Genomic DNA, 57,671 nt, shown 5'->3' on the forward strand with positions numbered 1-57,671 from the left:
TGGAACATATTGAGGATAAAGTCTGTATCGAACTGGAGCGTGTCGGAAAATATATTTTCCATTCGTTTCTTCATGCTGCAGAAGGACCTGTCAAAGACGAGCTATTGAAACTAGCGCGCTTCATCTATCAGTCTTCCCTTAAAAAGTTTGGCTGTGCCTTGAACGGCAACAAACCATTATTGGCTGAGCCGAAAGAGGCTTCCGCTTATTTCAGTACGATCGTATATAATGAAGCACTAGAACAATTGGGGGTATATGCTCACCAGGCTGCCTGCATAAAAGAGCTTGTAGACCGCGAACACTTTCATCGCGAGATTTCCGAGAAATCTTTGGACCGGCATGTAGATTATAGTGAAGTGGATGAGCATATTGAGCCCATTCGTGCGAAGTATAACCTGGCAATGGACATGTACCAGACGCTGAATAAATGGTGCGAAGACTGGGTGATTTCCCGGGTAAAATCCGCAATGACTGAAACAGGATCATCTAAGAAACGAATCTTAAACAACCAAAGTCCATCCGACTATCTCGACTATCTGAAAAAACATACATACGAACAACTGGAACGACACATGTCAGTGTACCGACACATCAATCACGGTGAATATGTTCTGGATATTTTACAACAGAAGAAAGAAACCCTCCAATCCTATTTCGCCATTCAGAAAGAGCGCCTGAAAAAATAAAGGGAATCATATAACTCAGTGAACACTGGCTTTTGGGCGAGTGTTTTTTGTCATGCATCCTTATCCTTCCTTTCACTCAGAAAACCCTATGTTCCTTCCCACATCGTCAGAGTCGATAGGATTTCCTCTGATTTTCTCTGCCCTTCCTATGAATAACCTGTATTCAGTTGTGGATAACCACCTCCTTCCTTCACATATCCGATACTTGTCTGTGAATAAAAAAGGAACGTCCCTACTTTTTCCTGATAGGCATCGATGAAACCAGTCATACCAACGGTTTTCTCATAAAAGTTATCCAAGGGTCTAAAGAAAGGGTCTCAATCACTTATCTAAAAAAAGTTCTGAATATCGTTATGAATAAGGGAATGAACTAGAGTCCCCCCTTCACCATAAGAAATATAGGTAGCAAGTAACGATGATCTAGATGAATTAGATAGTTCAGCACATATGCAAGCTAGGAGGTGTGAACGATTTCTATTTTTATTCATAAAATCGGACAAATCCTTTCATATTTTGGGTAAGTGATAAAGTAGATTCACCAATTCCAGAAAGGAGCTGACAGGTAGAGAAGCAAACAAGGCAGACGATACTTGAAAATTACTTACCATGGTTTCACATTTTGCAAACCTACTACACCCTTTTTTTCTCTGCACCTGACGCAGTAGAAGACAAGTAAAGGCATCTAACTGATTGAGCTGTAATGCGTACTGAGCTTCCATGAACTTGTATATCCATCCCCAAGGATACAAGCCATTTTAACTAACGAATAACGACCAGATCAGTTGGGTGCTTTTGTCATGAACGGACAAACGTCCCCCGCCTGGCAGGATTCCTGCCAGGCGGGGGACGTTTGGGTTACTACATTATTTGGTCACTTCAATTTTGCCGTTGTTCGATTCTAGATCAACCAGATTTTCTCCCTTTCCAATGACCGTATTCCCCTCATATTTATCGAGGATATTGATGGTACCATTATCGACAGATACCTTGAAGGTTGTATTCGTCGGTTCTTTATCCGTTTTAATGATAATCTTTCCATTGTCGCTCTCTAATTGAATGTTCCGATCTAAATCCTTTGTAACGAGCGATATCTTACCATTATTTGAGGAGCCCTTGAGATTGCCCTCTACATCATTAAGGTCCAACCTGCCATTTGCACTTTTTGCATCAATGTTTTCAGCTACAATCTTATTTAATTCAATCCGTCCATTATCCGTTTTCACTTTCAAATCCTTTATTTCCAATTCTGATATTTTCATCTTTCCATTATCATTATCGAAGACAAAGGAATCATACGACTTTTGCGGGACATATACGTATAAATGAGAGGATTGAAAGTTAAATCCAATGCTGAAGAGGTTAGGTTCCTTCAATCTAATGGTCAGCTTCTTTCCTTCCACGTCGGCAGCTAAATCCAACTTAGACACATCCACGCCTTTTGTGACAAGCTCCACTTTAATCTCTGTATCCGAAGTCGGAAGAACTTCTACCGTTGCATTATCCGAACGGACCTCGATATCCTTTACCATTTCGGCACTCACCTTTTTCTCTGTCGTAATCTCATCATGATTGGTTTGTGAATACGTAAAGAGACTGCCGATACCGCCAACGATCAATAGAAACAACGCAAGGATTGATAATTTTTTACCCATGCTTCACACCACCCTTTACAAGAGACACGTTAAATTTTAAGTAACGAATAAATCCTTTAGTAAGAGCTTTTGTTGCAATGAACATCCCCATGGCGATGAATATTCCGATTCCACAAATACCAAGTGAAGCAAACAAATCAAACAATCTAAATTCACCCATGAACAGATTAATAAGGATGCTAAGTGGAGCGAGGATGAACCCTAAAGATGCTACCCATCCCGAAAACACGACGCCCACCAGTGCAATGAAAGGCCCGAGGACAATCACAATATTGAAGAATCCCAATCCAATCACGGCCCATACTGCCCGTAAGATGTTTCCCGTGGAAGTCGTTTGTTGAACCATATCAAGATGGTAGGATGCCAGAAGCTCCTTGGCTATTTGTTTTGGGTTTCCTAGGGACGCTGAGATTTCCTGCTCCGACTTTCCCTTTTCCATTCCAATTGTGAAGTACTCTTCGTAATCTTGCAGGATATCCTGCCTTTCTTCTATAGAAAGCCTCTTTAGGGAAGCTTCCAACTGCTTTAAAAATTGTTCTTTATTCATTTGCGACACCTTCCTCGATTAATTGATTGACTCCATTAGAAAATTCATTCCACTCTGTCAGCAATTCGTGAAGGTATTCCCGCCCTTTATCAGTCAACTTGTAATACTTACGTGGTGGACCCTCTGATGATTCTTGCAAATATGTCGTAAAGTACTCTTCCTTCGTCAATCTTCGTAACAGTGGATAAACCGACCCTTCCGATATTTCAATCTGGTCTGAAATCTTCTGAACTAGCTCGTAGCCATATCGATCTTGCTTATCAAGCAACACCAGTACGCATAGCTCCAAGACGCCCTTCTTAAACTGTACATTCAATGCACCATCACTCCTTTCTGATATGTCTCGGTACTATTTAATGAATAGTACCTGACAGCGAATAATACATCTTATTCAATAATTTACCACATGCTACTGTTTAATGCAAGGTACTGTGGAAATTATTTTGTTAATTTTTTCAAGTTGTTTTTTCTTCTTACTTCATCTTCCCCGATTCAATCCGTATAATAGAAGGATATGGAAAGGGGGAATTGATTTGGTCAAAAAAGAAATAACCAAAAAGCAGTTTGAATTTCTTGAACAAGAATTTACCTACCTGCAAAATGGCGGGACCATTTCCGAGGAAGAGAAGAAAAAGATGTTAGCTTCCTATCATGTGAAGGCCTCTTTAAGTTTCGTCTCCATCCTATTAGCGATTGGAGCCGTCCTTTTAGGGCTTGGCGTCTTAACATTCGTGGCCAGCAACTGGATGTATATAAGTAAAGGCGTTAAATTCCTATTGATCATCGCCTGTTTGATTGGCGTGAATGTTGCCGGGGTCAGGTGGGAGACACGCTTTCCAAAAACCTCCCGAAGTCTGCATTATGTCGGGATTCTCATATTTGGAGCAGGTATATTTTTAGTCGAGCAGATGTTTAACATCAGCATCAATTTTAACAGTTCCTTTTTGTTATGGGGGATTGGAGCCATCTGCATCGGATATTACCTAAAGGACACCATTGTCCTCCTATTCACTTCATTTTTACTTTTCGTTTACCTTAATGGCAGCATCTTTCTTGATGAAACGTCTTATCCGCTGGCCATTATCATCCTTCTACCGGCGTTATATTTTCTAGTAAAGCAACTCAACTATCCTAGGTTTCTATCCTTTATCGTTAATGGCTTAACGATCAATGCCCTCATCCTTTTTCTCATGGAATTCGTACCTAAGCTAGTGGAGGGTAACGGGGATACCATCATTCTCTCGATTCTTTTTATCGTAGGAATCCTGATCGCTTACATTCGCGTTCCAGTTAAGTTGCAGAGAATCACACATATTCAAGGACATCTCCTCCACGGGATTGCGGCTATCTTCTTAACTTACGAGCTTGTCATATGGTTTCCTTTAGCTTATTTTCTTTTTCTCCTTTACCTGATACAAAAAGGAAGCTTGACCAGTATCGTGATCATATGTGCATTGATATTCAGGTACTATATCGATTCCTTTGAATTCCTGCCGAAGTCACTGACCTTCATCATCGGAGGCCTCCTGCTCCTTGTGTTTGGCTTCTTCTTTGAAAAACAACGCCAAAAAGGAGGGGAATCCATTGAATCGTAATAAATTTTTGCGCCCGCTCATCGTATTCGCCATTCCTGTTTTGATTCTTATAGCCCTGGCCGTTCCACCCGTCTGGACAACTTTGTTTGGTGAAGAAATCAAAATCCGAACGGCTCCGATCGATCCGACGGACTTATTCAGGGGAAGCTATGTAGCATTAGGATATGAGATAGAATCCGTCACGCTCGACCAACTTGATGAGACGGTGAAAACTGATTTCCACAGTAAGAATGTCGGAGATTACAAAAGTGTATATGTTTCATTAAAACAAGACAGTAATGGGCATTACGGCGTCCACCATGTATCGAAGGAAAAACCGGATGAAGACATGTATCTCAAAGGAAAATTACAAATCCCCTATGATTTACAAAGGGCCTCGTCCATTCACATTAAATATGGCTTAGATAATTATTACGCTCCTAAAGACAAGGCATCGGAACTGGAAATGTCCGCTGCTACAAAAACGGCCATGGCCGTGGTGAAAGTGAAGAACGGAAATGCGGTATTGCAGGAAATCATCGTACCGTGATTACACATGCGAAAAGCATAGGAGGCATCGAATGAGATGCTTCCTATGCTTTTTTTTGGCAACATTATTTTATTTGATGAGCCTTTTAGCCCCGATATAGCGATCCTTCCAATACTTGTCGCTCATCTTCACGACCTTCACGCCTTTTGTGGTCGTTCCGACAAATGTACCGTTCCCATTATAAATGCCGACGAAGGAAACCTTGCCTTTCTTGCTACCGGTCGCATAAAACACCAAATCACCTGTTTTTAAGTTTTTCTGTTTTACAGCCTTTCCTTTCTTATACTGTTCCGCACTGGTTCTTGGAATTTTCATGTCTGTCGCCGCTTGTTTATAAACATATTGAGTGAGTCCACTTGCATCGAATCCTTTTGGTGTCGTTCCGCCATATTTATAAGGGCTTCCCACTTGTTTTGCTGCTACTGCAGCCACTTCGTCTCCATAATTAATGGACGCCGAAGCATTGGCCGGACTGAAAACGAAAGCTACCAACAATGCGGCAAGTGCAAGTACGGCCACAAGCCATTTTGAAACAGGTAATCTAAGACTCATCTTTTTTCTCCCCCAATCTGTAAATGAAACACAATTTTAAATATATGAAGTACATTCGCTTTCATTCCTTGATTCACCTTTTTTTCAAAAAAAAGCTTTGTATTGAGGATGAACTCTACAATCCAGACAAAAACTTAGAAACTTCTTAGATCAAATATAAAAAACGACGCTGTTAAATTATGTTAAATTAAGTATAATCATGTATGAACCATTGTAAGTAATTTCAATAATAGACTGGGGGTTTTTTATGAGGAATAAAAAGAAAATAATCATCATGACATTATTTTCAGCTTTGCTGTTCTGCATGGTCATCGTTTTGAGTTCTCTTTCACCACTAGCGGATACAGGTAAAAATGCGAATCAATTTAATTCTATCGGGATGTGGCTTTCCATTGCGATGATGCTGGTACTGTATTTCGTCCCATTGCTCCTGTATGTTATCGGCTTGGAGTGGATGAAATATGTAATGGCCGTATTCTGCTCATTATCCTTACTGTCTTTGTTACCCATGATCGGCATAGTCGTATTTCTTGGTGTAATGGAAGGCTTCACTTCATCACTCATCGGCGTGGTCATCGTCAGTGGGATGAATGTACTCATCAATACAATCTGGTTCTTCACGGCATTCTCTAAAGGAAGCAAGACTTCCATTGGAGGAAGTTTGAAAAATCCTATTCAAAATTAAAAAAAGAAACCAGATATCACCGTTCCATAGATAGGTGGTGATATCTGGTTTCTCCGCTTTCTTTGATTCAAGAAGGATGATCTACTATTTAGGTTTCTCGTATTTCTTAGCCTCATCACTGTCGCTCATGCCTTGTGTCGTATGGTCAATTACGCCGCCGATTCCAAAAAACGTAAGCGCAATGAAATTAATGATCCCCATAGCCCCGTTCAATGCATCATCGGTGATGGTAAAGCCAATCGGGTGTATAAAGTTATTGATAAACGCAGCAACCATCTGCGTTACCATCAAAACACCTGGCAAAAATACAGTAAAAATAAACGTAGGATTTTTAAAACGAACTTTCCAGTTAATCAATTTTCTCTATCCCCTATTATCAGTGCCGTCCACACTACAATGGTACGAACTTGCTATATCATATGCTGCTTGTCCTTTTAGCGTTCGAGAAATTCATGCCCCCCTAGAAAATCCCTTAGACCAAAAAAAGGAGATCCATCCAAAGACAGAACTCCCTTTTAAATCCTTATAGCATCACCACACCTCACTTTAACAAATAGGTGACGGCTTCCTCTAGTTCAACAAATTCATCCGTATGCCACTGCATGTTTTCCTTTTGAAAATACGCTTCTGTTTCGAGTGGCAAATTAGACGTAATCATCCGCAATCCCTTTCTTTCTATTTCCCCTGGAATGGAGAATGCCGGCAGATCCTCTGTTAACCAATACCGTTTATATTGCTGTCCCAACTGATCCTTTTCGAAATGACCGATGAGCTGGCCGTGATTCATGAAAATCAGGTAATCAGCAAGTTTGCGGATGTCTTCCATTTGATGGGTCGAAAAGAAGATGGTTTTCCCTTCCCTCTCCATCCACTTAATCAAAAAATTCATGTATCGCTGTTTTGAGATGATGTCCATAGAAGCCGTTGGCTCATCCAGGATCAATAGTTCGGCATTTCTTGCTAAAGTCAGCGCAGCTATTAGCTTTTGTTGATTTCCCTGAGACAACTTTCCATACTTCTTATTCAGGGGGACCTCGAAGGTTGTGATCACCTCGTCAAACAATACCTTATCCCAAGTGGGATACCATCTAGAAGATAACCGCAGTAATTCATGCCCCGTAAACGAATCGCAGCCAATCAAAGCTTGCGGCTGATAAGCGACTTTTTGTTTCCAGGCTTCATCTTCCTGCTTCGTATTCTTCCCAAAAATGATAATATCACCAGCATCTTGTCGCGCCAATTGCATGACCATCTTCAGCAGTGTACTCTTCCCGGCGCCATTATTCCCAATCAAGGCTGTCACGGTACCTGGCTCTAGCGTCAGATCAATCGGTCCCAACGAAAAGTCCTCGATTTTCTTTTTGACAGAATGAATCTCAAGCGACGTTGTCATGGTTTCCCCTCTCCTTTTTCCGTTTTGAGCTCTTCTATTAAACCCGTAAAAATCTCCTCAATTTCCTTGAATGAATAGTTTTGTTGAAGTGCAGCTTCAATGCTATTTTTCATGGCTTCCTGGACTGATTTTATTTTCACACTGCGGAGTAGGCTTTCCTCAACGTCTGCCACGAACGTCCCTTTTCCCTGGATTGTTGTGATAAAGCCTTCCGTTTCTAAATCTTGATAAGCTCTACGGGTCGTGATGGCACTGACTTCCAGATCTTTAGAAAGCATCCTGATCGATGGCAAAGGTGAACCCGAAGACAGCTGTCCGCTTGCTATCAAAGCTTGGATTTGAGCCGTTATCTGATGATAAATGGGGATTCTTGATTCTTTTGATAAACGAACCGGCAGCTCCACTTTACTTCTCCTCCCTATATATCATTATTTTAGATAATCAATTTGGAACATTTTCTTTTTCATATATCGCTTCCAGAAGTAATAGCCCCCGACCGTTACGACTGCCGAAATGAGAATCGACCCGATCGCGAAGTTCTTAGCGGCTTCCATCGCCCAACCGACAACTCCCCTATCTGTTTTCAAGGATAACCACACGAGCACGGACGTCACTCCACCATAAAAGACTACACTATATATACCTAACTTAATCGGGGTGATTCGTTCCCCTACATCACTTGCTGCAAAAACGAAAGAGGACGAAACACCAAAAGCCAGCCAGATAATCGAGAAGGCAACATACTCCAAAACAACCATGGATTCTAGAAGTCTTGGAGTAAATAATAACAAAAACAAAACCTGGAAAGGCAGACTAGGGAACAGCATGTGAACAAACCGGCTTTTAATCAATACTTCCTTTTCGATAGGAAACATATTTAACATCATGAAAAACGGGGACACCCAAACATCTCCCTCCACCTTTTGAAGCTGCAATTCTTTCGGCCTTACCATGAAGGCCACACAACCAAATGACAATATAAAACCAATGTCGGTCAAAAGTGATGGTGCCTGAGTCTCCACTTCCAAAACCCATGAATAGGAAGCAGCCAGTACAAACAGTGCAAAAAATAAACATAGCGTGCCGAACCAAGATTTCCTCCATTCGATACTTGCGAGCCAAAAAGCATCTTTCCATGTATTCATCATCTAAACTCCTCTCAAATTGTTATGGTGTTTATATCTATATACACACTATATGTTAAATACATACAATTATCAACCACAAAAGTAATTTTTAGGTAAAAAAACTGATAGGCTCATAGAAAAGCTTAATCCCTTAGCACTTGTATATGGGAATTTTTGAAACCTTTCTAACAGGGTAGCCGTAAATAAAATAGGAGGTGTACCATGAAAAAGTATGCGATATTCATATTGAGCTTCTTGTTACTCTTTACCTTGCTACACATTTCAGCAGGTCTATTATTAACCGCTACATACACTCCCGATCCCACCAACGCACAACTGAGCCTCCCATTAACCCAGGAAGTGACTTTTGGTGACCAGTCACAAATCCCGACTTTATTGATTGCAACAGTAGCGGCCACTTTAGCTTACCTAGTCCCAACAAAATGGGGAAAGAATTAATAACAAGAAAAGACCGTTCAACTATATGAACGGTCTGGAAATACCTAATCCGAAATAACAAATGACATTAGGCTTAGGATCTTCCATCTAATCCTGCGCCACTATTTGATAGTCTATCAAAAACGCCCCTATCCGTTCGGCCGCTTCTGTCAATCTCTCAACCGGCTGGACAAGGGCCATTCGAACATATCCTTCACCCTGTTTTCCAAAAGCATCTCCTGGGACCACGGTTACACCCGCCTTTTCAATCAGTTTATAGGCAAAGTCGCGTGACTTCCATCCAGCCGGAATGCGGGCCCAAATGAACATTGTCGCAGCAGTTTTCGGCACGTGCCAACCGGATTTTGCGAGACCCGATACCAAGGCGTCACGACGGGCTTCATATACGTTCACCTGATCGGACAACAAGGAAAGGTTGGAGGTAAGTGCCATCTCGGCCGCCTTTTGAATCGGGTAAAAGACCCCATAATCGATATGGGACTTCAAAGTCCCTAAGATGTTCAGTACCTCTTGATTTCCGACTGCATACCCAATACGGCAGCCGGCCATATTGAACGTTTTTGAAAGCGAATTGAACTCGATCCCAACCTCCTTTGCACCCGGGATGGATAGGAAGCTGATCTGAGGATGATCATCGAAAATCAGTTCTGAATAGGCAAAGTCATGTACGACCAGAATGTCGTTCCTGTTTGCAAAGGAGACGACCTCGGCAAAAAAGGTTTCATCCGCAAGGGCCGTGACTGGATTTCCTGGATAACTAAGGATCATCAGCTTCGTCTTGGCCAAGATATCTGCCGGAATATCACTCAGCTGGGGCAGAAAATGATTCTCTTGCGTAAGCGGCATCGGATAGATCACGCCACCTGCAAGATTCACACTTGCTTCATATATCGGATAGCCCGGATCGGGCACCAACACATAATCGCCCGGGTCAATCATCGCAGTCGCCAAATGGGCAAGTCCATCCTGCGATCCCATCAGCTGCAATACTTCCGTATCCGGCTCAAGATGCACCCCGTAACGCTGTTCATAAAAAGAACAAACAGCATTATGGAATTCCGGTATTCCCTTCAACGTATACCCGTATGCAGTTGGATCTTTTGCATACTTTACAAGTGTATCTCTTACAAAGTCCGGCGGAGGCATATCCGGACTTCCGACACTCAAATCAATAACATCTTTGCCTTCCCTCAACGCCTTTTGTTTACGGTTCGCCAGCTCCGAAAAGATTCCCGTTTCGAAATTCCCTACTTTTGCAGATGGAGTAATTTTCATGATAAGTCCCCTTCACCTCGTGTTTTTTATCTAGTGCTTTAGTAAATGTCCTGTTCCTAGCTTGTCAGCTTTATAGGTGGAATTTGTTCTTTACGTTATCTAAACAGTTCGTGGTTAGTTCACGAATACCTCCAAAACCTTTATTATGAAAGGATATCTTGAATATTGAATAAACCAACAGGTAGACTCATAGATTCCCCTTAATCATTTACACCATTTACCATTTATTATAAAATGTAATGGGAAATATTATCAATATATGAATATATATAGAAATGCAATCGGGACGTACTACATGTTGAAATGAGGATGACACTATGGGTTTTAAGGATTTTATGGGTAAACAATTTCTTGATATTATCGAATGGGAAGACGCCACCAACGATACCTTGGTCTATAAGTTCCCCATGAAAGATAACGAGATTCAAAATGGGGCACAGTTGACCGTACGCCCAGGCCAAAACGCCGTTTTCGTTGAGGAAGGAAAAGTGGCTGATGTATTTAGCGAAGGAATGTATAAGCTTGAGACGAAGAACCTGCCTATCTTAGCAGACATTAAAGGCTGGGCTTTCGGATTTAAATCCCCGTTCAAAGCCGATGTGTACTTTGTAAACACCAAAAAATTCATCGATCAGAAATGGGGGACATCCAACCCGATTTGGATTAATGATCCAAAGTTTGAACAAGTGGAAGTCAAGGCTTTCGGAACCTTTGGTTTTCGGATTGAAGACCCCAAGATGTTCATTCATACCGTCAGTTCCACAAACAAAATCTATAAGTTGAATGAACTAAAAGGGCAATTGAAGGAATATGTCTTAAGCGAATTTTCCAATGTCGTTGCCAAACAAGGTGTGACGATCACTGAGTTATCCCAGAACTATCGAGTGATGAACGATGCGATGAAACAGGAACTGGAAAACGAATTCACGGATATGGGACTTGAAATCGTTTCCTTTACCGTCACCAACATTTCCTTGCCGGAAGATTTAACGAAGTTCTTGAAAGAAAGAACGCGCATTAACATGATGGGTGGCATGAACAACTACAAAGATGTCAGAAAGCTTGATGCCTTAGAGAATGTTTCTGAAAAGGAAGGCTCTGCCGGTGATATGATGCAAGCCGGGATGGGACTTGGTGCCGGCCTCGGTTTTGGGCAACTCATTTCCCAATCTCTTCAAGGTGGAAACCAGAACAATGAACCATTGCACACGGAGAAAACGGCACCGTCTGAACAAACCGAAAAGTGTCCTGAGTGTAATCATGACAATCAAAAAGGCGCAAAATTCTGTGGCAATTGCGGAACGAAAGTAGAACGAAAGGCTGTTGCCGCCTTTTGTACGGAGTGTGGCCATCCCAATACGCCGAATTCTAAATTCTGTGCAGAATGCGGGAATAAACTAAAATGATGAAGAAATGGAACATTCATTTGATCATCACAATGCTTTTCGGTTTCACCTCCCTCCTCATCTTTCCCGTCGATGTCACACTAGCCGATGTAGGGAATGGTGTATCGCATAATGAGGAACCGGAAGACGAATTCGTCAATACTTCCACGACTTCAGGGGAAGGCATCGACTTATGGTTTTTGTTTTACTTTCTAAAAAAATATCCCGTATTGGGAGTCATTTTGATCATCGCTTTCTTTGCCTATAAAAAATTCGGTAAAAGCAGCCAACAAACACAACGAAGAGGCACCACATCCAATAGGAATACCGTAAAAAGCCCAGAGCCTGCCTACCGGCCTGTAGACGCTAATCTTGCAGGATTGAAATCGAAAGATCCTCTGTTTCATGATGAAGTGTTTTTATCGAAAATCAATAATATGTTTCTCCAATTACAGCAAGCTTGGATGGAGAAACAGTGGAACAGTATCCGACCGTTTGAAACGGATCCATTATTCAATATGCATAACCGGCAATTACAGTCCTATATTGACCAGCATAAAACGAATGTGGTCGAAAATATCGCCATCCTTGAATCGAAAATCGTTCGCTATGAAAATGACGGATCCAATGACGAACTCGATGTATATATCAAAGCCCGGATGAATGATTACGTAATCGATGATCACACCAAGAAAGTCCTCAAAGGCAATCCTGACCGGGATATTTACATGTCTTATATCTGGACACTGATCCGGAAGGAAACCGTATTGACCGAGACTCAAAAAGAGAAATATGATGTGACGCAATGTCCAAACTGTGGGGCGAATGTCAGTATCAATGCATCCGGACAATGCGAATATTGCGATAGCGTAATTTCAAGCGGGGAATATGATTGGGTGCTCTCCAAGATCAAAGTCATCAGCCAAAAATAAAAACGAGTAGGAATTTCCTAACTCGTTTTTTCTTATTTATGTTCTTGATTAGATGCTTGTTTCCACTGATCGTTTCCTTGCATGGAACACTTGATAAAGGACCAATGCAAACAGTGATAGGATCGCACCGGATATAAAAGGTAAACCGATGGAGATGGAGAATAACCAACCACCTATAGGAGGGCCCGCAATCCTTCCGAATGAATCAAAGGAAGAAAGTAAGCCCGTGACCCCACCATGGCCGGATGTTGAACTTTTAGTGACCAGTGCCGAGATGGCAGGGCGGATGACACCGTTCCCCAATCCGAAAATCGTCAGGAAAATCGCCGATGTCCAGAAATTAGTCGAGAACAAGATGAGCACAAATCCAATCGCCGATACGACAATTCCGATTCGAATGACGTTTCCTTCCCCGAACTTCTTGGTCATCGGTCCGATTAATCCACCTTGAACAATCGCACTACCGAATCCCATGATCATAAAGATATAACCTAATTGAACAAGACTTATATCAGCCTTTTGGGCTGCAAAATAAGCAAACGTCGTCTCTAAGCCCGCCATGGAAAGGGTAATGATCAATTGCAGAATAAACAGGACGCTCATCGGACCTTTAAAGGATTTCCACATGGACACCTTTTCTTCCGTCCGGTGGGATCTTTTTTCTTCAGTAAGCGATTCTTTCAGTAATATCATGACTAATATGAGGGTAATGATGGATGAAATGCCGGCGATGTAAAACGGCATATTCAAACTCGTCTCCGAGAATATCCCACCAATGGCCGGACCGAATATGAAGCCAAGTCCTGTAGCGGCCCCAATGATTCCCATCCCTTTTCCCCGTTCTTCAGGTGTCGTAATATCTGCTACGTATGCCATGGCAGTTGGCATATTCGCTGAAGATAAGGCACCCCCGATAATCCTGGCGATGAATAACACCAGTAAAGAATCCGCCGATGCCATGATGAAAAACGAAACAGCCAAGCCTGCGATCCCGATCATCATAACCGGCTTCCGGCCAATCCGGTCAGATACGCGGCCCCACATTGGTGCGAATATCAATTGCATGAACGAATAGACAGCCATCAAAAGACCAAGCTCTGTCGGGCTTCCTCCCACTTTTTCAGCCAGGAAAGGCATGACGGGAATGATGATTCCAAACCCAACCATGACTAAAAACATCACTAAGAAAAGAACGGGTAATACCTTTTTTGTTTCCATGATTTATCTCCCTCTATTCCCCATTTGGTAGAATCTTCTGTTAGATTTTATATGTATCCACTTTACCATCCATTCTATTATACAACTATCCCTTTACACAGCATTGTTTCATACTATGTTCATTCGTTTTAATCTAATAATGATGTCGTCATCCCTACATATTATCCCTCATCATGTAAAAATACACTCAATTTTGGAGACACGAATAAATAAAGAAGCCCAATCCAAAGATCGAGCCTCCATTATCCACTCTTACTCACGGAACCAATTCGCCCCTTCATCCATATGTACAAATGGGATGGTGGTATCAATCACACCCATGATTCTTTCTTTTTCAATATCTTCTCCTGCAAGCCATTTTGCAAAGTCCAAAACCGTAGGCTCCTGATTGCCGCCCAGTGCAATCCATGCTTTCATTTCACGCGGCAAATAAACCGACGTATGGATCGTCCCTGCCCAGCTGCTATACAAATCGGAAAAAACACCCTGATTGGTGTCGTTAAACAAACGAAATGCTTCATATGTATCCGAGATGCTATCCTGTTGTTGATGGATAGTGTCCAATCTCCGTTTCGAATCCACAAGATGATGACGGTTTTCATGCTTCAGGATCTCAAAATGATTGGTGCAGGCAGTCGCTGTCCGGACCTCCACATTTCTTGGGGACGTTTCTATTATAAAACTCTTCCCACTTCCATCATGAACGACGTATGTGAATGAATGTCGATGCGGAATTTCCTTCAGCATCGCAACGGCTTCCTCGACATTTGCACAAGACTCCAATATCAATCGGCCAATCATGCAGCAAATGAATCCATCGCCGGGATTTTTCCGATTCATGAAGTTATACCCTATCGATAGCCCTTTTTCGTTCATCCCATCCATCCGTCCAGTCCCGCGTTGGCTCGGACCGATGCTCGCATACCCCTGGTCCGTCGGCTGGAATAGCACATAACGTCCCTCATAGGTTTTCGGATGGTAATCATAATTACGCACCAAATACGAATCGCCTGTCATGATCGAACAACCCGATCGAACATAATCCAATCTATAGCCGCCGAACTCCTGGAGAACACGTTCGATTGGCCATTTTAATGCTTCTTGGAACCCGAGTATTTCTTCCCATACGCCAGGTGCAAATGAAGTAATTGCATTTTTGACCTCTTCCTCTTCAACCGTAAAACGTGGCTGCCTTACTTTCCACTGATCTTCACGATTTTTAACAGTGAGGGAATCCTTTAACTTTTCCCCCTGCATGAATCCAAAGTCATAATGCGTACCCCTAAATTGTAGTATTTCACTGTATAGGTGCTTCACGAATTATCCCTCTTTTATCCTAGTGGTTATCTCCCATTAAGAATACTCGATGTATAGTTGAAAATAAAGAAACTAATGCTTTTTATTTAGAAATTACTCACTGATTCGGTGGGATATGGTTTTAAAACCATTCAAAGGGATGATGGCCTCTATGAGAATGACCCCTATTAATATAACAAGTGGCGTGGAAATAATTCTGTAAATGTAAGAGTATTTCGGTATAGTAAAAAAAAGGTTACTATGAATCTGAAGGAGATGACTATTTATGGCTTGCCCAATAACGATTAATATTAAATGATAAGCTTTTATTTGAAGCCATCCGTTTTCTGAGCGCGGACCATTTCCTTAGCATTATGATTAGCCGTTACCAACTCTTCTTCTAGAAAAGGGACTGTAGCAATACTTTCATTGAGGTCGGCACCGATAATATCTCCTGGAATGCCGCAAAAAAAGCCCCACAAGATGATCATCATCCTGCAGGGCTCTCTTTTAGTTTTCGTCTATTTCATTACGTTTTTTCTTGAATAGTTTTGATAATACTTCGTAAACGATTGGAACGATAAGCAATGTTAATAGCGTTGAACTTGCTAATCCACCAATTACTGTAATACCAAGACCTTTTGAAATTAAACCGCCGCCGCCTGAGCCGAATGCTAATGGCATTAATGCTCCGATGGTTGCAATGGCCGTCATCAGGATTGGACGGAGTCGTGTTGCGCCAGCTTCTAGAATGGCTTCACGCATACTCATACCATCACGTTCCATATGAATGATCCGGTCTACAAGTACGATGGCATTTGTTACAACGATACCAATTAACATGAGAAGTCCCATCATGACCGATACCGAGATCGTTTCACCAGCGATTAATAAACCTACAAACGAACCAATGACCGTAAACGGTAAGGAGAACAGGATAGCAAATGGTGCGACACCCTCACGGAATGTGACAACAAGGATGAAGTACACGATTGCGATTGCTGCGATCATGGCTAAACCAAGTTGGGTAAATGTTTCTGACATATCCGCTGCTACACCGGCTACACCGATTGTCACGCCTTTTGGTAAGTCTAATTTATCAATGTCTTCATCTATTTCAGAAGTAGCCTTTGAAATATCTTTATCTGTGATGGTTCCTGAAACAGTGGCGTAGTATTCACCTTTACTACGGGCCAATGTATTCAACGTGGTTCCTTCTTTAACCGTGACCAATTCAGAAAGTTTCATCGTCGTACCTGTTGCGGTTGGTACTTTTTTATCTAACATATCATCAATTGATTTTGGCTGTTCGTCTTGATCTTGCTGAACGATGACTTCTACTGACTCACCGTCTTTTTCAATGGTTGTTAATACTTCTTCTTGGGTAGAAGGGCTTAACATCCCAATGATTTGAGCTGTAGTTAATCCATACTTCAATAATTCATCTTGTTCTACTTTGAATGTATATTCCACATAGGCATCCTCTGTACTAGAAGAAACGTCCTTTAAGCCGTCATTTTTCTTCATAACGCCTTCTACTGTTTTTACCGCGTCATTTAATTTACCTAAATCTTCACTGTAGAACGTGTAGCTGACTTCATCACTCGCCACAGACATAGACGAGAAGTTCTGGCTCTTCCATTCGCCTGATTGACCAATATTGAAGACATATTCTTCAATCTCTTCCCGTACTTCCGGGAAGTTTTTCATGTCTGGGTCAAAGATCAGGTACATGAGGGCACCGCTTCCGCCCCCGCCCATCATTGCGGCCATGGAGTCGCCATCCTCTGTTACGGATAACTGAACAATATCAATCTCGTCACGTTTCAGTAACTTCTTTTCCACCACTTCAAGGTTCGCTAATGTTTCTTCTTTGAGCTCCCCTGGTTCTGGTGTGTAGGTTAAGTACATCACTTTTTCTTCTTCGCTACCTAAGAAACTAAAACCGATTAATGGCGTTAACGCCAAACTGCCGGCTAATAGAACCACAGATATGATGGAAGTGATCACTTTATGATTCAATGTCCATCTAAGAACACGTTTGTATCCCTTAGCTAATTTGCCAAGCTCTTTATGATTACTCTCGGTCTTCTCACCATATAATTTTTTCTTAAATAAGAAGTGAGATAATGCCGGCACAATCGTTATGGCAACGACTAACGAAGCCAAAAGGGCAAATGTCATGGTTAATGCAAATGGCGTGAACAGTTCGCCTACCATACCGCCAACGAAGATAAGCGGAGCGAATACCGCAACCGTTACTAATGTTGATGACATGATTGGCTTGAACATTTCGATTGTCGCTTCTCGCACCAATGCACGACCCGTTAATTTTTCATCTTTCAAATGCATGCGTCGGTAAATATTTTCAACAACAACGATCGAGTCATCGATTACACGTCCGATGGCAACCGTAATCGCACCCAATGTCATGATATTTAATGTGATTCCCAGGCCATTTAAGATTAGGAAGGCCATAAAGATTGAAACAGGAATCGAAATGATCGAAATGATCGTCGATTTAATGTCCCTTAGGAATAAAAGGATGATTAATATCGCAATTAAACCGCCGAATAGCGCTTTTTCTATCATCGTCGAAACGGATTCCTCAATTGGTTCCCCTTGGTCAAGACTGACATCGACAACTAGGCCATCAATCTTTTTCTCTTCTTCTTTAATTAGATCTTTTACATCGTTAACCACGTCAACTGTGTTTGCTTCCTGCCCTTTGACAATTTGAATGGCAATCGCATTTTCACCGTTCGTACGTGATACGGATTCTTCTTTCCCAACTAGCTCAACTTTAGCAATATCGCTAAGTTTCACAAAAGGTGCTGGATTGCTAGCTGATGGTGTTACAGGAATAAGCATTCCCTTCAATTCTTTAGCTGTCATGAACTTACCGTCTACTGAAACGGCCTGTTCCCCTTCTTCGAATTCGTAAAGGCCTAATGATACAGCTAAATCACTTGCCTGAATCATTTCCTTTACCTTATCTTCCGTAAGGTCCAGTTTAGCCATTTTTGCTTCGTCATACGTTAATTCAACTTCTTCTATATGCTGGCCAGTGGTAGTGGCCGAAGCAACCCCGTCGATTTTCTCGATTTTTGGAAGTAAACTATCTTCCACGGTTGACGTTAATTCAACAATATCCTCTTTTGTACTGCTTACACTCAATGCCATAACAGGCATCATGTTTAAGCTGATGGCTGTAATCGTCGGCTCTTCCGCTTTCTCCGGTAACTTTACTCCGTCAATTGCCGATTCAAGAGCACGCTTCGCCTCATCCATATCGATCCCATATTCATATTCCACTTGAATATTGGACATATTGGAATACGAATTGGAATAAACGGCTTTCACGTCCTCAAGCCCTTCAACCGCTTCCTCTAATGGTATCGAGACCTCATCCATCACTTTCTCTGGAGTAGCACCAGGATATACACCCATCACCGTTAAATAGGGAATTGTAATATCCGGGATTGTCTCCGTTTTCATTTGCGTACCCGAATAAATACCAGATACCGTAATAATAATTGTAAGGAGCCACACTGCTAGTTTATTCCTTAGAACAAAATTGACTAAACCTCTCACCTTTACACCTACCCTTAATTGACTTATCAAACATATTTACTTATACTAATGACTAATTAGTCATTTGTCAACAATATGACCTAGGAGCGAATGGAATGATTAAAAAGGAACTCATAATGGAAACGGCCATCGAACTCTTTGCAAAACAAGGGTTTAACGCTACCTCCGTACAGCAAATCACCGATCACTGCGGCATTTCAAAGGGTGCCTTTTATTTATCTTTTAAATCCAAAGATGAATTGATTATAGCGCTAGTCGATTATTTTATGATACAGCTCGTCTCAAATATTGACCACGTAGTCAAAAACACAGCAGATGAAGACCTTTTATATGAATTTTTCTATACCTCATTTAAATCTTATCTGAACCATACAGACTTCGCTAAGATTATTTTTAAAGAACAAGCACAATCATTAAATGAAGAGCTCATAACACGAATTCAACACTATGAAAGAATCAATGAAACGAGTATCCTCTCATTGGTTGAACGACTATATGGGGACGATATCATTCAAACAAAATATGATTTAACCTATTGTATAAAAGGATTCTTGCAACAGTATGCTGTTTTATTTTTATTCTATAATATACCGTTGGATTTAGTCCGACTCTCGCAATCTCTTGTGGAAAAAACGAATATACTGGCAAGGCATTCAACCATTCCTTTTATTTCACAAGAATTGACGGAAATAATCAGTCCTGTCATGTGCGAAGAAATGACAAAGGAACAGCTACTCGATCTTATGGATAATAAGATTGAGGAAATCGAAGAGTCCATTGAAAAAGAATCCTTACTCCTGCTCAAGGAGCAACTGATTGAACAAACTTTCGGACCGGCCATCATAAAAGGATTGCTCGAGAACCTTCACGCTCATCCACATTGCAAGTACCTAGCTTATTTACTTCGCCAATATTATAATTTTTAACTCTAAAGAAGGGGAGAAGGCTTTGAATTAAGCTTTCTGCCTTTTTTCTATGCACTTACTCTTTATATTCATCCTTAGGTACAATTATTAACACCCTCCATTTATTTTATCATGTGTTTCTAACTTTCTTTCATTTGAATGTTCTCATTCTTGTCTTTTTTTCAACAATTGCTTGGACAGCTTTCCAACAAGTCCGATTTATGACTTTTTTTAAAACAACTCACCATTTGGGCTCCCCTTCATAATCTGTATCAGGAAGATTTTGAGGGAGATGGATTATGGGATGGGATTGACGGCTCTCCATTGGATTTATGTTTTATTCATCGTGTTGATCATCGGGTTTATGGTAAAGCGTCGGGATACCACCCTCATTTGCATCGTTGGCATCTTCATTTTGGCGCTCGTCTCTACAGGCAGTTTGGCTTCCTCCATCAGTGGCGTATTCAATAGTTTCGCTTTCGCCATCACCGAGTTAATGTCGACCATTTTGATCATCTCCATCATTGTTGCCATGAGTACGGTCTTGACGAAGTCCGGTATCAATGATGTCATGATCGCACCTTTTGCTAGATTCATTAAAAACCCCACACTCGCTTTTTGGGTGATTGGAATCGTCATGATGGGCATCTCCTGGTTTTTCTGGCCATCTCCTGCCGTCGCTTTGCTTGGTGCCGTGCTGCTACCGGTCGCATTGCGGGCCGGATTGCCTGCACTAGGCGTAGCGATGGCGATGAATTTATTTGGCCACGGCATTGCGCTTTCGGGTGATTTTGTCATTCAAGCGGCACCAAAACTCACGGCTGATGCGGCTTCGATTCCGGTCGGTGACGTCATTTCAGCCAGCATCCCGCTCGTCATCACAATGGGCGTCGTGACTACGGTTTCTGCGTTCATCTTCTTGAAGCGGGATATGCGGCTTGGTCGCATTCAACCTACCGTACAAGAAGCAATCGACGAAGACCAGGATGGGATGAATGAAGAGTTACTTACGATGGGACAGAAGAGGTTTTTTGCGATATTCATCCCATTGGCCTTTTTACTGGATGTCGTCGCTCTTTGGCTTCTGAAATTACAAGGCGGCGAAGCAACAGCATTGGTTGGCGGAACCGCCGTTTTTATCTTGCTGATCTTATCTCTCGTGGCCCATGGCCATCCTGGCCTTGAAAAATCAACGAGCTACTTGATTCAAGGGTTCCAATTTGGCTTCAAGGTTTTCGGTCCGGTCATCCCGATTGCCGCTTTCTTCTATTTAGGCGATTCCGGCTTCACTAAAATCATCGGGGACTACTTACCGAAAGCCTCTCTCGGCATCGTCAACGATTTGGGTGCAGCACTCGCCGCCTCGGTTCCATTGACGAAAGAGATAGCTGCCGTCACACTGACAGGCATCGGTGCGATTACCGGCTTGGATGGTTCCGGGTTTTCAGGTATTTCCCTGGCCGGTTCGGTCGCAAATCTATTCGGGACGGCGATTGGAAGCGGTACTGCGACGTTGACTGCCCTCGGCCAAATCACGGCAATCTGGGTCGGAGGCGGTACCTTGATTCCATGGGCACTCATCCCAGCGGCCGCCATTTGTAACGTCAGTCCATTTGAACTCGCCCGCCGAAACTTGCTTCCGGTATGCATCGGTTTATTCGTGACGACGATCGTGGCGATGTTTTTGATTTGATCCGTATAACTTAAGCCAGTGCGCATCCATTTAATGCGCACTGGCTTTTTTGAATAACAAAACACCATTGACAATTATAGGTAATTACGATAATTTAATTATAGACCGAACGTTCAGTTTATCATTGGAGGCTTATCTGACATGAAACAACAAAGTACCCCCTCTCCCACTAAGCTTAAGATAGCTAAAGAAGCAGAAAAATTGTTTGCCCAAAAGGGATACGCCGCTACGTCAATGGAAGACATCACAAACGTCTCCGAAAGCAGTAAAGGGAGCATTTATTATCATTTCAAAAGCAAGGAAAAACTTTTCTTGTACATCGTCGAGAATAACGCCGACGAGTGGAAGCGCGCCTGGAACATCAAGCAAAAGAACTACCGCACGAGTGTAGAGAAATTATATGCATTGGCAGACCATTATCTTGAAGATCTGCAAAGTCCTTTAATTAAAGCCGCTGAGGAATTTGGCGGAAGTGAAACGGCTGACCCTGAGATTTTTGCGCATATTTTAGAAATTTATCGCAGTCAGTATTATGACACGTATGAAGCCGTCATTGACCAGGGAATTAATGAAGGGGCGTTCACCGAAGATAATCCCAAAGACCTTATGTACATTCTCTTTGGCATGCATGCCGGATTACATGCCACCTATTACGAGATGGAATTTCCTGAAATCAGGAGACTATATCACAAAAGCGTGGACGTCTTTTTAAAAGGCATTTCGAAACACTAGAGAAACAAACATCCCTTTCTTATCCTTTTCCCAAGAAAGGATGTTCCTCGATTATTTAACGATAATCCTGTAGAACCATTTTTTTAGGAATTTATTAAACCGAACGGTCAGATTAATTAAGAAGGAGCTGCCTGTGGATGAACCAATTATTGAAAAATAAGGTTTTCTGGATCATGTTGAGTTCGGATATGCTTGATCAAATCAGCATATGGATTCGAAATATGGCCGTTTTGTTTTACATTATCGAAAAAACGAATCAGGATCCGGTCGCGATATCCCTTATCACTGTCATCGAGTACGCCCCCATCTTCTTATTTTCCTTTATAGGCGGAACCTTTGCCGACCGTTGGAATCCAAAGAAGACGATCATTAGCGGCGGGCTGCTCAGCATCGTTTCGATTCTGATCATTTTAGGTTTCATCTCATTCGGGATGTGGGAAGCCGTTTTCTTTGCCACATTCGTGTCAGCAATCGTCTCTCAATTTTCACAACCTTCTTCCGCGAAGATTTTCAAACGGCACATCCCTGAAGATCAAGTCGGTTCGGCGATAGGCATCGTGCAAAGCCTAGGTTCCCTGTTCTTGATTCTAGGACCCATCATCGGTACGGCCGTCTATTCGAATTTTGGCATTTCGGTTTCCCTTTCCTTGTTAATTCTTACATTTGGATTATCCACGGTCATCACGCTCTTTTTACCGAAGGATGCCAAAAAGCAAAAACAGGATGACTCGACGATTGTTACAGAAATTAGACAAGGCTTTCACTATGTACTCCATAATCACAATTTGAAAAGAATCGCCCTGACCTTTTGTTTCTTGGGTCTTGGAGCAGGCCTCGTACAACCGCTCGAGGTTTTTCTGATCACGGATAGGCTACAATTGCCAAAAGAAGCCCTTCAATGGTTATCCGCTGCAGCAGGGGCTGGTTTACTGATTGGGGGAATCATCGCGGCCACTTTAGTTAATCGTCTTCATGTGAGGGTGACGTTTGTTGGTACGTTTTTATTGTTAGCCCTTTCCACCGTTATCGAAGTACTGTCCACTTCCTTTATTTTAACGGCATCGATGAGATTCATCACCGCCTTCATGATGGCGTTCATGCAAATACTCTTAAGCACCATGATGATTAAACTTGTGGAAGAAAAATTCATCGGCAGAACAAATGGCATCATCACGCCCATCTTCATTCTATTTCTCTTAATTGGAACGGCTTCTTCGGGTCCATTGCTGAAAATAACTTCGCTATTCACGGTTTTTAGTTTATCCGCTATCACCGTTGCCCTGGCAGCTATCCCGGCTTTGGGCATGTCGGTCGCATCACATACTGAAAATAAAGAGGAAAGAATCAAAACTTTGTAAGGTTAAGAAAAAAACATCCCCGCTAAAAACGGGGATGCAAGTGGTTTACGCCTTCGTCAATGTTTCTTTAATACTGCTGTACACTTCTTGCCAAAGCTGTTCGTTTTGGGCATAAGATTCCCCGATTTTCTTAAAAAGCTCCTTTTGTGCCGCTTCAAAATGTTCGTCTTCCTTAGCTGGTAAATCCTTGCGCAATTCCATTACGAACTCCTGTACTTTAGGTGCTCGAGGGCCCCAAACCGCTTTTTCCTTCCCTTGATTATCGATGAAAATAAAGATGGGAATCGATCGTGCCGTTCCATTCGTTAAATACTGATCCATCAGCTCAAGGTTTTGATCCCGCAGAATCATCCGCGTATCAATATTTGCTGCCTGTGCGATGTTCAAAAGGATTGGGATATTCATCATCGCGTCGCCACACCAATCTTCTGTAATGACAATCGCTCTCAGCTCTTTCCCTTTTACTTCTTCGAAAAATGCACGGTCTTCTTCCGAAATGGAAAAACGCTCGTATACGGATTGCAAGCCTTCCTTATTCACTTTCATCGACTCCACAAATTCCTTTGCAGGTATCCCCTTTTCAAACCATTCATGTAATGTCGTCATGTTCCCACTCCTAACTAATTTTAATTAAAAATACCATAAACCGGTTTATTTTTCAGCCCATTGATTCGGGAGAAACGAATCATGTAACTAAATTAATATATTAAAAAAATGTTTTCATTTTAGAAAACAAGGGAAATTTATTAGTAGCTAACTAAATAACTAGTACTTTTCATTAATACAAATGTTTGTAACTTAGGAGATGGATTTTGTGGAAGGTTTTCTCTATGCACTTATCCCCGCATTAACGTGGGGAAGCTTGGTACTTGTTTCCGAAAAACTCGGGGGCAACTCATATAACCAAACACTCGGTATCACCATCGGCTCTTTATTGTTTGCCATCGTGATGTCGGTCATCAATCCTCCCGAATGGACGAGCCTCATCTGGATTGTCGGAATCATTTCAGGGATTGGCTGGGCGTTCGGTCAACTTTTTCAGTTCAATAGTGTCAAGGAAATGGGCGTTTCCAAAACCGTTCCCATTTCAACCGGATTGCAAATACTAGGAAATACATTTTTTGCGGTTATCGTCTTTAAGGAGTGGAACACCACTTCGACGATCATCCTTGGCGTGATTGCCATCATTTTCTTGATTGCGGGTGTATTGCTGACAAGCTATGAAGGTAGTAAAGGGAAAAATGAAGGCAGCATGAAAAAAGGAATCCTTTACTTGATCGTCTCCACTCTTGGTTTTGTCACCTATGTCATCGTCGTCAGATGGTTTGACATTGACGGGTGGTCGGCTATCTTGCCACAAGCGATCGGAATGTTTATTGCAGCTTTCCTTCTATCCATTAAACATAAACCATTCAACAAATATGCCGGACGCAACATCTTAACTGGGATCATGTGGGCGACCGGGAATATCGGTCTCCTTCTCGCTAATCCAAAAGTGGGCGTTGCCATTGCCTTTTCATTCTCGCAAATGGGTATCGTCATTTCCACTTTAGGCGGCATCTTCCTATTAGGAGAGAAAAAATCAAAGAAACAAATGACCTATGTCATCATCGGTTGTATCTTAGTCATCGCCGGTGGCGTCATGATTGGATTCACAAAAGAATAAATAAGGGAGAGGATATAGTATGTATACAGATTTAGAGAACAAGGTAGTCGTAATCACAGGGGCCGCAACAGGATTAGGTAAAGCAATGGCGGAACGCTTCGGAAAGGAAAAAGCACGAGTTGTCTTAAATTATCATTCGGAAGAGAACGACTATAAGGAAATCATTCAAACGATTGAAGCTTCAGGCGGGAAGGCCGCAGCCATTCAAGGCGATGTTACAAAAGAAGAAGATGTGAAGAAATTAATTCAGTTTGCAGTGGATACATTCGGTACCATCGACATCATGATCAACAATGCCGGCATTGAAAATGAAGTGCCAAGCGAAAAACTGACGCTAGAAGATTGGCAAAAGGTCATCGACGTCAACCTTACCGGCATGTTTTTAGCAAGTCGGGATGCAATCAGTTATATGTTAGAACATGATATTAAAGGAAACATCATCAATATGTCTTCGGTTCATGACAGAATTCCATGGCCACATTTTGTTCACTATGCAGCAAGTAAAGGTGGCGTCAAAATGATGACCGAAACACTTGCCCTTGAATATGCGCCAAAAGGAATCCGCGTGAATAACATTTCCCCTGGAGCGATCGATACACCGATTAACGCCGAGAAATTCAATGATCCAAAGGCGACACAAGAAGTCATCGACCTGATTCCGATGGGCTATATCGGAAAACCGGAACAAATCGCTGCATGTGCGGTTTGGCTCGCATCCGAAGAATCCAGCTACGTCACCGGCTTGACACTATATGCGGATGGCGGCATGACCAAATACCCTGGATTCGAAGCTGGGAAAGGTTGATTATAGGGATTACCGACACGGCGTTCTTACGCCGTGTTTTTTTCATGCATGGCTTTTCATATACTCCACCGTCTCGATCAACCCTTCACGATAAGAAGTCCGAGGCACCGGTCCAATCAGCTTTTCGTATTTTTCCCCGTTCAACACAACCGGTTCTTCATTCAAATAATACATCTCGACCGCTTCACGCATCTGGGAGTTGAAGATCCCCAAGAATTGAATCATCTTCTTTGAAATGGTGGATACTCCTTTTTGATAATCCGTTATGTCGCGAATGATCTTGATTAGTTCTTTTCCAGTAATCACATCATGACCGGGTATATTCCAGTTCTGACCGTACGCTTCTTCGTTAAGGGACAATTCAACGATGGCTTTTGCTCCGTCCGGGGTGTATATGAATTCCCTGGCAATGCTTTGGTCGCCCACATAACTGGCCTTCTTATTTTTAATGACATGATTAAGCGTATAATGCAGTAAAGAACTTTCCGCATTGGGACCATAGAAATCAGGAAAGTGAACAATGATTGCAGGAATGTTTGATTCCTTAATCAGGTTTTCGACATTCAGGCGGATGCTTCCTTTTTTCGTGTGGGGATGTTTAACCGTCATTTCAGTCACGCTTTTCCCTGAACTGCGTCCATAGGCATAAATATTGTCGACAAAGGCAAGTTTCGCTTCATTCTTTTTTGCCACTTCCATAATATTGGACATCATGACCACTAACTTCTCATCCCATTCTGAATAGGGAATGTTCGCTGATTGGAATATGACGTCAACACCTTGGGCTGCTCTTTCTAAATCCTCCACTTGAAATAGATCTCCCGTATGGATCGTCACATTCGAATCATTTCCGAAAAGTTTTTCTAGCTTACTGCGGGTGCGTGCAAAGGCCGTCACCGAGATCCCCCTGTTTGATAATTCCTTGACGATTGAATACCCCATTCCTCCTGAAGCTCCTACTACCAATGCTTTTTTCATAATGGACGCCCTCCCTTTTATTTAACCACTGGTCAATACGTGGTAAAAAAAATCAGCTAATTGATTTTGTTAAAAATTTCACGTGCAACACAGCTAGATTCTTTACTTCCTCATACGTCGTGACATGACGGCAATAATGCGTGACAAAACCATGCAAGGATAAAAAGATGCTGTAAATATGCTGGATGGAGACTTTGTTCTCACATAAAGTGAAAATAATCTGGGCGAATTTTTCATAGGTTTTGTGTGGCCCTTGATTGATGAAGTTCTGTACTTCTTCGTCCTTGATCAAAAACATGATTTCATAATGGCTTTGATGGGTCAGCCCGAATTCAATGAAGCCCAAAAGAATGTTCTCTAGCTTTTCCCCATTTGGGATGGCTTGGTGCATCACATCATCCAGTTTTTGATCGAGCATGGCGAAATGTTCTTCCACTAACGCGTAAAACAACTCCGCTTTATTCTTGAAATGATAGTAAAGAGCACCATGGCTGTACCCTAATTCTTTCGCAATCTGCCTCATGGAAACATGCTGATACCCTTTCGCCACAAAGAGATCCCGTGCTGCGTCCATTATCATTTCCCGTGTTAATTCCTGTGTAACGGATTTTCTTGGTGACATGATATCCTCCTTGTTGACCACTGGTTAATTAAAAGTATAATTCATATTTTTACCATTGTCAATAAGTACCAATTAAAAGAGAGAGCCGAGGATTAAGCTCTCCCTAAGTTTTCCACATATCAATTACAACTTGGATAGACCGTGACGATCTTATCAAATAATGGATTCGATTCGGATGTAATGTCCATTTCGCTAAAAACTTCTTGGTAATGTTCTACCCATTCCACAGAACCGGTAGGTATATGGGTATCATCTTTAAGAAAATTCACAAGGACCAGCCACGTTGGAATCCCCATTTTCTCATTCAATATATATAAAAAAGCCAAACGATTCGCCAACTGATAATAACGGTTCAGCCAGACTTCCATAGGGGCCCGGGAACCCATCGCCTCCATCGTTTCCTTCATGGTACTCTCTATCAGGAATCTACTGTCCAGATCCTTTGCCCGTATCGATGAAGTCATTTCTTTCAAATGGGCCTTCGCTTCCACTAGCAAAAACCCTTTTTGACCATCTTTCCCTGCCACCGTGGCATATCCATCCCATTGCGGCCCCATCCTTGGCCAATATTTCTCCAGCTCGATTCGTCTGCCCCGCCTCACACTTTCAAGCTCCAAAAATTCATTTCTGTATTCTTGGTAACCCGTTTCCCGCAATGGGGACTTCCACTGGATGGACCGCTCTTTAGCAAGGAAAGTCAGCAAGGAAGGCGAACTCATCAAAATAAGATGGTTCAATTCCCCTTGCCTGTTATTTACGAATTGCTGAATCCAATGTTTACTCCCTTTTTCAGCCTGAACCTTCTCAAGCCTAAGCCTAGTCTTAGTATCCTTTACCAACTGCAATAAAAACTGCTCTAACAGCTCGTCCTCAAGATAAAATAAATCGATATAAGAAAAAGGCTCCTCGGCTTGATATGAATCCCGTTTGAACAAATTTCCTTGCCCAAATCCCCCATTCTGTTTCGAGTACTCCGATTCTATCCAATCCAACAATTGAAGGAATCTCATATCCGGCTGACTTTCCCATAATTCCTTAACCAGAGAATTAATGCTAAAAATCCTCTCCACTTTTCTCAATCGAATCACCTTCTTTTATGTATATTTCTTCTCTTCATCTTATATTCAAGCGCCCAACATTACAATAAATTACATATATCAGTCAATTTCTCATTTTATCGGTCAAGTTGGAAGGTTTATCGGTCAACTGGCCACTTTTATCGGTCAATCCCCTACATATATCGGTCAAACAAAAAAAGCTATGCACGAAGCATAACTTTTTCCGACACTCTATATTACGCAGATACATCCTCTTTCGCCTTCACGTCTAACGGTACCCGCTTATCCATTTTCAGTAGGTAGTAACAGGCTACAACGATTGCTAGGAAAACGATGCCCACAATCAAGGAGAGTCGCGTACTCGGGTTAAACCACATGCCGACCAATACCAATAGTAAGAATGCAATCGTTGCATAGTTGGTATACGGGGCAAAAGGCATTTTGAATGGATGGTTTTTCATTTCCTCAGCTCGTACCTTCCTGAACCTAAGCTCACTAATAAGAATCACGAACCATGGAATCATCCCGGGCAGCACACTTGCACTGTACACATACAGGAATATTTCCGGTGGAGCCAGGTAGTTCAGGACAACACCAATGGCCAAGCCCAACATGACAGCGATTGTACAATAGGCCGGCACTCCGCTTTTCGATATTTTTGCAAAGATTTTTGGCGCTTGCCCGTTCAAGGCAAGGGTATAAAGCATGCGCCCTGCACTGAAAATCCCACTATTGCATCCTGACATCGCCGCCGTGATCACGACAAAGTTGATGATGCCCGCGGCTGCGGTAACGCCTATTTTGGCAAAGGTCGATACAAACGGGCTTCCAAGTTCATCTAATTGATTCCAAGGAAATACCGTGACGATGACAAAAATCGCGCCGATATAGAAGATTAATATACGCCAAATGATCGTTTGGATCGCTTTAGTAATGGTCCTCTTCGGATCCTTTGCTTCACCTGCAGTGATCCCGATAAGTTCAACGCCTTGATAAGATGCCACAACAAGGGAAAGGGCAAAGAAGAAACCTTTCCATCCCCCCGTAAAGAAACCGCCATTAGCCCATAGGTTGGAAAGGCCGATTGCCTCCCCACCATTCCCTATCCCGAAAAAGATAAGACCTAGACCGGCAATGATCATCAAGATGATGGTAACGATCTTGATCAGTGCAAACCAGAATTCGAATTCACCGAAGGATTTGACGGAAATGAGGTTAGCGGCGCCAAGGATGACCATGGCCACCACTCCCGGAATCCAAGCCGGCAGTTCAGGGAACCAAAAATTCATATATAATCCTACGGCAATGATTTCAGACATGCCGACCAACACCCATAGGAACCAGTTGCTCCAAGCAGTTACAAATCCTGCCAATGGATGGATATAATCACTCGCAAACGTTGCGAATGAGCCCGTAGTAGGCTCCAGGTACAGCATTTCCCCCATCGAACGCATGATAAAAAAGATAAAAAGTCCCGCGATGGCATACGCCAGCATGACAGAGGGGCCGGTCCACTTAATTGTGCTGGCAGATCCCATAAATAACCCAACACCGATCGTACCGCCCAAGGCAATCATCTGAATATGACGTGCCTCCAGCCCTCTAGTTAATTCTTTATTTGACATGATAACTCCCCCAGATGTACAAGCATAAAATGACGATTCTCTAATCCTTATTTAAGATAAGTAATTTAATAGATTTACAATGCTTCCTAAAGTACTCTACCCACAAAAGCATTTCCTTATCTTATAATAATAAATATTCCGTAGAAATACAAATGTACTTTTAGGAAAAACACTTTTGGCCTTCTAGAAGTAATGGATAGGAGGACATGAGTGGTAATGGTTCTTTCCCTATACGGGTGAAGGAATCCTATGTACTATTGATAGTAAGTATCGACGGAGGTGAAAAGAAAATGAAATTAATAGGAGAAAGAATCTATCTCCGTTATTTAAAAGAATCGGATGCACCTATCCTTTTAGAAAATACAAAGGATGAGGAGATACGGTATATGACAGGAACAAAATCTATATTCACTTTAGAGCAGCTTCAATGTCATATAAAGAATGTACGTGAAGATCCATCACGCCATGATCTAGCCATTTGCTTAAACGAAAGCGATCGAATGATCGGGGAATTATCCATCTCTGATATGGACGAAGAGGACAAAAAGGCAGGATTTAGAATTTCGATGAATGCCATTGAATTAACGGGCAAAGGGTATGGTACAGAAGCTATCCGACTTGTTTTAACATTTGTTTTTGAGGAATTGGCTTTAAATCGTCTGCAACTGGAAGTATTCAGCCATAATTTACGTGGAATTAGAGCCTATGAAAAAGTTGGCTTTATCAAAGAGGGGATTTTACGAGAGTCTTTATATTTCAACGGAAAATATTCGGACGAAATCATCATGGCCATTCTTAAAAGGGACTATGAAAAAATGTCCTTATCAAACTGATTCGGGGTTCGCATCGTTTTTGGGCATCAAACTGGTCATATAGATTCACCCCCACCACATTTACATTATATCCCTTTGACCCAAAATCAAAATAGTGATAGAATTCCATTATTATTTTAAAAGAATAAATGAGTTACCAAAAAGAATTTCATCTTTCACAGCGATCATTTATTGACAACCACATACTAAGCAAGCGATGAATGCTATGGATCACACTATAGCAGGAGCAGCTTCTGGAGAGACTGTACACACGTGCAGCGCCGAAGGATTCACAATCTCAGGCAAAAGGACAGAAGAGTAACGAATATTTGTTATTCTTTAACCTTTCGAGATTGGTAGCTTCCAATCTCTTTTTTTATTGTCTTTTTTCAATCATCACTAAAAAAACGAAGTGAAATCGCTACTAAACTGGACAGATTCATTGCCCTGGTGATCGATTGGAATCAACGGACCATGCACTTCACATTCAAGAATTATAACAACGGGGGCGCACAAATTGGCTAAACAAGAATTGAAAAGGGATTTGAAAAATCGACATGTACAACTCATCGCCATAGGAGGAACCATCGGGACCGGGTTATTTTTGGGATCCGGAAAAGCCATACAGTTGGCGGGACCCTCCATTATCTTTTCGTATCTGATTATCGGGATTGCCTTGTTTTTCGTCATGAGGGCTTTAGGGGAATTGCTGTTGTCCAACGCGGGATATTCCTCATTCACCGAATTCGCCACGGAATACATCGGACCGTGGGCTGGGTTCGTGACTGGCTGGACCTATTGGTTCTGTTGGATCATGACGGCCATGGCCGATATCATCGCTGTCGGGGTCTATATGCAATATTGGTTCGACATTCCGCAATGGATCCCTGCACTTGCCTGCTTGGTGATTCTACTAGGATTGAATTTGTTGACCGTGAAGCTATTCGGAGAATTGGAGTTCTGGTTCTCCCTCATTAAAGTCATCACGATCGTCGCCTTGATCGTTGTGGGAATTGTCTTACTCATCATTGGCTTCCAAACCGATACAGGAACCGTTTCCCTCAACAACCTTTGGAGTCATGGGGGCATGTTCCCGAACGGCGCATCCGGCTTTTTGCTTTCCCTACAGCTAGTCGTCTTCTCCTTTGTTGGTGTCGAAATCATTGGGGTGACAGCGGCCGAAACCGCCAATCCGAAAAAAAACATCCCGTCAGCGATCAATAAGATCCCTGTCCGGATATTGCTTTTCTATATCGGTGCCATCACCGTCATCCTTTGTGTCAATCCATGGACACAGCTCGATGCCGCAAGCAGCCCATTCGTGGAGGTCTTCGCCTTGATCGGGATTCCGGTTGCTGCAGGGATTATCAATTTCGTCGTGTTGACATCCGCCGCTTCTGCCGGGAATAGTGGATTGTTTTCAACAAGCCGCATGCTTTATACCTTGAGCAACAATAACGAAGCACCTGCTAAACTTAAGAAATTAAATAAACGTGCTGTTCCGAGCAATGCATTGGTTACGTCCACCATCGTTGTCTCCATTGGGGCATTATTAAGTAAAATCATACCGGAGCAAGCTTTCACCATCGTGACAACGATTAGTGCGATCTGCTTCCTATGGGTCTGGAGCATCATCTTGATTTCCCATATCCGGTATACGAAAAAACGGCCGGACTTAAGGGCTACGTCCACTTTCAAGGCTCCCTTAACACCTTTCATCAACTATGTAATCTTAGGGCTGTTTGTCTTCATCTTGATCGTCATGCTGTTTGCTGAAGCGACCAGGCCGTCATTATTGCTGACACCGCTTTGGTTCATTCTTTTAGTTGTCATATATAACTATCGAAAAAAATGAACGAGGAATTTTGGGATACGGAAGTCTACCTTCCTATCCCATTTTCCTGTGATTAAATGAGAGAGTAAAATGAAGCGTGACGAATATTTTTTTCTGCCACACTATTAATTTTTTTATCGAATTAGTGTAAGGTACTAGGTATTACGGAAACATTTTTTTAGAAAAACATCATAATCTGTGAAACGTATTTAGAATGGAGGGGTTGCTTCATGAAAGTATTATATATTCTTACACTCGTTCCTTTTATCGGCATATTAGGGTTTCTTCCTTTTGTTAATAAAGTAGAACCTTATGTATTGGGGATGCCTTTTTATATGTTTTGGATGGCGATGTGGGTCGTGCTCACTTCCGTCACTCTAGCCGTCATGTATAAGTTGGATCCTAGGAACCGGGAAGGTGAAGAAGAATGAATATTGCTCTTATCATTATTTTAGCATTTTTACTTTTATCGATTTTTCTTGGGATCCGTTCGACAAAAGGAAAAGACATGAACCTGGAACAATGGACGGTGGGCGGCCGCGGTTTTGGCGCCATATTCGTCTTTCTATTGATGGCAGGGGAAATTTACACAACCTTCTCCTTCCTTGGAGGAAGCGGCTGGGCTTATGGAAAGGGTGCGCCCGCTTTATACGTCCTCATTTATATTACCTTGTCTTATGTATTATCCTATTGGCTACTTCCGGCCATTTGGAAATACGCAAAAGAAAATCGGCTTATGTCACAATCCGATTTCTTCGTAAGCAAATACAAGAGCCCAACTCTAGGGATTCTTGCTGCCCTTGTCGGCGTGGTATCGATGATTCCGGTCGTCGTCGTACAGCTCAAAGGCTTAGGGATCATTGTTTCCGAAGCATCATATGGCGCCATTTCCATGTCCACCGCTGTGTGGCTTGGAGCTATCAGCCTGACCATTTATGTCATGATTTCAGGCATTCATGGATCAGCCTGGACAGCCGTCATCAAGGACATCATGATGATCGTCATCATCGCATTCCTGGGCATTTATCTTCCGATTCATTACTTTGGTGGTCTTCAACCGATGTTTGAGACCATAAATGCCGCCAAACCAGGTTTCCTGACGCTGCCAGAACAAGGTCTTAGCGTTTCATGGTTCATCTCGACCGTCATCTTGCTCGTATTTGGTTTTTACATGTGGCCCCAAGTATTCAGTGCCGTCTATACGGCCCGGAGCGGAAAAACATTTCGTAAAAATGCCATCATCAGTCCACTGTATACGCTCATGTTACTATTTGTCTTTTTTGTAGGATTTGCAGCGATTTTGAAAGTGCCGGGACTGGAAGGTGCCGATGCGGACCTTTCCTTATTGCGCCTTGCGATACAGACCTTTGATCCATGGTTTATAGGAGTCATCGGTGCGGCTGGCATGTTGACGGCATTAGTGCCAGGATCGATGCTGTTGATGAGCGTCTCTACGCTCCTAGCGAAAAATGTCTATAAGGAACTCCATCCTGGAGCATCAGACCGGCATGTGGTACGTTTGGCCAAGTTACTCGTTCCCGTGATTGCACTCATATCCGTTTACTTCACCTTAAACGGCGGAGAAACGATGTCTGCTTTGATCTTGATGGGATATAGCTTCATTACACAACTATTCCCGTCCCTGTTATTCAGCCTGAAAAAGAAGAACTTTATCAATAAATATGGGGCAATAGCGGGTATCATCTGTGGACTGGCCATCGTCACCTACATCACCATCAGCCAATCGACAATCGGCACGCTGTTCCCATCCTTGCCACAAGCGGCGAAGGATCTGAATGTCGGAATCATCGCCTTGGCTGTGAACTTTATCGTGATGATGGTTGTCAGCCTCGCATTCAAGAAGCTGGTAGTTGGCGAAGTTAAACCCGTAGTGGTTAAAGAAGTATAAAAAAAAGCAATCGGACCTCAGTGAAAACTGAGACCGATTGCTTTTTTTGTCTTAATGGGCCTTCCTGAACCGATCATTACCGGAGAATGAATCCTTCTGGCAATGTGGCTTTCATCAAGATGGCCGTTTCCTTGAGCCTTTCTTGATTGTAGGAGGAATGCTGGAGCAAATCATCATCCAGGTAGGCTGGGTGGGTCATGACCTCCACGCTTTTGCCCTCACTAATCCGCTCGTTAAGGGTTTGAAAGTAATCGACGGCCGCCTTTTCCCCATAAAAATCGTCAAGGAATGTATCGGTCACTGTTTCAATGTCCTGAAAATGGGGTCCCGCTTTTCGGACTGGTAGCCCATAATGGGCGGAAAGCTTTTTCACGACCGGCCAAAAGGCCGGGATCGCATGGACATGATGATGACTGTCAAAATGGGTCGGCATCATCCCCAAATCGATGAATTTATCAATCTGGGCAGACCATTCCCTCTCCAACTCTTCCAAGGAAATACTACCCGGGTTCCCATATACCTCATCTTGCTTTTTGAAGTTTCCCTCTCTGTCTACAAGGCTAGGCACATCATGTAGCAGCGGCCGTCCCCATGTCAGGACAAGATGGATGCCCACCTTAAGCGTGCGATGATCTTTGGCAATTCTGATGGCATGATCGGTCGCTTTTGCATTCATCATCATGGTCGCCGAATTGACTATTCCATTTTTGTGGCTATTCAATATGCCGTAATTCACAGCCCGCGAAAACCCGAAATCATCAGCATTGACCAGCACTTCAATCATGAAAACTTCCTTGTAATTCCTTATTCTCGAAGAACTGCGGCAAAAATTCCTTATGCGCCAAGAGCATTTCATCCAGAATCAATTTCCCCACCCGGTCACTTGGAACTAGTGGGTTGATGGTCATCGCAAGCAGGGCCGTATCATAGTTGCCTGTTACGGCAGCCTCGATAGCCACCCTTTCAAAGGACTTAATTTGCTGGACGAGTCCGCGAACGGCTACCGGTAATTCACCTACCGTAATCGGTTTTGGACCATCCTTCGTAATCACACAGCTCACTTCAACGGCTGAATCGTACGGGATGCCTTCAATCGCACCATAATTCATCGTATTGACCGCCTGTATATCACGTTTATCCGTATACATGGAATGGATCAACCGAACCGCGGCATCACTGTAGTAAGCGCCGCCCCGTTCTTCAAGTTGTGGTGGCTTGATGTCTAGATCGACGTCTTTATATAGTTCAAATAGTTCCGTTTCCAGCTTTTGTACGACCTCAGCCCTTGTTTCCCCATTTTCTGCATCCTTCAGCTCTTGAGCCAGGATATCTCCCGTTTTGTAGTAATAATTGTGATATGGGCAAGGAAATAAATTCAATGCACGAAGGAATTCTGGCTCCCATCCCATCGCATGGATATTCTTCATCGTCACCGCTTTATCCGGGTCTGAAATCATATCGATAATTTCCTCTTTCACGCTCTTTCCATCCACGAATACATCCAACCCGTATACCATATGGTTCAATCCGGCGAAATCAATTCGCACCCGGTCCGGTTCCACCTTCATCAACTCGGCGACACCACGTTCCATCCCGATTGGCACATTGCATAGACCGACGATTTTAGTGATGTTGCTATGACGCAGAACCGCTTCCGTGACCATGCCGGCAGGGTTCGTGAAATTGATCAACCAGGCATTCGGGCAAATCTCTTCCATCTCCCGGGCGATGTCAAGAATGACAGGAATCGTCCGAAATGCTTTGAACAACCCGCCTGGTCCATTCGTTTCCTGACCGATGACCCCATGCTTCAGCGGAATTTTCTCATCAAGCGCCCTCGCAGCCAGCTGCCCGACCCGTAATTGGGTCGTGACATAGTCGGCACCCTCTAGAGCTTTCTTACGGTCAAGCGTTAAGTGAATATCGATCGGCACTCCCGCTTTTTCCACCATCCGTCTTGCCAGCCCGCCGACGATTTCAAGCTTTTCCTTGCCAGCTTCTATATCCACGAGCCAGATTTCACTTACAGGAAGCTCCTTGTAATATTTAATAAATCCTTCAATCAGTTCCGGCGTATAACTTGAACCTCCGCCTATCGTAACGATTTTCAACCCCTTACTCATTCCGCTGTCCCCTCCTTGATCTTGTTGGCTCCAAGAAACTCTTCTCTCATCTCAATCATTTCAACCGCCAAATCCTTCAAAGTCATCGCCGTCATCAAATGATCCTGTGCGTGTATCAGGATAATCGGGATGTCTAATTTCTCGCCACCCGCTTCCGCATGAATCAACTGGGTCTGAAATTTATGCGCCTGCAATAATTCCGTCTCCGCCTCCGCTATCTTCTGCCTGGCTGCTTCGAAATCTTTTTTCTTGGCTTCTTGCAAGGCTTCCATCGCAAAGCTCCTTGCATTTCCACTGTGTAAAACAAGTTGGAAAGATAACTGATATAATTCTTCTTTTTCCATGTTCCCCACTTCTTTCTTAAAGACTTACTGATTCTGTTTCCGAATCCTTTGTAAGCTCCGTTTTATTTTTCGAGTCAATTTTCACTTGGGCATACACGAACGGCAAGTAGATTACGGTTGAAATGACGAGATTGATTCCTGCCAGGACAGCCCCCGAAACATGGCCACCTGTTGCCAAAAATCCTCCGACAATCGGTGGGGTCACCCATGGAATTTTGGCTACAATTGGGAAGACCAGACCGCTGCTCACCGCTAAGTACGAAATGACTGTAGTAATGATAGGTCCTAGAACGAATGGAACCAACCAGATTGGATTCAATACGATGGGAAGCCCGAAAAGAATCGGTTCGTTGATTTGGAAAAGTCCCGGGGCCCCACCAAGCCCAATCATCTGTTTATACCGCCTTCTACCGGCTATGATCATCGCAATGATCAAGCCCATCGTTCCGCCCGATCCACCTAGATAAACAAAAGCATCAAGAAACGAGCCGGCCAAGACGCCGTATTGGTCCATATCTGTAATGCCTTTTGCATACAGATCAATATTCTTTACGCCTGAACTTTCAAAAAGCGGTGTCGTGATTCCACCAAGAATGTTCGGTCCGTGCAATCCCACCATCCATAAAATATGGACGAAAAAGACAAGAAGGATGGCAAATGGCAGTGAATCCACGGCCCCTTGCATCGGAGATACGATCACTTTACTTAACCAGTCATTCACGATCTGGCCATTCGTTGCGATACGGAAAAGCAATCCGAACACCCCGATGATGAAAATGGTTGCCATACCTGGGATTAATTTGGCAAACGAGCGCCCTACTGCAGGAGGTACACCCTCCGGCATGTTGATCACCAAGAATTTGAGTTTGGAAAGCCTTACAAAAATCTCCGTGGCAATAAGGGAAACGGCAATTCCCGTAAAGAGAGCGGTTGCATTAAAGTAATTGGTACTGATGAAGCCAGCTGCCTCGCCTGATACGACTTTGTTATCAACCGTCAGCGAGACCAATCCCATCTGTGGAAGCAATAAGAAGAAACAGGCCGCCGAAATGAGCATCGCCTCGAATCCATCGTCTCCATAAGATTTAGCAAGTTTATAAGATATACCGAAAACGGCAAAAATGGTCATGAATGCAAAGGTACCGAATGAAATGTCATTGCCAAGCGTCGTCCAGGTAGGACCGAAAATGGCTTCCATCATTCTTCCGTATGGCTTGATGATTTGCCCTAGATTATTCAATAAAACCGCGAACGATCCGATAATTGTAATCGCTATCATTCCAATCAACGTGTCACGTATGGCCAACAGATGTCGGTTATTCCCCAACTTGACTGCAGCCGGCATAATGTACTTATCAATAAAAGTCATCATATCCTTATTCTCCTTTTATCAAAGTAACAGCTTGTTTGAGCACTTCTTCCCCGTTGCACAAACCATAGAACATCGGATTGATTGTATCGACTGGAATGCCTTTTGCTGTGCCTGCTTGCTTCATCTTAGAAAGCAGGAACCTAACCTGTGGCCCTAGTAAAACGACATCTGCCTTATCCATTTCTCTGTCCACCTCAGTAGAAGACACTGCCCATATGTGGCAATCTATGCCTTGTTCCTTCGCACTTTTCTCCATTTTCGTCACTAGTAAACTCGTAGACATTCCCGCAGAACAACATAATAAGATATTCATAGATTTCTCCCCTTTTCATTTCTAAATATTCTGTATTTTTGATGTAAATAGGTGCTTCCTTTTCTTATTTCACCTTTTACGAATGTATCTCCTCCTTTTTGAGTGGAACATTGGTCATTACCTATATATTCCATTGTATAGTCATTTATATCTAATTTCAATACAAATTTTAAATTTGTTACTACAAATAACTTTATAGTTGATTCTTGTTGTAACAAGATATACTCTAGAAGTAGCGAAAAATGTCTAGGAGGAAGCATGTTGAAAACCACGAATAAAGTGACAGCCCTTCATTCTGCCGTAAAGGAATCCATCGTTCAAATGATAAAGAATGGGGATTATCAGCCAAACACTAAATTACCGACCGAAGCAGAATTCTGTAAATCATTCGAAGTGAGCAGGACGACCGTCCGAACAGCCCTCCAGCAACTTACCGTGGAAGGGTATGTGTACCGGATCCAAGGTAAGGGAACCTTCGTTTCAGAAAATAAAGTACGCCAAACACTTACCAGCACGGTTGAAAACTTTTCCGATCAGGTGATGATGCAGGGGAAAAACCCCTCCACCAAGGTCTTGGGTTTAACTGTCATTGAAGCAAACGCATCCCTTGCCAAACGATTCGACCTTGATATTGGTGATCCCATCAATAAACTCGTTCGGGTGCGTTATGTAGATTCCGTCCCCCTTCAATACGAAGTCGCCTACCTACCGTGGCATAAAACACCCGGTCTTGATATGAAGGCCTGTGAAACATCCCTATTCCGACTGCTTAAAAACCAGTTCAATCTCAAAGTCCTGAAGACCATCGAACATCTGGAACTGGCCCTCGCCGACGAGTCCATTGCAGAAAAACTGGAAATTCCCAATGGATCTCCCTGTTTCTCGCTTGAAACCCATACGTACGAGGTAGACCAGAGCGTCATCGAATACTCCAAAACCTACTTCAGGGGAGACCGTTCCCATTTCGTAATTGAAAGGAATTATGAATGATGCAAAAAGAACTGCCCATCATGACATGGACAGTTCTTTTTGTATCAGAAAACATCATAAGAGAAAATCCGGTGAATGATGGCTTGAAGAATCTTTTGATTGCCTCTGTCTTTTCTTAACCCGTTCTATATGGGTGACCTTCACACTAGCCTAAAATCATAGTTGTCAAACGGTTTACCGCCGTATGCAAAGTTTCTTTCCCCTCTACACATGCCATTGCCACACCATAAATGCCCCAACTCCAAAATGTAGCAAGTAAATAATGTTCTTCCTTTACGCCATGCTCTTTATCTAATAAGGCTTGCAGAGTTTCCGTCAATCGCTGTTTAATTTCATGGTCCATTTTCGATTTGAATTCTTCAAGAGCATGTTGACATTGTAGCGATAAATTTATTTGAGAACCCATAATAGCCTGTAGCGACATAATAATCGTTTGTTCATCGATGTCTTCTTGTAATGCTACTTCTTTAAAAATTTCTTTCGTAAGAACTTCTCTTTGAATCTCATCGATTAAATCGTATTTATCCATAAAATGATAGTAAAACGTTGAACGGTTAATCTCTGCTTCTTGTGTAATATCAGCAATGGTAATATCACTAAATTCCTTTTGTTTAATCAGTCTCATAAAACCATTCATGATACTTTGCCTTGTCCGTTGGATTCGTGGATCTTGTTTTTTCATTCGTACCCACCTTCTCATAATTTCTAACACTTGTTGGATGAATTGAATGACCCGATTATAACAGAAGAATTTCCAGAAAAAAAATAAGCAATTCGTGGTCCATTCATATGAACCACGAATTGCAATATAAAGATAATAGACGATTAGAAGGTTTGGGCTAATTGCTTTGCACGCTCGATGCCTGCTGCTTTAATTTCCTCCGCTTTATTTCGCATTGCATCATGACCTTCTATAAATAAACCTTCAAATTCAGTAATGCCCATGATGGCCATCAATTGTTTTAAATAGCGATTGCCTAGCTCTAAATGAGCTAGAGGATGTCCTTCTGAATAAAAATCACCACGGGCTTGAATGTGAAGCACTTTCTTACCTTGAAGTAAGCCTTCAGAACCTTTTTCTGTATATTTAAACGTTTTACCAGGTACAGCTACGGCATCAATGTATGCTTTCAGAACTGCTGGGAATAAATAATTCCATAATGGCGTTACGAATATCATTTTATCTGCTGAAACAAATTGATTGAGAATTTCGTTTAAGCGACTAACTTTCGCTAATTCCTCAGTTGAAAGAGCGTCCATTGGCTGTCCTGCACGAAGTTTTCCCCAACCACTGAAAACATCTGCGTCCAAATTTGGAATTTCTTCCTTAAATAAATCCACGGTCACGATTTCATCCGTTGGGTTTGTATCTTTATATGTTTCAATAAATGCTTTTCCTGCTGCCATACTAGCCGAACGATTTTCATCATTTGGATTTGCTGTAATTAATAACACCTTAGTCATAATAATTACCTCTAATTCTTTTAAATTTACAACAACTGTTGTGAAACTTAGTATAAAATGATTGATTAACTAAACAAACCATCAATTTTATCAGCTTGTTGCAAATCCAACATTTAGCTGATATTGACTAAAAAGTGAATAATCAAAATAATTATCAATTAGGTGACCTCATATAAAAATACGGATATTAGCCTTTGTATATGTAAAAAGGCATGAGATGTATGGATTTCTCCTGTACTCTCATGCCTCTTATCTTCATATCATACTTTTTTAACACGCAGGAAGTTACTTGGCTTCTTCCTCACCCTCTAAATCATCCGGGTAGACGACTTCGTCAAAGACTTTTTGAGTCGCCGCATCTTTAACCGATATCGTAACTTTATACTCATCCGGGCTTGCTCCATTAAAAACTTGATAGTACATGCCAGTTATGCCTAGTCCCATGGCGGCAAAGCCGTCGAAACCATTCTCATATGTTTCTTTATCCACTTCTAAAGTAAACTTTGAAAACGCCTTGTTATGGGAGACCTCTTTAATGGATGGATAATCTTTGCCATTCTTCATCTCTTCCATTGTCTCTTCCGCATTCTTTTCTAAGTCTTTCATCATTTCCTTATGCTTAGACTTCGGCATTTTATACGTTAATGATCCGTCCTCGTTTTTCGTCACTTTACTTACACCATCTTTTTTGGCTTCAGCAATGACGCTATCGATGTCCTCACCTTCAAAGAATGAAGCAGGCAATGTCACTTCTACATTTAGGAGGCCTTTATCGACCTTCAATGCCCCCTCTTCATCTTTTTTCGATGCATTATCATCATCAGATGAGCAGGCTGCAAGCATCGCCATCATTACCATTAAAAAGATAAATCCAAATTTCTTCATACCGTATCCCTCCTATATATGTATGATCGATCATAATTCTTTAAGTAAAAAAATCATTTCAAATCACTTTAACATTATATAAGAAAAGTATTGATTCAGTATAAGTATTTTTTGTTTCCTTTAATTAAGCAGAAATCCACATGATACTTACTGGTTATTCTTTATGGGTAGTTCGATTACATTCAAGTTTTCTTATTGTCGTATGGTTTCTTCCAGATAAGAAAAGCTAAGGGAAAGGAAGGTTGGTTACTACTCAATCGATTTGTCATTCATTGAAATCCTAACGCTCCTGATACTATTTCCGAAATCCCCTTGCTTTCCTAGTTAGATGGCTCTGATTTAATCGTCAATGGACAGTCCCTTCGGAGAATTAATCGGCCACTCATTTTAAAGAATAATAGGAAATATTCCGAAATAACTTTCTTTTTTCAGTGTTTCTAAGAACAGGAAATATCGAGAAAATTATGGAATAATTAGGGTGATTCCCTTTAAAAAATTAGCCACATTTTTACAAAAATGCTATTAGTAATCTATTTTTCTAGTTCTTATTGCTTGTGTTTTTGTCGAAAAAAGACGATTATAGAGATAGAAAGCAGACCTGGATGATTTCCCTATCATTGTTCATACAATCGTGTTCATCGGGGTTAGTTTTCTAAACCAATTAAAGGGGAGAAATACAACTATGATTTATGCTAATCCTAATACAGAAGGTTCTGTCGTACAATTCAAAGAAAAATACGATAACTTTATTGGTGGAGAATGGGTTGCACCCGTTAAAGGCCAATATTTCGAAAATAAATCACCAGTAACTGGTAAAGTATTCACAAAAGCTGCTCGTTCTACTGTTGAAGATATCGAATTGGCATTAGATGCTGCACATGCTGCAAAAGCTGCTTGGGGAAAAACTACTCCTGCTGAACGCGCTCGCATTTTAAACAAAATCGCTGACCGTTTAGAAGAAAACTTAGAAATGATCGCTGTTGCAGAAACTTGGGACAACGGTAAAGCTGTACGTGAAACATTGAATGCCGATATTCCATTGGCAATCGATCACTTCCGTTACTTTGCAAGTGCCATTCGTTCTCAAGAAGGACGCACAACTCAAATAGATAATGATACAGTAGCATACCACTTCCAAGAGCCACTTGGTGTTGTTGGACAAATCATCCCTTGGAATTTCCCAATCCTAATGGCTGTTTGGAAAATCGCTCCAGCTCTAGCTGCTGGTAACTGTATCGTCATGAAACCAGCTGAACAAACTCCAGCTTCTATCATGGTGTTGGTTGAATTAATTCAAGATATCATCCCTGCTGGTGTTCTTAACATCGTTAATGGTTTCGGTATCGAAGTTGGTAAACCACTTGCTACGAACCCACGTATTGCTAAAATTGCTTTCACTGGTTCAACTGCAGTTGGTCGCCAAATCATGCAATATGCAACTGAAAACATCATCCCTGTAACACTTGAACTTGGTGGCAAATCACCTAACGTATTCTTTGAAGATGTAATGGATAAAGATGATGCTTACCTAGATAAAGCAATCGAAGGTATGGTTATGTTCGCATTGAACTCAGGCGAAATCTGTACATGTCCTTCACGTGCTCTTATCCAAGAATCAATCTATGACAAATTCATGGAACGTGCACTAGAACGCGTTAAACAAATTAAAGTTGGTAACCCACTTGATACTGAAGTAATGATGGGTGCTCAAGCTTCTAATCAACAAAAAGAAAAAATCCTTTCTTACATCAAGCTCGGACAAGAAGAAGGCGCTGAATTACTTATCGGTGGAGAAGAAAACAAATTTGATGGAGAACTTGAAACTGGTAACTACATCAAACCGACTGTTTTCAAAGGAAACAATAAAATGCGTATCTTCCAAGAAGAAATCTTTGGACCAGTACTTGCTGTTACTACTTTCAAAGACTTCGATGAAGCAATGGAAATCGCAAACGATACTCTTTACGGCTTAGGAGCTGGAGTATGGTCTCGTAGTGGAGATATCGCTTACCGTGCTGGTCGTGGTATCGAAGCTGGTCGTGTTTGGACAAACACATACCACCAATATCCTGCTGGCGCAGCATTCGGTGGATACAAATTATCAGGTATCGGCCGTGAAAACCACCTAATGATGCTTGATCACTATCAACAAACAAAATGTCTATTAGTAAGCTACGCTAAAGACGCTCAAGGATTCTTCTAAATCGAAAGGATACGATCAAACATGGTAGAACGTGTTATTGCAACGAACGAAGCACTTACATTAATAGACTCTATTAAAAAAGTACATGGCTCTATCATGTTTTATCAATCCGGCGGCTGTTGTGATGGATCTTCTCCGATGTGCTATAGAGAAGGAGATTTTCAACTGGGGGATGCAGACATCCATCTCGGTGCGATTGGCGATGTACCCTTCTACATGCATAAAAGCCAATACGATTATTGGAAGCACACGCAACTGATCATCGATGCAACTGAAGGACGAGGCCCGGATTTCTCACTTGATAGCGTGGAAGACCAACATTTCATCACACGCTCGCGGGTTTTTTCAGAGGAAGAATACCAAGAAGTGAAAAAAGTTTTATAATATCTAGAAGAGCTGTTCCCAAAAGTCGAATTCGGCTATTCGGACAGCTCTTTTTTTACTCTCTATGTGGTATTACTCTTTAATAAATACTTTTAAACTGTTCTTTTATCCTCACATTCCAATGAAGATAATATCCTATCATGGGGATTTACAAAAAAGCTGCCTAAAAAATGGGGCAGCTTTGCTTTTTCTCTTTTTTCTCTATTTCATTAAGTACCACAAAAAGTCTGGTACGGGCCGCATGATTCAGGCACTGTTGCGTATGCTTCCTGATCTCTCGTATGCGCGTATGGGTGTGAGAGTACTTCCAGAAGTCGTTCCAACACACTGTAATCGCCTTTTTTCACCGCAGCATCCAATGCTTCTTCCACCCGGTGATTTCGTGGAATCACCGCAGGATTACTTTCTTGCATCAGTTTCTTCGAAGAGTCTTTCGATTCCTGTTGACGCCCTACTCGCTCCTGCCACAGTCTTTTCCACTCGTCAAACTCCGGAGAATCGAAAAGGGCTGCGTCCCCTTTTGTTTCAAACGTTAAGGCACGGAAGGTGTTCGTATAGTCTGCCCGATGCTTCTTCATCATGTCGAGGAGTCCTTCGATCAGCGCTTCATCCTCTGCCTCTTCATCAAAGATGCCCAACTTTGCCCTCATGCCCTTGAACCAATGTGTATGATACAACTTATTGAATTCCGAGATCTCATCCTGCGCCAGTTGAATGGCCTGTTCCTGATCATCATGCAACAGTGGCAGTAGGCTTTCCGCCAATCGGGCTAGGTTCCAAGCGGCAATGTACGGCTGATTTCCATAGGCATAACGGCCTTGAACGTCAATGGAGCTGAATACCGTTTCCGGATCATAGGTATCCATGAAGGCACATGGGCCGTAATCGATGCTTTCTCCGCTAATGGTCATGTTATCGGTGTTCATCACCCCATGTATGAAGCCAACCAACTGCCATTTTGAAATAAGCTTGGCCTGTCGTTTGATGACCTCCCTTAGCATCGATTGAGCTCGGTTTTCAGCAGCTTCCACCTCGGGAAAATGACGCTTGATAGTATAGTCTACAAGGGCCTGCAGTTCCTCGATTGTCCTCCACTTAGCAACATATTGAAAAGTCCCGACACGAAGATGACTGGCAGCCACTCGCGTTAAAACCGCACCTGGTAGCACAGTTTCCCGATAGACCGGGTCGCCTGTCTTCACTACAGCCAAACTACGCGATGTGGGAATTCCCAGCGCATGCATGGCTTCACTGATGATATATTCACGTAACATCGGACCCAGTGCCGCGCGTCCATCCCCCCCGCGTGAATAGGGTGTTCTTCCTGGACCTTTAAGCTGGATGTCCATCCTTTCCCCCTCTGGCGTAATCTGCTCACCCAAGAGCACCGCTCGCCCGTCACCTAGCATCGTGAAATGACCGAATTGGTGACCCGCGTATGCTTGGGAAAGAGGCAAGGCTCCTTCAGGAATCTCGTTTCCAGCAAGTACTTCCACACCCTCATCGCTTTCTAATTCTTTCGCGGACAACCCTAAAGTAGCAGCCAGCTTTTCATTGAGAATGATCAATTCAGGTGCACTTACTGGAGTCGGGTCGGTAAGGGTGAAAAGAGCTTTTGGAAGTCCAGCATAGCTATTTTCGAAGTTCCATCCTGATTCATTATTTTTTGTCATAGAATCCCCTTTTCTTTAGTCATGTCTGTACTGGTTTTTCCTCATATTTAAAACAAAAATAGTCATTTGCATGGTCCTTATGCACGTTTTTAATGTCTGCATATGCCCATTTATTATACCGCTTCCACATCAAGATGACCCTTTTTAAGCAATCGCGTTTGAAAAACACCATAGGTAAATACACATTTAAACGGCTATTACATAGAATGCATGAATGAAATGACTTAAGGGGGAGTTCTGTTGATTATCTATGTAGTAAGCAGTGGCGATTCGTTATGGAAAATTGCAAACCGCTATGGAGTAACGATCGATTCAATTGTTAAATTAAATGCATTATCCGACCCAAGCCAATTAACGCTTGACCAGTCATTGGTTATTCCTCACATCGGGACCTCTCACATCGTTGAAGCCGGAGAAACCTTATGGTCGATTGCCCAGCAATATGGACTGACCATTCAAGCACTCATGCAAGCCAATCAACTTACCGACCCAAACGTACTTTACCAAGGCAGTGTTCTATATATCCCGCCCATTACACACGTCGTTCAGTCGGGACAAACGTTATGGGACATTTCCGTTTGGTATGGCACGACCGTTCAGGCCATCTTGAGTGTCAATCAAATCGAAGACCCAAACACGATTTATGTAGGAATGAACCTCATCATCCCAAGGTCGAAACGAGCGATAGAAGTGAATGCTTATACCTATCAATCAAGTGATGCAGCCGTCCAATCCATCCAAGATATCGGCCAACTACTTACTTACCTCAGCCCTTTTGCGTATAAAATCAAGGAAGATGGCACATTAGAAGGACTGAATGATGAAGATATGGTCGACGCCGCGATTTCAAAAAGCATCGTCCCCATGATGTCGATTACGAACTTCACTTCAACGGAAGCCGGATCCAACCTAGCCCAAGTCATTTTGTCCAACTCTTCATTAAGGGAAAAGGTCATCAGGAATGTGCTTGAAGTGATGGATGACAAAGGCTATACCGCACTAAACATCGATTTTGAAAATGTATTGCCCGAGAATCGCGAGGATTACAACCGATTCCTGCAACTGGCCGTTGAGCGCCTTCATGCTAGAGGCTATTTGGTTTCCACTGCCCTTGCGCCCAAGACGAGCGAAGAGCAAGCTGGTGTGTTATATGAAGCACATGATTATGAAGCGCATGGACGGATTGTCGATTTCGTCGTGCTCATGACGTATGAATGGGGATATCGGATGGGTCCTCCTCAAGCCATCTCTCCCCTCGACCAAATGAGGAAGGTCGTGGAGTATGCCTTGACGGTGATTCCTGCAGAAAAGATCTTTTTAGGGTTCCAAATATATGCACGGGATTGGCTCCTCCCACATGTTAAAGGCCAGGAAGCCGAGACATTCAGCCCACAAGAAGCCGTAAGAAGGGCCGTTAAGCACGGAGCACCCATTCAATATGATCCGGTCGCCCAATCACCCTTTTTCCGCTATTCAGACGAAAAAGGGAAAACGCATGAAGTATGGTTTGAAGATGCACGGAGCGCCCAAGCCAAGTTTGAACTCGCAAAGCAATATAAGCTCCGCGGTATCAGCTACTGGGCACTAGGTTTCCCTTACCCCCAAAACTGGGCTTTATTAGAGGACAATTTTTCAATCAAGAAATTGAAGACATTTAGCTGATTTGCTACAACCTTTCGAGGATACCCGTTTAAAAAAATGGCTTATCGACTTTCGATAAGCCGATCCCATCCAATTGTTATTTCGATAAGGCGATTTTTATATGGGCTAAGTGGTGATTTTCGTGCCAAGCTAATTTTGCGATTTTTTTTGCCACTGTTATTTCACCATTTTCCTGATGAGTGAAAGTTCGACGTACTTGCTCTTCGGTTAAACTATGCCCTAAAGCAACGATACGCTCATTTATCCCTTCTAGCATTTTAACGGAACTTTCTATTGGAAGTTCAGTGTCCGGTTGAATCGCCCATTTTTCCTGGTCAAAACCTGGTACCGTTGGGTTCTCATCTGTCAAAGCCAGCTTCAAACGTTGATACATGTTCAACTGGGAATCTGCAATGTGATGAACAAGCTGACGAACATTCCAGCTACCCTCACGATATGTTTTCTTTAATTCCTCATCACTTAATGAGTCAACAGTTTCTCTTAATTGAATGGTGTATGTTTCGATATCCTTTAACCATTCTTGAATGTTTTCTAGTGTTACTTGTTCAGGTACTTGTAATTCCCCAATTGGAAATCTCACATCCATTTTCATTCCCCATTTCCCTATTCGTTATTTCTTTTACATATTGATCAGGAGATTATAATCCCCTTATATTTTAACATATTTTATCCAATTTCCGACATTTATTGGTACCAATAAAGGGGACACCGAAATAACAAGAATTCTTTAACCAAAGACTAAAAAAAAGCTGCCCGCCCGTCAGTTTTCACCGACTTTGGGACAGCTGCTTTGTTTTATTGCCTCTTAATAAGGGTCGGCTTCGTGGCTTTTCTTCACGGCATCTTTAGTCGCTTCATTTGCCGCTAATGTACCTTGGCCATATTTCGACTTACCTGATTCACGGCCTGGAATCTTGCCTTCTTCCTGTTTTTCCTTGATTTCTTTCATTTTCATTTCGATGCCTTCCTTCACACGGCGGCCATATTCTTCATCGGCTTGTGTAAAGTGCTCAACCATGGCATCTTGAATACGTTTGTCACATATTGCAAGTGCATTGGATAGGTTGTTGATTAATTCATCACGTTCCCAGTCCTCAAAGCTGCGATATGTTTCGCCCGCTTGACCATAGTTATTAGGACGGTCAATCGGCTCGCTCATTACCGCCGCATTATAGCTCGGACGGTGCTGTGGACGCTCTTCTTTGCTTGCTTCCTTGTACCCGCCGATCATCGAAGGTTCATAGTTAATCGATGGATTTTCACCATTCTCTTTCGGGTCACGAATATCCATTTGACCACGATGCTGATTCGTGCGGACAGGCACTTTCGGAGCATTCACAGGCAATTTCAGATAGTTCGGACCTACACGATAGCGTTGCGTATCAGAGTAGGAGAACGTACGGCCTTGGAGCATTTTATCATCGGAGAAATCCATTCCGTCGACAAGGACCCCTGTACCGAAGGCGGCCTGCTCGATTTCCGCATGGTAGTCCACCGGATTGCGATCAAGAACCATACGACCGACTGGTAACCATGGGAATTTATCTTCCGGCCAAAGTTTTGTATCATCTAGCGGATCGAAATCAAGTTCTGGATGGTAGTCATCCTCCATGATTTGTACATAGAGTTCCCATTCCGGATACTCGCCACGCTCGATGGATTCATATAAATCCTGTGTCGCATGGGCGACGGTCTTCGCTTGAATAGCGTCTGCTTCTTCTTGGGTTAAGTTGCGGATGCCTTGCTTAGGCTCCCAATGATACTTTACAAGCACAGCTTCGCCTTTGTCATTCACCCATTTATAAGTATTCACTCCAGAACCCTGCATATGGCGGTATGTAGCTGGAATGCCCCATGGAGAAAATAGGAATGTAATCATATGCGTAGCTTCAGGTGAACGGGAAACAAAGTCGAACATCTGCTCAGGATTCGCAACGTTCGATGCTGGATCCACCTTGAATGCATGAATCATATCAGGGAACTTCATCGCATCACGGATAAAGAAAATTTTCAGGTTGTTACCGACAAGATCCCAGTTACCATCTTCCGTATACATTTTCACGGCAAAACCGCGTGGATCCCGTGCTGTTTCTGGCGAATCCTTCGATCCTGCCACGGTAGAGAAACGGACCATGAGTGGTGTTCGCTTCCCAGCACCCGAAAATACTTTCGCCCGTGTATATTTTTCTGGAGGTTCATCTCCGACTTTTCCATATGCTTCAAAATAGCCAAATGCTCCAGCACCACGTGCGTGAACCACACGCTCCGGCACTTCCTCCCGGTCAAAGTGGGAAATCTTTTCGATGAAATGATAATTCTCAAGTGTAGCGGGACCGCGATTACCTACTGTTCGGATATTCTGGTTATCCGTCACAGGGTGACCTTGACGCGTGGTCAACGTATCGCGTTTCACATCTTTTTCTTGATCCTGTCCTTTTGGAGCATTCATATCTTTGTTCTCTGCCAAAATGAAAACCTCCTTAAAAATAGTGGCCCTTACTTCACTAGTATTCCAGTTTATAAGGGGAATTATCATTTATATTAAATATTAAATGATAATTATTATAATCAATACAAAACCATTATAGGGTATGCACGTAAAGAATGCACGTAAAATGAATTACATTTTCTTTCTCAATAAATATCGTATATTCTCAGTAGTGAGGATTACTAGATAACCGCTCATCTATCTATTAGAGGCCGTCCCTTAATTTCTTAAAAGTCGTTTACTAACTAATTAGACAATACTTCTTCTATACCTTCGTTTTGAAAAAAGAAAACCTATAATTGATAAATTTCTCCAGAAAACCAGAAATTATTCTCATTAACTTAGATGCCTTCATAACAAAAAAAGAGTCAATTATCCTTTTGGATAACTAACTCTTTTAGTTCTTTATTTATTGAAAATAAACGGCATTAAAATGGGTTCGTTGCGATGAAGCTTGCTGTTTTGACATACATACGTGGATTGATCTTTAATTGGTCCACGATGAATTCTGCAATATCTTCAGGTTGGATGAATTTTGTATCGTTATTTTCCTTAATTAAGCTTAGGTCAAGCGCAAGATCTGTTGCCACCGTACTTGGTGTCAAAGCAGACACGCGAATATTGTTGCGGCGAACTTCTTGTGCCAGGGATTCTGTAAAACCAATCACGGCAAACTTGGATGCACTGTATGCACTTGATGTAGCTGCTCCACTCAATCCATTTGTGGAAGAAACATTGATGATGTCCCCACCATTTTTCTCGATTAATTGAGGCAGTACAGCATGTGTGACATAATAGGTTCCCATTAAGTTTGTATCAATGATTTGTTTCCATTCTTCTGGATCCATTTCCATAACCGTACCGAATGTTCCGATACCCGCGCTATTAATTAGAATATCTGCATTCCCTAACTCTTTTGTTAAAGATTCAATCGCTGCTTCCACTTGTTCCTTTGATGAAACATCAGCTGCTGCATAGGCCACTTTAACGCCTAACCCTTCAATTTCGGTAGCCGCCTCTTTTAGAGTTGCCTCTGTTCTTGCAAGTAAACCGACGTTTACTCCTTCTTTAGCTAGTGCGATAGCCGTTGCTTTCCCGATTCCTCTTGCCCCACCGGTAACAATTGCTACTTTATTTTTTAATGATTGTGCCATAATAGTTAGCCCCTTTCTAAATCAACTTTCATATACGTTCTATTATACTATTTTGGATTGGATATTCCTAAAAGCCTGCTTGGCCTTTTGCAGAAACCATTTATAAGTATTTTCTTGATTAGGTTTTCGTAAATTTTGTTTTATATTCTTATATTTCTCTTGCTATGCAAATCATTTAAAGGATAGGTTAAAATGGTAATATAAGGATTTGGTCACTTTCCAATGGTACAACTAACATTTAAAAAATGGATGAAAATCACTATTACATTAATGATTCTTTCAACAATATTATATTCATTGAATGCCGTATACATTGATAAAAAGGCGATTGATTGGGAACATGTACTTCTCCAATCTATCGGATTACCATTATTCATTACAGGTTTTTTATGGTTATGGGGAGATATAACTTTTTCAAAAAAGAACAAAGAAGAAAAAATCGATCCAAAATAATAAACCTAGCGATTACGATTTTCCCCCAGTTTCATTCATGACTATTTCGAGCACACCACAGCATTAAGAAAGTTTTCTGATTGTTGATTCTCCAGCTGAAAATAATGGCAAAAAGAACATCAGAAGTATTCTGATGCCAGACTGTAGACAAACTCTATAAAAATCGTGTTTGTATGGCTTGTACAATGTGGACGTTGATTTCCACTCCAGGCACTCGCTTTCCGCGGGCGGTCCGCGAGCCTCCTCGGCTTTCGCCTGCGGGGTCTCCCGTAGACACGCTTTTCCCGCAGGAGTCTCGTACCTTCCGTTCCTATCAACTTTGTTTTAACTCATAGATAATACCCTATTTCCTAAGTCATGATTGTTTCACAATAGAATTATTAGTTCTTAAAATGGAGCCTGCCCTGAATGTAAAGATGATGGAAAATTGGACACGGCAAGTTTAGGCGAAGATTCGAAAGGAATTTCAAAAGGGGATCGGAACTTAATATTTCCGACCCCCTTTTGTCTAAACTCTGACATCAGAGTTTTCTGATGTTCCTAAAGTATTGCAATTTCCCCTCTTACTTATAGACCTTGACCGGTAAATATGTTAAGGACTGTCCAGTAGCGGATTCGGTTAAGTTTTGTTCTAAATCAAACCCTTCGACAGGTTCGATACGAGAGAATTTCTTGATGAAAAGCTCCAAAGCCAATTTCATTTCCAATCGTGCAAGCGGTGCACCTAAGCAGAAATGTGGCCCGCTTCCGAAGGTCAAATGCTTCTTATTATTTGGACGGCGGATGTCTATTTTGAAAGGATCTTCAAACATATCTCCATCCAGATTGCAGCCGCTCATCCAAGCGATGACGGTATCCCCTTTTTTTAACGGAACCCCTAATAAATCATTATCTTCTTTAACCGTGCGATCTCGTCTGGAGCTGTGGAACCGATACCGTAGCATTTCCTCGACTGCATTCGGAATCAATTCAGGCTCATTCCGGAGTTCTCCATAGATTGACGGATCATCATAAAGTAATGAATAGAAAGAATTCGCGATCGCATGGCTAGTCGTTTCTACACCCGCGCCTAATAGGAGCATCGTCGCCTGCACGATCTCTTCATCCGTAAACCTTTCCCCATCCACTTCTGCCCGGATTAAGTCACAGATAATATCATCTGACAGATTCGAACGTTTCTGAACGACAATCGGATATAGGTATTGGAAATATTCCTTTGCCGCCTGTTCCTTTTTACGCATGATATCTTCCAACCTTGCTTCGTCATAAGGTTGGAACAGGATATCCACCCATTCTTTGAACTGGTGTTGATCTTGAATCGGCACCCCGAATAAATCCGCGATAACCATAGCAGGTAAAGGGCCAGAGAATGCTTTTATAATATCGACCGTTGAGTCAGCTGGAATGTCATCTACAAGGTCGCTAATAATTTGGTGAATACGAGGTTCCCATTCTTTCAAACTGCGCGGGGTGAAAGCGGCTGCTAACAAGGAGCGGCTCTTCCGATGTGCAGGTGGATCCACCAATGTAAGATTCGTTATGGAAGAAGGTTTTTCTGCCTTCTTACCCGCTCCAACGAAAATAGCACTTCTAGGTCCTTCACTTGAAAAAACCTTATAGTTACTTAACACCTGTTTAACATGTTCATATTTAAACACATTCCACGTATTCGTTCCCTCATGGAAATAGACAGGATGATCGTGAAGCATTTCTTTGTACCATTCAATCGGGAAAAACTCATCAGCACGTGATTGAAAATTCGTAATTTCTTTAATAGGAATCACTTCTTTGTTCATTAAGTCATATTCCTCCTTCAAAACATCTAAAGATTCTCTGCCTTCTACATTTGCACGTATGTTCAGCTTACTCTAAACAGAGTATTTTGAAAAAAGCAATAAGTAATAGGGCATGAAACCCACATTTGAATACCTTTGGTTTTTTTGTAGGTAGTAGGTCTCTTCTATGTGGCGGTACATGCGTGCCTAAAGACCACATAAAAAAAGCACTCATTTTGAATGGCTCAAAATGAGTGCTTTTTAGTCGTTTCATCAAATCTCCATGTCCCAACGATCCTGCTCGGTTTGCTTCATCTGTTTTTCCGTTTTTTCCGGATAGGCTGTACGGAATTTATGGTGGTCGGCCGGGATGATTTCAATCATCTTCTCGATCATGTCTTCCGGATCAAGTTGGTTCTTTAATCCCGCATCCTGTTTCTCCATATCTTCCTTCCGTGTAAAGTTGCGTTCCTCATCGAACCACTTCCATTTCTCCTCTGCAGCCCTGTCGTTGAAGCCCGTATTATAGGCACCCGGATTTATGGTCGCCACCTGCACCCCAAATGGCTCAAGCTCATCCTTCAAGGTTAACGCCATACCCTCGATGGCATGTTTGGTTGTCGCATATGGACCTCCGAATGGTGTCGTGATAATTCCGGCCATCGAACTCAAGAACACGATTTTCCCGCTTCCTTTTTTGACCAGCTTCCTTGCTGCATGTTGGACGGATTCAAGTGTCGCAAATACATTCACTTCGAAAATCGCCCGGAACCGATCCATCGGCACTTCCCCTAGTGCACCGCCTTCGTTGATAGCAGCATTGGCCACAAACACGTCAAAATCATACACATCAATCAGAGCCCTGTCCCGTTCATTCGTGATATCCAATTTGAGCACGTCCATATTCAGGCCTTGCTCCTGTGCTTCTCGCATTAGATCCGTTTTCTGGGACGTGATTTCGGTCGTCGCAATCACGTGGTGCCCTCTCTTCGCTAATCCTAATGCTGTTCCTCTTCCAAGCCCACTGCCTGCTCCCGTGATGAAAATCGTTTTAGTCATCTACTATTCCTCCTATCGATATTCTCTATTATTTCTTCTTCCCCGTTGCTATAGACCTAAACAAAATAACGCTTTTCCCAAGGGCAAAAGACAAATAAGTCAGGGTCTAAAAAAGGGATAACAAGGTTTTCAAAAGGACTTTATTCCCCTTTTTTGTTAAAATTAAATAGAACTTTAGACATGCATCCAAATTTGTCTTTGCGTTTATTAAGGTCGTTTACGGGAATACTTAAAAACATCAAGTCTATCCCTGCATTTCATTCATGAAAGCTTAAACAAACGAGGATAACTAACGAAAAAGGGGTTTTTACGATGATGAATTACAAAAACATCACAGTTGCCGGAAGCGGCGTTTTAGGAAGTCAGATAGCCTTCCAAACCGCTTACGTAGGAAAATTCAATGTAACGATATATGACATTAACGACGAAGCTTTAGAACGTGCCAAAGAAAGAATCACGAACTTGAAGCCGTATTATAAAGAAGATTTAGGGGCAACGGACGAAGAGTTGAATGCGGCTTATGACCGTCTTACTTTCCATTCCGATCTTGCAAAAGCTGTAGCGGATGCGGATCTTGTGATTGAAGCGATTCCAGAAGTCGTTCAGATTAAAACTGATTTTTATACGGAATTAGGAAAAGTTGCGCCTGAAAAAACCGTTTTTGCAACGAACTCTTCGACATTATTGCCAAGTCAATTTGCAGAAGCGACAGGCCGTCCCGAGAAATTCCTCGCCTTACACTTTGCGAATGAAATCTGGAAAAACAATACCGCTGAAGTCATGAAGCACCCTGGGACAAATGACCAGTTTTTTGATGAAGTGATTGATTTCGCAAAAGCGATCGGAATGGTTGCCCTGCCATTACATAAAGAGCAACCCGGCTATATCCTGAACTCTTTATTGGTTCCGTTCTTGGAAGCAGGCCAAGGACTCCTATTGAATGAAGTCGCCGACCCTGCAACCATCGACAAGACATGGATGATTGCAACAGGAGCTCCACTCGGACCTTTCGCCATCTTGGACGTAGTGGGAATCACCACCGCCTATAACATTGCCAATGCCAAGGCTCAAGCAGGCGATCCACATTTCGTGAAATTGGCTAACCTCTTGAAAACGGAATACATCGACAAAGGGAAAACAGGGAGAGCAGCAGGAGAAGGCTTCTACAAGTACCCGAACCCTGCTTTCGCTAAAGCTGATTTCTTAAAAGGTTAAAGGTTGAAAAGCAGAAGGTGTCCCCAAGCACCTTCTGCTTTTTTGATTAAATGTAGCTATTCGTTAACGAAGCTCCTTTATTTGTTTCGTTAACTCTTTAAATTTCAGGTCCAGCTCCGTATATGCTTGATCTTTTGGCATCATGAAACTTAACTTCCCCAACACTTCTTGTCTTTCATTTTCTAGCTTTAAACGCAACTCTTCCTCTTCCTGACCGTCTCTTTTTTGTGGTGCTTCCTGCCATTGCTTTTGGATGCGTTTGTTTGAAATGACAAGTTGACTGCTCACTGTTTTTTCTAGGAAATAGCAATCTCGTTCACCGTAATTGGTAAAGAGCCACAAAAAAAATCAGCCCTCCAATAGAGGACTAAACATTATTCTAATTAGAAATATCTAATTCTATATTTGACTATTTGCTACAACTTCATCACGATTTCCATAATCAAAGCTTTTTAGTTCTCCACGTGAGTTGCGAATTTCTTGACGTAATGCCTCTGTCTGTACTTGGTGAATTTCATAGGTTTGAGGATCCAATACCACACCATAGGATTCTTTTGCCTTCTCTATACTTGCTAATTGACGGATAACATCCAATCTAACTTTTTCAGAATCCCTGGATAATGGATCCCCCCAACCTCCACTCCCACCTGTAACAAATAAAAGTTGGTCTCCTTTCACGACCTCAATATTGTCTACTTTTGACTCTAATACTATTTTTTCCTGCCCGTCATTTTTAATTAGTATTTTGTACGAGGATGAACCTGGCTCACCGCCATTTATTCCCCATGGCTGTATATTGGCACGATCATCATGTATCGACACTGTTCCTGACGATAAGAAAGTATATAGCTTTTCGTTACAATTTCCTCCACGATGTAATCCAGCACCTCCCGAATCCTTACCTGTTCGATAATATTCCACTCGTAGTGGATAGTAAGTTTCCAAATATTCTGTAGGAATATTAACGAATGCCGGCCACCATGAATGTCCGTCCAGGCCATCTCCAATTGGTCTTCCTGGCAAACCTCCGTACATAACCTCCATCAGATGGAAATCTCTATTTTTTTCATCACGACCAGAATAGATAAAGTAAGGACTTGTTCCATATCCTGCAGCCGGGTTGCTTTCAGGAGAATTCAGAGAGAGTGCACCACTTAAAACATCGAAGAGACGACTTAGAGCATGTGTACGA

General features: G+C 42.3%; 56 protein-coding genes, 1 pseudogene and 1 riboswitch (2 of these 58 cut by a window edge). Of the genes and pseudogenes, 23 read left to right on the top strand and 34 right to left on the bottom strand.

What is annotated here, in order from left to right:
* Nucleotides 1-686, top strand: partial view of a hypothetical protein gene (locus tag ACIQXH_RS17140; RefSeq protein WP_403079874.1) — the 3' portion only. 658 nt of this gene lie to the left of the window's left edge; 686 of the gene's 1,344 nt are visible here — the last part of the coding sequence; its start codon lies beyond the left edge, outside the window; it ends in the stop codon at nucleotides 684-686.
* Between the two features lie 863 nt (nucleotides 687-1,549).
* On the opposite strand, the gene ACIQXH_RS17145 is transcribed toward ACIQXH_RS17140, so the two are convergent.
* Genes ACIQXH_RS17145 through ACIQXH_RS17155 form a run of 3 tightly spaced genes read right to left on the bottom strand, consistent with a single transcriptional unit; the run spans nucleotide 1,550 to nucleotide 3,201 of the window.
* Complete coding sequence (locus ACIQXH_RS17145) at nucleotides 1,550-2,338, bottom strand: DUF4097 family beta strand repeat-containing protein (protein WP_402959326.1); 789 nt, start codon at nucleotides 2,336-2,338, stop codon at nucleotides 1,550-1,552.
* Nucleotides 2,331-2,885, bottom strand: a complete 555-nt coding sequence (locus ACIQXH_RS17150; protein ID WP_403079875.1) for a DUF1700 domain-containing protein — start codon at nucleotides 2,883-2,885, stop codon at nucleotides 2,331-2,333. Before ACIQXH_RS17150 ends, ACIQXH_RS17145 begins: the two co-directional genes overlap by 8 nt.
* The gene (locus ACIQXH_RS17155) at nucleotides 2,878-3,201 is read right to left on the bottom strand and encodes a PadR family transcriptional regulator (RefSeq protein WP_402988908.1); all 324 of its coding nucleotides are present in this window, start codon (nucleotides 3,199-3,201) and stop codon (nucleotides 2,878-2,880) included. The genes ACIQXH_RS17150 and ACIQXH_RS17155 overlap by 8 nt, the downstream gene beginning before the upstream one ends.
* 217 nt (nucleotides 3,202-3,418) lie before the next feature.
* Between ACIQXH_RS17155 and ACIQXH_RS17160 the strand changes: the two genes are divergently transcribed.
* Nucleotides 3,419-4,480 carry a DUF2157 domain-containing protein gene (locus ACIQXH_RS17160; protein ID WP_403124916.1) on the top strand — a complete coding sequence of 354 codons (1,062 nt, stop codon included), beginning with the start codon at nucleotides 3,419-3,421 and terminating at the stop codon, nucleotides 4,478-4,480.
* Nucleotides 4,470-5,009 (top strand): GDYXXLXY domain-containing protein, encoded by a 540-nt coding sequence (locus ACIQXH_RS17165; RefSeq protein ID WP_403079878.1) that lies wholly within the window; start codon nucleotides 4,470-4,472, stop codon nucleotides 5,007-5,009. The genes ACIQXH_RS17160 and ACIQXH_RS17165 overlap by 11 nt, the downstream gene beginning before the upstream one ends.
* A gap of 69 nt (nucleotides 5,010-5,078) precedes the next feature.
* Here ACIQXH_RS17165 and ACIQXH_RS17170 read toward each other — a convergent pair whose 3' ends face one another.
* Nucleotides 5,079-5,561: a C40 family peptidase gene (locus ACIQXH_RS17170; protein ID WP_402871515.1), complete on the bottom strand. Its 483-nt coding sequence runs from the start codon at nucleotides 5,559-5,561 to the stop codon at nucleotides 5,079-5,081.
* Between the two features lie 247 nt (nucleotides 5,562-5,808).
* Here ACIQXH_RS17170 and ACIQXH_RS17175 point away from each other — a divergent pair, with 247 nt between their 5' ends.
* Nucleotides 5,809-6,246, top strand: a complete 438-nt coding sequence (locus ACIQXH_RS17175; protein WP_402871517.1) for a DUF5391 family protein — start codon at nucleotides 5,809-5,811, stop codon at nucleotides 6,244-6,246.
* A gap of 84 nt (nucleotides 6,247-6,330) precedes the next feature.
* Here the strand turns inward: ACIQXH_RS17175 and ACIQXH_RS17180 are convergent, their stop codons facing one another.
* From ACIQXH_RS17180 to ACIQXH_RS17195, 4 genes are all read right to left on the bottom strand, one after another.
* Entirely contained in the window at nucleotides 6,331-6,603 is a 273-nt protein-coding gene (locus ACIQXH_RS17180) for a phage holin (protein ID WP_402871520.1), read from the bottom strand.
* 184 nt (nucleotides 6,604-6,787) lie between these two features.
* Complete coding sequence (locus tag ACIQXH_RS17185; RefSeq protein WP_402988920.1) at nucleotides 6,788-7,639, bottom strand: ABC transporter ATP-binding protein; 852 nt, start codon at nucleotides 7,637-7,639, stop codon at nucleotides 6,788-6,790.
* Nucleotides 7,636-8,043, bottom strand: coding sequence for a GntR family transcriptional regulator (locus ACIQXH_RS17190; protein WP_402871525.1), 408 nt, complete (start codon nucleotides 8,041-8,043; stop codon nucleotides 7,636-7,638). Before ACIQXH_RS17190 ends, ACIQXH_RS17185 begins: the two co-directional genes overlap by 4 nt.
* 24 nt (nucleotides 8,044-8,067) lie before the next feature.
* Nucleotides 8,068-8,784, bottom strand: coding sequence for a hypothetical protein (locus ACIQXH_RS17195; RefSeq protein ID WP_402959334.1), 717 nt, complete (start codon nucleotides 8,782-8,784; stop codon nucleotides 8,068-8,070).
* Nucleotides 8,785-8,988: 204 nt separating this feature from the next.
* Here ACIQXH_RS17195 and ACIQXH_RS17200 point away from each other — a divergent pair, with 204 nt between their 5' ends.
* Nucleotides 8,989-9,225, top strand: coding sequence for a hypothetical protein (locus ACIQXH_RS17200; protein WP_402988926.1), 237 nt, complete (start codon nucleotides 8,989-8,991; stop codon nucleotides 9,223-9,225).
* Nucleotides 9,226-9,312: 87 nt separating this feature from the next.
* On the opposite strand, the gene ACIQXH_RS17205 is transcribed toward ACIQXH_RS17200, so the two are convergent.
* Nucleotides 9,313-10,500, bottom strand: a complete 1,188-nt coding sequence (locus ACIQXH_RS17205; RefSeq protein ID WP_403124919.1) for an LL-diaminopimelate aminotransferase — start codon at nucleotides 10,498-10,500, stop codon at nucleotides 9,313-9,315.
* A 317-nt stretch (nucleotides 10,501-10,817) separates the two neighbouring features.
* Here ACIQXH_RS17205 and ACIQXH_RS17210 point away from each other — a divergent pair, with 317 nt between their 5' ends.
* Together ACIQXH_RS17210 and ACIQXH_RS17215 are read left to right on the top strand one after the other, a co-directional pair.
* On the top strand, nucleotides 10,818-11,906 hold the full coding sequence (locus tag ACIQXH_RS17210) for an SPFH domain-containing protein (protein WP_403124922.1): 1,089 nt from the start codon (nucleotides 10,818-10,820) through the stop codon (nucleotides 11,904-11,906).
* Nucleotides 11,903-12,817 carry a TIM44-like domain-containing protein gene (locus ACIQXH_RS17215; protein WP_402871539.1) on the top strand — a complete coding sequence of 305 codons (915 nt, stop codon included), beginning with the start codon at nucleotides 11,903-11,905 and terminating at the stop codon, nucleotides 12,815-12,817. The genes ACIQXH_RS17210 and ACIQXH_RS17215 overlap by 4 nt, the downstream gene beginning before the upstream one ends.
* Nucleotides 12,818-12,865: 48 nt before the next feature.
* Here the strand turns inward: ACIQXH_RS17215 and ACIQXH_RS17220 are convergent, their stop codons facing one another.
* The 4 genes from ACIQXH_RS17220 to ACIQXH_RS17235 all read right to left on the bottom strand — a co-directional run bounded on the left by ACIQXH_RS17220 (nucleotide 12,866) and on the right by ACIQXH_RS17235 (nucleotide 18,925).
* Nucleotides 12,866-14,035, bottom strand: a complete 1,170-nt coding sequence (locus ACIQXH_RS17220; protein ID WP_402871542.1) for an MFS transporter — start codon at nucleotides 14,033-14,035, stop codon at nucleotides 12,866-12,868.
* A gap of 252 nt (nucleotides 14,036-14,287) precedes the next feature.
* Nucleotides 14,288-15,352, bottom strand: a complete 1,065-nt coding sequence (locus tag ACIQXH_RS17225) for a C45 family autoproteolytic acyltransferase/hydrolase (RefSeq protein WP_402871545.1) — start codon at nucleotides 15,350-15,352, stop codon at nucleotides 14,288-14,290.
* Between the two features lie 305 nt (nucleotides 15,353-15,657).
* On the bottom strand, nucleotides 15,658-15,825 hold the full coding sequence (locus tag ACIQXH_RS17230) for a hypothetical protein (RefSeq protein WP_403124925.1): 168 nt from the start codon (nucleotides 15,823-15,825) through the stop codon (nucleotides 15,658-15,660).
* 16 nt (nucleotides 15,826-15,841) lie between these two features.
* Complete coding sequence (locus ACIQXH_RS17235) at nucleotides 15,842-18,925, bottom strand: efflux RND transporter permease subunit (protein WP_402988943.1); 3,084 nt, start codon at nucleotides 18,923-18,925, stop codon at nucleotides 15,842-15,844.
* A gap of 95 nt (nucleotides 18,926-19,020) precedes the next feature.
* On the opposite strand from ACIQXH_RS17235, the gene ACIQXH_RS17240 reads away from it, so the two are divergent.
* The 4 genes from ACIQXH_RS17240 (at nucleotide 19,021) to ACIQXH_RS17255 (ending at nucleotide 23,613) form a co-directional block, all read left to right on the top strand.
* Nucleotides 19,021-19,851: a TetR/AcrR family transcriptional regulator gene (locus tag ACIQXH_RS17240; protein WP_403124929.1), complete on the top strand. Its 831-nt coding sequence runs from the start codon at nucleotides 19,021-19,023 to the stop codon at nucleotides 19,849-19,851.
* A 271-nt stretch (nucleotides 19,852-20,122) separates the two neighbouring features.
* Complete coding sequence (locus ACIQXH_RS17245) at nucleotides 20,123-21,523, top strand: hypothetical protein (protein ID WP_403124931.1); 1,401 nt, start codon at nucleotides 20,123-20,125, stop codon at nucleotides 21,521-21,523.
* A 141-nt stretch (nucleotides 21,524-21,664) separates the two neighbouring features.
* Complete coding sequence (locus ACIQXH_RS17250; RefSeq protein WP_403124934.1) at nucleotides 21,665-22,255, top strand: TetR/AcrR family transcriptional regulator; 591 nt, start codon at nucleotides 21,665-21,667, stop codon at nucleotides 22,253-22,255.
* Between the two features lie 137 nt (nucleotides 22,256-22,392).
* Complete coding sequence (locus ACIQXH_RS17255) at nucleotides 22,393-23,613, top strand: MFS transporter (RefSeq protein ID WP_403124937.1); 1,221 nt, start codon at nucleotides 22,393-22,395, stop codon at nucleotides 23,611-23,613.
* A 45-nt stretch (nucleotides 23,614-23,658) separates the two neighbouring features.
* On the opposite strand, the gene ACIQXH_RS17260 is transcribed toward ACIQXH_RS17255, so the two are convergent.
* A complete protein-coding gene (locus ACIQXH_RS17260; RefSeq protein ID WP_402871568.1) occupies nucleotides 23,659-24,219 on the bottom strand; it encodes a thioredoxin family protein in 561 nt (186 codons plus the stop codon).
* 199 nt (nucleotides 24,220-24,418) lie between these two features.
* On the opposite strand from ACIQXH_RS17260, the gene ACIQXH_RS17265 reads away from it, so the two are divergent.
* Both ACIQXH_RS17265 and ACIQXH_RS17270 read left to right on the top strand, forming a co-directional pair.
* On the top strand, nucleotides 24,419-25,279 hold the full coding sequence (locus ACIQXH_RS17265; protein ID WP_403124940.1) for a GRP family sugar transporter: 861 nt from the start codon (nucleotides 24,419-24,421) through the stop codon (nucleotides 25,277-25,279).
* A gap of 19 nt (nucleotides 25,280-25,298) precedes the next feature.
* Nucleotides 25,299-26,084, top strand: a complete 786-nt coding sequence (locus ACIQXH_RS17270; RefSeq protein WP_402988958.1) for a glucose-1-dehydrogenase — start codon at nucleotides 25,299-25,301, stop codon at nucleotides 26,082-26,084.
* A 42-nt stretch (nucleotides 26,085-26,126) separates the two neighbouring features.
* Here the strand turns inward: ACIQXH_RS17270 and ACIQXH_RS17275 are convergent, their stop codons facing one another.
* The 4 genes from ACIQXH_RS17275 to ACIQXH_RS17290 form a co-directional block, all read right to left on the bottom strand.
* A complete protein-coding gene (locus ACIQXH_RS17275) occupies nucleotides 26,127-27,062 on the bottom strand; it encodes an SDR family NAD(P)-dependent oxidoreductase (protein ID WP_402988961.1) in 936 nt (311 codons plus the stop codon).
* A gap of 52 nt (nucleotides 27,063-27,114) precedes the next feature.
* Complete coding sequence (locus tag ACIQXH_RS17280) at nucleotides 27,115-27,684, bottom strand: TetR/AcrR family transcriptional regulator (protein WP_402988964.1); 570 nt, start codon at nucleotides 27,682-27,684, stop codon at nucleotides 27,115-27,117.
* Between the two features lie 119 nt (nucleotides 27,685-27,803).
* Nucleotides 27,804-28,763: a hypothetical protein gene (locus ACIQXH_RS17285; RefSeq protein WP_402988967.1), complete on the bottom strand. Its 960-nt coding sequence runs from the start codon at nucleotides 28,761-28,763 to the stop codon at nucleotides 27,804-27,806.
* A gap of 215 nt (nucleotides 28,764-28,978) precedes the next feature.
* The gene (locus ACIQXH_RS17290) at nucleotides 28,979-30,367 is read right to left on the bottom strand and encodes an amino acid permease (protein WP_402988970.1); all 1,389 of its coding nucleotides are present in this window, start codon (nucleotides 30,365-30,367) and stop codon (nucleotides 28,979-28,981) included.
* 290 nt (nucleotides 30,368-30,657) lie between these two features.
* Here ACIQXH_RS17290 and ACIQXH_RS17295 point away from each other — a divergent pair, with 290 nt between their 5' ends.
* The 4 genes from ACIQXH_RS17295 (at nucleotide 30,658) to ACIQXH_RS17310 (ending at nucleotide 34,922) form a co-directional block, all read left to right on the top strand.
* On the top strand, nucleotides 30,658-31,200 hold the full coding sequence (locus ACIQXH_RS17295; protein WP_403125025.1) for a GNAT family N-acetyltransferase: 543 nt from the start codon (nucleotides 30,658-30,660) through the stop codon (nucleotides 31,198-31,200).
* Between the two features lie 223 nt (nucleotides 31,201-31,423).
* A riboswitch (glycine riboswitch) is annotated at nucleotides 31,424-31,503 on the top strand.
* A 193-nt stretch (nucleotides 31,504-31,696) separates the two neighbouring features.
* Nucleotides 31,697-33,034, top strand: a complete 1,338-nt coding sequence (locus tag ACIQXH_RS17300; protein ID WP_402988972.1) for an amino acid permease — start codon at nucleotides 31,697-31,699, stop codon at nucleotides 33,032-33,034.
* A gap of 209 nt (nucleotides 33,035-33,243) precedes the next feature.
* Nucleotides 33,244-33,444 carry a DUF3311 domain-containing protein gene (locus tag ACIQXH_RS17305; protein WP_402871609.1) on the top strand — a complete coding sequence of 67 codons (201 nt, stop codon included), beginning with the start codon at nucleotides 33,244-33,246 and terminating at the stop codon, nucleotides 33,442-33,444.
* The gene (locus ACIQXH_RS17310) at nucleotides 33,441-34,922 is read left to right on the top strand and encodes a sodium:solute symporter family protein (RefSeq protein ID WP_402871611.1); all 1,482 of its coding nucleotides are present in this window, start codon (nucleotides 33,441-33,443) and stop codon (nucleotides 34,920-34,922) included. Before ACIQXH_RS17305 ends, ACIQXH_RS17310 begins: the two co-directional genes overlap by 4 nt.
* A 76-nt stretch (nucleotides 34,923-34,998) precedes the next feature.
* Here the strand turns inward: ACIQXH_RS17310 and chbG are convergent, their stop codons facing one another.
* The 5 genes from chbG to ACIQXH_RS17335 are packed head-to-tail and all read right to left on the bottom strand — an operon-like array spanning nucleotide 34,999 to nucleotide 39,074.
* Nucleotides 34,999-35,706: a chitin disaccharide deacetylase gene (gene chbG / locus ACIQXH_RS17315; RefSeq protein ID WP_402871614.1), complete on the bottom strand. Its 708-nt coding sequence runs from the start codon at nucleotides 35,704-35,706 to the stop codon at nucleotides 34,999-35,001.
* Nucleotides 35,699-37,045 (bottom strand): 6-phospho-beta-glucosidase, encoded by a 1,347-nt coding sequence (locus ACIQXH_RS17320; RefSeq protein ID WP_402871616.1) that lies wholly within the window; start codon nucleotides 37,043-37,045, stop codon nucleotides 35,699-35,701. Before ACIQXH_RS17320 ends, chbG begins: the two co-directional genes overlap by 8 nt.
* A complete protein-coding gene (locus ACIQXH_RS17325) occupies nucleotides 37,042-37,389 on the bottom strand; it encodes a PTS sugar transporter subunit IIA (protein WP_402871619.1) in 348 nt (115 codons plus the stop codon). The genes ACIQXH_RS17320 and ACIQXH_RS17325 overlap by 4 nt, the downstream gene beginning before the upstream one ends.
* Nucleotides 37,390-37,405: 16 nt before the next feature.
* On the bottom strand, nucleotides 37,406-38,761 hold the full coding sequence (locus ACIQXH_RS17330) for a PTS sugar transporter subunit IIC (protein WP_403124943.1): 1,356 nt from the start codon (nucleotides 38,759-38,761) through the stop codon (nucleotides 37,406-37,408).
* Nucleotides 38,762-38,765: 4 nt separating this feature from the next.
* Nucleotides 38,766-39,074, bottom strand: coding sequence for a PTS sugar transporter subunit IIB (locus ACIQXH_RS17335; protein WP_402988978.1), 309 nt, complete (start codon nucleotides 39,072-39,074; stop codon nucleotides 38,766-38,768).
* 261 nt (nucleotides 39,075-39,335) lie between these two features.
* Between ACIQXH_RS17335 and ACIQXH_RS17340 the strand changes: the two genes are divergently transcribed.
* Complete coding sequence (locus tag ACIQXH_RS17340) at nucleotides 39,336-40,064, top strand: GntR family transcriptional regulator (protein ID WP_402988981.1); 729 nt, start codon at nucleotides 39,336-39,338, stop codon at nucleotides 40,062-40,064.
* Nucleotides 40,065-40,209: 145 nt separating this feature from the next.
* Here the strand turns inward: ACIQXH_RS17340 and ACIQXH_RS17345 are convergent, their stop codons facing one another.
* The 3 genes from ACIQXH_RS17345 to ACIQXH_RS17355 all read right to left on the bottom strand — a co-directional run bounded on the left by ACIQXH_RS17345 (nucleotide 40,210) and on the right by ACIQXH_RS17355 (nucleotide 42,413).
* Complete coding sequence (locus ACIQXH_RS17345; protein ID WP_402988983.1) at nucleotides 40,210-40,746, bottom strand: TetR/AcrR family transcriptional regulator; 537 nt, start codon at nucleotides 40,744-40,746, stop codon at nucleotides 40,210-40,212.
* A 143-nt stretch (nucleotides 40,747-40,889) separates the two neighbouring features.
* On the bottom strand, nucleotides 40,890-41,528 hold the full coding sequence (locus ACIQXH_RS17350) for an FMN-dependent NADH-azoreductase (protein ID WP_402988986.1): 639 nt from the start codon (nucleotides 41,526-41,528) through the stop codon (nucleotides 40,890-40,892).
* Nucleotides 41,529-41,813: 285 nt separating this feature from the next.
* Complete coding sequence (locus ACIQXH_RS17355; protein WP_402988989.1) at nucleotides 41,814-42,413, bottom strand: hypothetical protein; 600 nt, start codon at nucleotides 42,411-42,413, stop codon at nucleotides 41,814-41,816.
* A gap of 682 nt (nucleotides 42,414-43,095) precedes the next feature.
* Between ACIQXH_RS17355 and exaC the strand changes: the two genes are divergently transcribed.
* Entirely contained in the window at nucleotides 43,096-44,616 is a 1,521-nt protein-coding gene (exaC, locus tag ACIQXH_RS17360; protein WP_402871640.1) for an acetaldehyde dehydrogenase ExaC, read from the top strand.
* Nucleotides 44,617-44,637: 21 nt separating this feature from the next.
* The gene (locus ACIQXH_RS17365) at nucleotides 44,638-45,000 is read left to right on the top strand and encodes a DUF779 domain-containing protein (RefSeq protein ID WP_402988992.1); all 363 of its coding nucleotides are present in this window, start codon (nucleotides 44,638-44,640) and stop codon (nucleotides 44,998-45,000) included.
* A gap of 209 nt (nucleotides 45,001-45,209) precedes the next feature.
* Here the strand turns inward: ACIQXH_RS17365 and ACIQXH_RS17370 are convergent, their stop codons facing one another.
* Nucleotides 45,210-46,673 (bottom strand): protein adenylyltransferase SelO, encoded by a 1,464-nt coding sequence (locus ACIQXH_RS17370; protein WP_403124947.1) that lies wholly within the window; start codon nucleotides 46,671-46,673, stop codon nucleotides 45,210-45,212.
* A 240-nt stretch (nucleotides 46,674-46,913) separates the two neighbouring features.
* Here ACIQXH_RS17370 and ACIQXH_RS17375 point away from each other — a divergent pair, with 240 nt between their 5' ends.
* Nucleotides 46,914-48,335: a glycoside hydrolase family 18 protein gene (locus tag ACIQXH_RS17375; protein WP_403124950.1), complete on the top strand. Its 1,422-nt coding sequence runs from the start codon at nucleotides 46,914-46,916 to the stop codon at nucleotides 48,333-48,335.
* A gap of 76 nt (nucleotides 48,336-48,411) precedes the next feature.
* Here ACIQXH_RS17375 and ACIQXH_RS17380 read toward each other — a convergent pair whose 3' ends face one another.
* The 3 genes from ACIQXH_RS17380 to ACIQXH_RS17390 all read right to left on the bottom strand — a co-directional run bounded on the left by ACIQXH_RS17380 (nucleotide 48,412) and on the right by ACIQXH_RS17390 (nucleotide 51,977).
* Complete coding sequence (locus tag ACIQXH_RS17380; protein ID WP_402871653.1) at nucleotides 48,412-48,921, bottom strand: YfiT family bacillithiol transferase; 510 nt, start codon at nucleotides 48,919-48,921, stop codon at nucleotides 48,412-48,414.
* A gap of 219 nt (nucleotides 48,922-49,140) precedes the next feature.
* Nucleotides 49,141-50,802 (bottom strand): catalase, encoded by a 1,662-nt coding sequence (locus tag ACIQXH_RS17385; RefSeq protein WP_402871656.1) that lies wholly within the window; start codon nucleotides 50,800-50,802, stop codon nucleotides 49,141-49,143.
* 449 nt (nucleotides 50,803-51,251) lie between these two features.
* On the bottom strand, nucleotides 51,252-51,977 hold the full coding sequence (locus ACIQXH_RS17390) for a 3-ketoacyl-ACP reductase (RefSeq protein ID WP_402871658.1): 726 nt from the start codon (nucleotides 51,975-51,977) through the stop codon (nucleotides 51,252-51,254).
* A gap of 222 nt (nucleotides 51,978-52,199) precedes the next feature.
* On the opposite strand from ACIQXH_RS17390, the gene ACIQXH_RS17395 reads away from it, so the two are divergent.
* Nucleotides 52,200-52,430 (top strand): hypothetical protein, encoded by a 231-nt coding sequence (locus tag ACIQXH_RS17395; protein ID WP_403124953.1) that lies wholly within the window; start codon nucleotides 52,200-52,202, stop codon nucleotides 52,428-52,430.
* Between the two features lie 563 nt (nucleotides 52,431-52,993).
* Here the strand turns inward: ACIQXH_RS17395 and ACIQXH_RS17400 are convergent.
* Together ACIQXH_RS17400 and ACIQXH_RS17405 are read right to left on the bottom strand one after the other, a co-directional pair.
* Nucleotides 52,994-54,226, bottom strand: a complete 1,233-nt coding sequence (locus ACIQXH_RS17400) for a cytochrome P450 (RefSeq protein WP_403124956.1) — start codon at nucleotides 54,224-54,226, stop codon at nucleotides 52,994-52,996.
* 252 nt (nucleotides 54,227-54,478) lie between these two features.
* Nucleotides 54,479-55,264 (bottom strand): SDR family oxidoreductase, encoded by a 786-nt coding sequence (locus ACIQXH_RS17405; protein WP_402989013.1) that lies wholly within the window; start codon nucleotides 55,262-55,264, stop codon nucleotides 54,479-54,481.
* 315 nt (nucleotides 55,265-55,579) lie between these two features.
* Between ACIQXH_RS17405 and ACIQXH_RS17410 the strand changes: the two genes are divergently transcribed.
* A complete protein-coding gene (locus ACIQXH_RS17410) occupies nucleotides 55,580-56,479 on the top strand; it encodes a 3-hydroxyacyl-CoA dehydrogenase (protein ID WP_402989392.1) in 900 nt (299 codons plus the stop codon).
* 63 nt (nucleotides 56,480-56,542) lie between these two features.
* Here the strand turns inward: ACIQXH_RS17410 and ACIQXH_RS17415 are convergent.
* Together ACIQXH_RS17415 and ACIQXH_RS17420 are read right to left on the bottom strand one after the other, a co-directional pair.
* A pseudogene (locus ACIQXH_RS17415) lies at nucleotides 56,543-56,791 on the bottom strand (ABC transporter ATP-binding protein); the annotation flags it as partial.
* 87 nt (nucleotides 56,792-56,878) lie between these two features.
* Nucleotides 56,879-57,671 carry the 3' end of a hydantoinase B/oxoprolinase family protein gene (locus ACIQXH_RS17420; RefSeq protein ID WP_403124961.1) on the bottom strand. 998 nt of this gene lie beyond the right edge of the window, so 793 of the gene's 1,791 nt are visible here — the last part of the coding sequence; its start codon lies off the right edge, out of view; the stop codon is at nucleotides 56,879-56,881.

Source organism: Peribacillus sp. NPDC097225 (assembly GCF_044761955.1).
In the GTDB taxonomy this organism is placed as follows: Bacteria; Bacillota; Bacilli; order Bacillales; family DSM-1321; genus Peribacillus.

Bases quoted from the DNA above. Each gene is read 5' to 3' on its own strand.
- ACIQXH_RS17230 (WP_403124925.1), bottom strand. From the start codon at position 15,825: ATGATGATCATCTTGTGGGGCTTTTTTTGCGGCATTCCAGGAGATATT.
- ACIQXH_RS17270 (WP_402988958.1), top strand. From the start codon at position 25,299: ATGTATACAGATTTAGAGAACAAGGTAGTCGTAATCACAGGGGCCGCA.
- ACIQXH_RS17195 (WP_402959334.1), bottom strand. From the start codon at position 8,784: ATGAATACATGGAAAGATGCTTTTTGGCTCGCAAGTATCGAATGGAGG.
- ACIQXH_RS17305 (WP_402871609.1), top strand. From the start codon at position 33,244: ATGAAAGTATTATATATTCTTACACTCGTTCCTTTTATCGGCATATTA.
- ACIQXH_RS17345 (WP_402988983.1), bottom strand. From the start codon at position 40,746: ATGAAAAAACAAGATCCACGAATCCAACGGACAAGGCAAAGTATCATG.
- ACIQXH_RS17370 (WP_403124947.1), bottom strand. From the start codon at position 46,673: ATGACAAAAAATAATGAATCAGGATGGAACTTCGAAAATAGCTATGCT.
- ACIQXH_RS17310 (WP_402871611.1), top strand. From the start codon at position 33,441: ATGAATATTGCTCTTATCATTATTTTAGCATTTTTACTTTTATCGATT.
- ACIQXH_RS17245 (WP_403124931.1), top strand. From the start codon at position 20,123: ATGGATTATGGGATGGGATTGACGGCTCTCCATTGGATTTATGTTTTA.
- ACIQXH_RS17365 (WP_402988992.1), top strand. From the start codon at position 44,638: ATGGTAGAACGTGTTATTGCAACGAACGAAGCACTTACATTAATAGAC.
- ACIQXH_RS17255 (WP_403124937.1), top strand. From the start codon at position 22,393: ATGAACCAATTATTGAAAAATAAGGTTTTCTGGATCATGTTGAGTTCG.
- ACIQXH_RS17335 (WP_402988978.1), bottom strand. From the start codon at position 39,074: ATGAATATCTTATTATGTTGTTCTGCGGGAATGTCTACGAGTTTACTA.
- ACIQXH_RS17355 (WP_402988989.1), bottom strand. From the start codon at position 42,413: ATGAAGAAATTTGGATTTATCTTTTTAATGGTAATGATGGCGATGCTT.
- ACIQXH_RS17380 (WP_402871653.1), bottom strand. From the start codon at position 48,921: ATGGATGTGAGATTTCCAATTGGGGAATTACAAGTACCTGAACAAGTA.
- ACIQXH_RS17145 (WP_402959326.1), bottom strand. From the start codon at position 2,338: ATGGGTAAAAAATTATCAATCCTTGCGTTGTTTCTATTGATCGTTGGC.
- ACIQXH_RS17200 (WP_402988926.1), top strand. From the start codon at position 8,989: ATGAAAAAGTATGCGATATTCATATTGAGCTTCTTGTTACTCTTTACC.
- ACIQXH_RS17405 (WP_402989013.1), bottom strand. From the start codon at position 55,264: ATGACTAAAACGATTTTCATCACGGGAGCAGGCAGTGGGCTTGGAAGA.
- ACIQXH_RS17260 (WP_402871568.1), bottom strand. From the start codon at position 24,219: ATGACGACATTACATGAATGGTTTGAAAAGGGGATACCTGCAAAGGAA.
- ACIQXH_RS17275 (WP_402988961.1), bottom strand. From the start codon at position 27,062: ATGAAAAAAGCATTGGTAGTAGGAGCTTCAGGAGGAATGGGGTATTCA.
- ACIQXH_RS17320 (WP_402871616.1), bottom strand. From the start codon at position 37,045: ATGAGTAAGGGGTTGAAAATCGTTACGATAGGCGGAGGTTCAAGTTAT.
- ACIQXH_RS17250 (WP_403124934.1), top strand. From the start codon at position 21,665: ATGAAACAACAAAGTACCCCCTCTCCCACTAAGCTTAAGATAGCTAAA.
- ACIQXH_RS17215 (WP_402871539.1), top strand. From the start codon at position 11,903: ATGATGAAGAAATGGAACATTCATTTGATCATCACAATGCTTTTCGGT.
- ACIQXH_RS17170 (WP_402871515.1), bottom strand. From the start codon at position 5,561: ATGAGTCTTAGATTACCTGTTTCAAAATGGCTTGTGGCCGTACTTGCA.
- ACIQXH_RS17175 (WP_402871517.1), top strand. From the start codon at position 5,809: ATGAGGAATAAAAAGAAAATAATCATCATGACATTATTTTCAGCTTTG.
- ACIQXH_RS17330 (WP_403124943.1), bottom strand. From the start codon at position 38,761: ATGATGACTTTTATTGATAAGTACATTATGCCGGCTGCAGTCAAGTTG.
- ACIQXH_RS17265 (WP_403124940.1), top strand. From the start codon at position 24,419: ATGGATTTTGTGGAAGGTTTTCTCTATGCACTTATCCCCGCATTAACG.
- ACIQXH_RS17240 (WP_403124929.1), top strand. From the start codon at position 19,021: ATGATTAAAAAGGAACTCATAATGGAAACGGCCATCGAACTCTTTGCA.
- ACIQXH_RS17325 (WP_402871619.1), bottom strand. From the start codon at position 37,389: ATGGAAAAAGAAGAATTATATCAGTTATCTTTCCAACTTGTTTTACAC.
- ACIQXH_RS17150 (WP_403079875.1), bottom strand. From the start codon at position 2,885: ATGAATAAAGAACAATTTTTAAAGCAGTTGGAAGCTTCCCTAAAGAGG.
- ACIQXH_RS17410 (WP_402989392.1), top strand. From the start codon at position 55,580: ATGAATTACAAAAACATCACAGTTGCCGGAAGCGGCGTTTTAGGAAGT.
- ACIQXH_RS17280 (WP_402988964.1), bottom strand. From the start codon at position 27,684: ATGTCACCAAGAAAATCCGTTACACAGGAATTAACACGGGAAATGATA.
- ACIQXH_RS17395 (WP_403124953.1), top strand. From the start codon at position 52,200: ATGGTACAACTAACATTTAAAAAATGGATGAAAATCACTATTACATTA.
- ACIQXH_RS17350 (WP_402988986.1), bottom strand. From the start codon at position 41,528: ATGACTAAGGTGTTATTAATTACAGCAAATCCAAATGATGAAAATCGT.
- ACIQXH_RS17290 (WP_402988970.1), bottom strand. From the start codon at position 30,367: ATGTCAAATAAAGAATTAACTAGAGGGCTGGAGGCACGTCATATTCAG.
- exaC (WP_402871640.1), top strand. From the start codon at position 43,096: ATGATTTATGCTAATCCTAATACAGAAGGTTCTGTCGTACAATTCAAA.
- ACIQXH_RS17390 (WP_402871658.1), bottom strand. From the start codon at position 51,977: ATGGCACAATCATTAAAAAATAAAGTAGCAATTGTTACCGGTGGGGCA.
- ACIQXH_RS17185 (WP_402988920.1), bottom strand. From the start codon at position 7,639: ATGACAACGTCGCTTGAGATTCATTCTGTCAAAAAGAAAATCGAGGAC.
- ACIQXH_RS17295 (WP_403125025.1), top strand. From the start codon at position 30,658: ATGAAATTAATAGGAGAAAGAATCTATCTCCGTTATTTAAAAGAATCG.
- ACIQXH_RS17210 (WP_403124922.1), top strand. From the start codon at position 10,818: ATGGGTTTTAAGGATTTTATGGGTAAACAATTTCTTGATATTATCGAA.
- chbG (WP_402871614.1), bottom strand. From the start codon at position 35,706: ATGATTGAAGTGCTGGTCAATGCTGATGATTTCGGGTTTTCGCGGGCT.
- ACIQXH_RS17220 (WP_402871542.1), bottom strand. From the start codon at position 14,035: ATGGAAACAAAAAAGGTATTACCCGTTCTTTTCTTAGTGATGTTTTTA.
- ACIQXH_RS17205 (WP_403124919.1), bottom strand. From the start codon at position 10,500: ATGAAAATTACTCCATCTGCAAAAGTAGGGAATTTCGAAACGGGAATC.
- ACIQXH_RS17400 (WP_403124956.1), bottom strand. From the start codon at position 54,226: ATGAACAAAGAAGTGATTCCTATTAAAGAAATTACGAATTTTCAATCA.